Source organism: Candidatus Darwinibacter acetoxidans (genome assembly GCF_041936445.1).
In the GTDB taxonomy this organism is placed as follows: domain Bacteria; phylum Bacillota; class Limnochordia; order Darwinibacteriales; family Darwinibacteriaceae; genus DTU010.
This window is the reverse complement of record NZ_JBHGXH010000300.1, coordinates 1-44,936: the sequence shown is the minus strand read 5'-3', so window position 1 is coordinate 44,936 and position 44,936 is coordinate 1. Positions and strand designations below refer to the sequence as shown.

Here is a 44,936-nt window from a genome sequence, read left to right as displayed (position 1 = left end):
AGTCTTTTTCGCGCGCCCAAAAACACTCGTATGTGTCTGCCATCTCAAGATCTGTCCAACTCTGGGCGCATTTTCAGGCCAAGAGACACAAAAAGGAGCGTTGCTCCTACTCAATCGAGTAGTTCTGCAACGCCCCCTTTTGTGTACAGTTAGAGGTGCTCAGCCAGCCAAGAAACCACGATCTCCACCAGCTGAGGGTTTAGGGCAAAGGGCTGGAGGGAATCAAACTGGGGACTGGTGTGGGCAAAGGTGAAGATATGGCTGGTCTCCGGCAGAAGCTCCAGGGTTACCTGGTCATTCCCCGCCTCCCGCAGGCGCTGGGCCAAAGCCTTGGCGTGGTAAGGCATCACCTGGAGATCCTCTTCCCCCTGCACAATCAGGACAGGGCACTTGACCTGGGCTACGTTGTCCAGGGGGCGCAGCTCCATGTGCTGCCGGATCCAATCCAGATTGGCAGCCAAACCGCTGCTTTCCCCTTTGCCTTCCCGGGCCTCCTGGATCAGCACTTCCACCTGCGACTTCAGCTCCTCTAGATAGGCTCGCTCCTGATCAGTGAACCACGGCTGGGCGATCTGGTAATCCAGCTGCTCCACCATGAGCTCATCCAGGGGGATGGAAGCACCCGCCAGGAGCACCACGGCGCTCAGCCGCTCCGCAAACAGGGGGGCGAAATAGGCGCCTTCGCTGTGGCCCAGCATGGCCAAGCGCTGGGGGTCGATCTCCGGGTGGGCCGCTAAGTAATCCAAGAGCGCTTCCACATCGGAGAGCAGATCGTGGAGATCCGCGGCGGCGTAATCGCCTGTGCTCTCACCCACTCCCCGCTCATCGTAGCGCAGCACGGCGATGCCCACTTCCGCAAGCCTTTCCGCGAGAATCCTGAACATATCCGTCATGAGGCTCGGCGGGCTGTTGCCATCCCTATCTTGGGGCCCTGAGCCGGAGTTGAGCAGAACTGCAGGAAAGGGCCCTGTTCCCAGGGGCAGGCTCAAGGTTCCGGCCAAAGTGATCTCGCCGTTTGGCACCCTGAAGTCCTCGGTGCGCAAATGCGCCGCCTGGGGCTTTTCAGAAGCTGCCTCTTTAAGGCCCAGATAGCCCTCCCGCACCACCTCCACCGCCTGCAGAGGTATCTCCAGGCGGATCAGGCGGTCTGCTTCCGCCAACAGGCGGATCTGCAGATTGCCCGGCATGGTGATGATGTACTCATCCAAGAGCAGCTGCCCCTCCTGGAGCTGGTAGGCCGCCTGGCCCACATAGACTGCGCTGCCGCTGAGCACAGGGCTTTGGTTGCCCAAGACCAAGCTGGGCACAACTAATGTAAAGGCCAGCTCTTCCCCTGCCGCCAGGGGCAGAGCGAGAAGCTGCTCGTAATGGGCAAAAACGTTGTTGTCCAGAACCACAAAGGGCTCCGCCAGGTCGTAGCTGCGGCGCAGAGGCCCAACCTCCGCCTCCAGCTTGCCGTCCTGGAAAGTGACGGAGACCGCGGCCCCGGGACTCAGCACCACTTCATACTGGGACCATTTACCTCCACTGCCCTTGAGCGTACTGCGCACTTCCAGGCGCTGGCCGCCCACGGAGATCACTCCGTCTGTTTTCAGCTCCTCTGAACTGAAGGAGTACTCCTCCCGCCCCGATTCTACGCCCCCTAGGAACAGAATAAAGGCGCCTGACTTGGCGGCGGCGTGGATTGTGGTACCGAGGATAGTGAACAGAAGCACAAATGCCACAACGGAGAAATTTCCAACACGTCTCACCCTACTCCTCCTCTGCTTTGAGCTTATTCAGTACCCAGGTGAGCTCTGCGATGGCCCGCTCCAGGGCTTCCCAGAGGGCCTGGTCCGATTGGATGAAGGGTTTTAAGCCTACTTGCTCTGACTTCAGTTCGTAAATTCTGGCCTGCACTTCCCTGGCCAGTGCTTTGCAATTGCAGGTCATCTCCATCATCTTTCCCAACCCCCCGAATGCTACATCCCTATTGTACTTGATCAGGATCCCCTGTGCAACACTGAACATGATTTGCAGGAATTGGTGGGCCAAACTCGAAAAAACTAGGGAGTGAAGTAAAGAACGCTGAGAAGGAGAGCTGCTTGTGTCTTTGCAAATCATCACCGATAGCGCCTGTGATCTGCCTGAACAGATAGTGAAAGAATACGGCATCGAGGTCCTGCCCTTTTTGGTGTACCTCGCGGGCGAAGAGTACGCAGATGGCGTTGACATTACCGCCGACAAGGTCTATGCCGCGATCCGGGCCGATCAGGTGCCCACCACGGGACAGGTGCCTTTGGACACCTTCCTCACTGTCTTCAGTAAATATGCCCGGGAAAACACGCCCTGTCTCTACCTGAGCTTTTCCTCGAAGCTCTCCGGTACGTGCAATACGGCGCGCATGGCCCGGGAGGAAGTGAGAAGAACCTACCCTGAAGCCCAGATCACCATCGTGGATACCCTAAGCGGCAGCCTGGGCCAGGGCCTGATCGTGCTGGAGGCCGCGGAGATGGTCAAGGCCGGCAAACCGGCTGAGGAGATCATCCAGCACGTGCAGCGGCGCGCCCAAAACAACGTGGAACACATCTTTTCCGTGGATGACCTCCACTACCTCCACCGGGGCGGACGGCTCAAACTGGCCAGCGCCGTTTTGGGCAGCCTGCTCAATGTAAAGCCCATTTTGCAGGTCAAGGACGGCTTGATGATCCCCCTGCAGAAGGTCAGGGGCAAGAAAATGGCGGTAAAGCGCATTGTGGAACTGGTGAAGGAACGCTCCTTGGGCCATCCGGAGCAGCTCATCGCCATCTCCCACGCGGATGATCCCAAAATGGCGGATCAGCTCAAGGCCCTGCTCCAGACAACCCTAGGCTACCGCAAGTTCCTGATCAACTGCGTCGGCAGTGTCCTGGGCTGCCACATCGGCATTGGGGGAGTGGCGGCCTTCTTCGTCAACGATAGCTACCCCGTGCCCAATCTCACGGCCCTGCCCTAAGTTCAGCCTCTAGATTAATATTTTACTTTTCATTAACCTTGCGTTATACTTGATCTTGAGCAAACAACTACTAAAGATTGGAGTGTCGCCAGTGGATTCCTACAAGTATAAGTATCGACCGGAACCTTACCGCATCAAAATGGTAGAACCCATGCGCATCCCCACCAGGGAGCAGCGGGAAGAAGCAATCAAGCGTGCTGGCTACAATACCTTCCTGCTCAATTCTGAAGATGTCTACATTGACCTGCTTACTGACAGCGGCACCAACGCCATGAGCGACAATCAGTGGGCAGGTCTCATGCTGGGTGATGAAGCCTACGCCGGCAGCAAGAACTTCAAACATCTGGAAGAAGCAGTGCGGGACCTCTACGGGTTCAAATATGTGGTCCCCACCCACCAAGGGCGGGGCGCGGAGAACATCCTCTCCAAGATCATGATCAAGCCAGGCGACTATGTGCCAGGTAACATGTACTTCACCACCACCCGGGCCCACCAGGAGCTGGCGGGCGCCACCTTCCGGGATGTGATCATCGATGAAGCCCACGATCCGGAAAACGAGCACCCCTTCAAGGGCAATGTGGATCTGGCCAAATTGCAGGCCCTCATCGACGAAGTGGGACCGGAGCGCATCCCCTACATCTCCCTGGCCGTCACCGTGAACATGGCCGGGGGCCAGCCCGTTTCCATGGCCAACCTCAAGGCCGTATACGAGCTGGCGCAGAAGTACGGGATCAAGGTCATGTTCGATGCCACCCGCTGCGTGGAAAACGCCTGTTTTATCAAGCACCGGGAGCCCGGCTATGAGAACAAGACCATCAGGGAGATCCTGCGGGAGATGTTCAGCTACGCCGACGGCTGCACCATGAGCGGCAAGAAAGACGGCATCGTGAATATCGGGGGCTTTTTGGCCCTCAACGACCAGGAACTCTACCAGAAGGCCACCGCCCTGGTGGTGGTCTATGAAGGGATGCCCTCCTACGGCGGCATGTCCGGCCGGGACATGGAAGCCCTGGCTCGGGGTCTCTATGAAGCGGCTGATTACGACTTCGTGGCCCACCGCCTGGACCAGGTGCGCTACTTAGGGGAGAAGCTTCTGGAAGCCGGCATTCCCATCGTCAAGCCCATCGGCGGCCACGCGGTCTTTTTGGATGCCCGCCGCTTCTATCCCCATATCCCCCAAGATGAGTTCCCCGCCCAGATGCTGGCGGCCCAGATCTACTTAGAATCGGGCGTGCGCACCATGGAACGGGGCATCATCTCCGCGGGCCGGGATGCCCAGGGCAACCACTACTACCCCAAGCTGGAGCTGGTGCGCCTGACCATCCCCCGGCGGGTCTACACCTACGCCCACTTCGACTATGTGGTGGATGCGGTGCAGGCCGCCTGGAACAACAGGCAAAACGTAAAGGGCCTGCGCTTTGTGTACGAACCCCCGGTTTTGCGCTTCTTCACCGCCCGCTTCGAGCCCATCCAGTAGCAAGGTATAGACTTAAACCCCGGCTAAGCCGGGGTTTTGTCATATAAAGAGGTTAGCGTAAAACCGGAAGAGGTCAAAGAGCATGAGCAGCCCCACCGCGATGAGGAGCAAACCCGAGACGGCCTGAATGCGGGGCAAATTGCGCTTGATCACCCCAAGGGCGTTCTGGAGCTTACCCCAAAGCAGGGCGGTGAGGAGAAAGGGCACCCCCAGTCCCAGGGAAAAGGTGAAAAGCAGCGCCATCCCCTGGAACAAGGTGTTCAGGTTGGAGGCTAGGATGAGCGCGGTGCCCAAAAACGCCCCTAGGCAGGGCGTCCAGCCCAGAGAGAAGGCCGCCCCAAAGAGCAGGCTGGACCAGAAGCGCAGATTGCTGGTGTCCGCCCGCAGGGTCCGGCCGCGGTTGAGCAGGCCGATCCTGATCACCCCCAGGTAATTGAGGCCGATCAGGATGATCACCAGGCCTCCCAGGCGCTGCAGCAGCAGGCGGTTACCCGCAATCAGCCGACCTAGGGCGGAGGCAGTTGCGCCCAGGGCCACAAACACTACGGTGAAGCCGGCGATAAAGCCCAGGGTGTTCAGGAAAAGGCGCACTCCGGCCCTTTCCCCCGCGGCTTCCTCGCCCCCAAGGTAGAGAAGGTAGATGGGGATCATGGGGAGAATGCACGGTGAGAGAAAGGCCAGCAAACCCTCGACAAAGATCAAGCCGAACAGCGACGGCGTTACTTGGGGCGCCAACTGCTGCAGCATTATTTGGCCCCCTCGATCATCTTGAGCACCATGTCCTTGGTCACCATCCCGATGGCGTAGTCGCAGAGATACCCCTCGGCATCGATGACCACCGTGGTGGGCAGGCCAGGAATCTGGAAGATTCCATAGGCCACCAGGCCATAGTCCATGAGGTTGGGGATGGTGATGCCCTGTTCAGCCAGGTAGGCTGTGCCGCTTTCCACCGTCTCCCATTCCCCATCGATCTGGTCCAGAAGGAGAATCACCGCATCGCCCCGCTCCTGCAGCTCCTCATGGAGCGCCTGCAGTTCAGGCAGTTCCATCACGCAGTAGGGGCACCAGGTGGCCCAGAAGTTCAAAACCACAACCTTCCCCCTAAAGTCGCTGAGGCGGACAATTTCCCCCTCGGCGCTCTGCAGGGCGAAATCCGGCACGAGGATCTTAATGCAGTATTCCTCTTCTTCTTGTACTTCCGGTACCTCCTGCGCCTCTTCCGCCCATAGCCCAGCGCCCAAGGCCAGGACAAGGAGGAAACTCACAAACAGCAGCTGCACAGCTCTCCTTTTCATCTAGAATCAGACCTCCGTGCACAGTATTCACGCGCCTAGGGGGCCAAGCGGTATTTCACCACCTAGGGCGTGGTTTTGCTGAGTAAAATATACCACAGGAGGGTATGGCGAACAAGGAAAAAGATTGTGCCCACAAATGCAGGCCCCCCTTCCCTTGACAAAGCCCCGCCCTTTGAGGAAGATCAAGGTATGTCGGCACAATGCAGCCCCGAGGTGTGAAGCTGGCCATGAAAAAATACCTGAAAATCGCAACCCACCGGGCCACCATTGCAGGAGCAGCCATTTTTGCCCAGCTGGGCGCCTTGATCCTCATGATCGTGCGCTTCAGCGGGTACCTTCCCCTCTTCTACGCCTTCTGCACCGGACTCAGCGCCGTGGTGGTGATCCTGATCGCCACGGGCCGGTCCAAATCGGCCTACAAGATCTCCTGGATCATCTTGATCCTGCTCTTTCCCATTTTCGGCGGCCTCTTTTATCTGATGTTGGGCCGGACCAGGCTCAGCGCCGGGATGCGGCGGAAGATGGAACGGACCCGGCTGATCGGGGAAAAATCCCTGGAAACCAGCCAACCGATCCTCTCCGAGCTGGAGGGCAGGGACCCCCGGGCCGCGGGCCAGGCCCGCTACATCCAAAACCATGCCGCCTATCCCCTCTACCGGCACCAGTACTCCAAGTTCTATCCCGTGGGGGATCTGGCCTTCCCGGACATTTTGGCGGAGCTGGAAAAGGCGGAAAGGTTCATCTTCTTGGAGTTCTTCATCATCGAAGAGGGCCTCATGTGGAACAGCATCCTGGAAATCCTGCGGCGCAAGGCCCAGGAAGGGGTGGATGTGCGCCTGATCTACGATGATCTGGGCTGCATGTTCCGGCTGCCCAAGGATTACCCCGCCAGACTGGAAGCCCAAGGGATCAAAACAGAGCGCTTTCATCCTTTGACGCCGCTGCTCACCGCCAAGCTCAACTACCGGGATCACCGCAAGTTCATCATCATCGACGGGCACACCGGCCTAACCGGCGGCATCAACCTCGCGGATGAGTACATCAACGTGATCGAAAGGTTCGGCCACTGGAAGGATTTTGCCTTCCTCTTCAAAGGTGAAGCAGTGTGGTCCCTGACCGTGATGTTCCTGGCCATGTGGGAATACCTCCGGGGGGAGCAGGAAAGCCTGGAGGACTTCCGCCCGCCGCAGCTTTCTGATCTGCCGCCAGATCAGGGCTTTATCCAGCCCTTTGCCGACAACCCCCTGGATGATGAGACGGTGAGCGAAACGGTGTACTTCAACTTGATCAACCGGGCGGAAGAGTACCTCTACATCTACACGCCGTACCTGGTCCTGGACAGCGAAATGGTGGCCGCGATCTGCGCCGCGGCCAAAACCGGGGTAGATGTGCGCCTGATGACGCCCGGCATTCCGGACAAGCCCCTGGTTTTTGCCGTCACCCGCTCCTACTACCAGCCCCTGTTGGAAAGCGGTGTAAGGATCTTCGAGTATACTCCAGGGTTCATGCACGGCAAGGCCATGGTGGCCGATGACCAGGTGGCGGTGGTGGGCACCGTGAACCTGGATTACCGCAGTTTGTACATGGCCTTTGAAAACGCGGTGTGGCTCTACCATACCGAGAGCGTGCTCCAGATCCGGGATGACTTCCTGGAAACGCTCAAGGTCTGCCGGGAGGTGCAGCTGGACCACTACCGGCAGATCCCGCCCCTGCAGCGGGCTAAGTGGGCCCTTTTGCGGCTCTTGGCCCCGCTTTTATAACCAACTTGAAAAGGATTTCCTCGATTAATGTCGAATAGCCACGGTATATTTCCCGCCCGCTGGGGGTATTGGCCATGTCTAGATGGAAGTTTGGCAGAATTCGTGATCGCGTTCTGGCCCTGTTTCTGCTTGTGGTGTTGACCCTCATGGGGATAGTGATGCTGATTACCGGCGTGCTCACCCGTTCTTTGGTGCACCAGCTGGTGGTGGAAAATGCCCGGGCGCTGGCCCACCACCAGAGCCACATCCTCGCCCTTTGGCAGCGCGAGCGCATGGCCGATCTCCAGCAGCTGGCCAATAACGACTTGCTGGAGACCATGGACTGGGAGCAGATCGAACCGTACCTGCTCCGGCAGATCGAAGAAGCCTTCCCCTATTACCTGATCTTCTTCGTGGCCGATCCGGAGGGTAACTACAACACCACCCTCACCCGGGATGCCGGTAATATCGCGGATCGGGAGTATTTCGGCCAGGTCATGGAGGGACAGACCGTGATCACGGGGCCGCTGCTCTCCCGCTCCACCGACCAGCGGGTGATTATCGTGGCCACCCCCATCTGGAACCAGGATCGCACGGCGGTGCAGGGCGTTTTGGGGCTTTCCATGGACCTGGAGGAACTCCTCAGGGTTTCCCGGGACCTGATGGTCTCGGCGCAGCAGGACTCCCTTTATCTGGTGGATGAACACGGCTATTTCATCATCCATCCGGATCCTGACATGATCATGAACAGCCGCATCCAGGACATCTTCCCCGGGTGGGACCAGCTCCCCAGGGAAGCGGGCTCCTTTTCCGGCACGGAAAACGGCGTGGGCTACCACGCCTATTACCAAAAACTCCCCGGCTCCAGCGGCTGGACTGTGGCGGTGAAGGTCCCCACCTCGTATTTCACCGCCCCTGTGCACCGCCTGATCTGGCATTTGTCCGGGGTGGCGGTGGGCAGTCTCGTCCTGGTTCTCTGGCTGGGTTCCTGGTTTGCCTCCACCATCTCCCGGCCCATTGTGGAACTGAACCAGATCTTCCGCCGGGGGGCCGAAGGCGATCTCACGGTGCGGGCGGCGGTGACCACCAGGGATGAAATCGGTGAGACGGGCCAGTCCTTCAACCGCATGATGGAAACCATCGGTACCATGACCTTCTACGATCCCTTAACGGGGCTGCCCAACCGGCACCAGTTCATGAACAGCCTGGAAAGCGCCTTGGAAAGCGGCGGAACCGTGATTTTAGCCCTGGTGTCCATCAGGGATTTGGCGGAGATCAAAACGTTTCTGGACAGGGCCATCTTCGACCGCCTCCTCATCCACCTGGCCCACACCCTGCGGGAGGTCACCGCGGGGAATCTGGTCATCGGCCGCCTTTCCGAGGGCGAGTTCGGTTTGATCATTCCGGCCGGATCCAACGGGGTGCTGCAGATCATCGACCGGCTGGATCAGCTCCTGGCCCACCCTTTGACCTATGAGGAAGGCGATCTCTCCGTGCGGCTCTGCGGCGGGATCAGCATCAGCGTGGAGCAGGATGTGGGGGCTGACCTTTTCTACCAGCAGGCCCAGGCCGCGCTCTACGAAGCTGAGCACGGCGATGCCGAGGCCCTGAAGCTTTATAACCCCAGCGTCCACCATGCCCTGGTGGAGCGCATGCGCTTTCAAACCGAGATCCGCACCGGCCTGGAGCAGGGCCAGTTCACCGTCTACTACCAGCCGGTGGTGGATCTGGCCACCCAGACCATCGCCGGTAAGGAAGCGTTGATCCGCTGGAACCACCCCACCAGGGGCCTGCTCCTGCCGGGGCAGTTCCTCCCCGCGGCTGAGCAGGGGGGCCTGGTGGAGCAGATCGGAGAGTTCATGCTGGAGCAGGTGTGCGCCCAGCACGAAGAGTGGCTGAAGGCGGGCTGTGACCCGGGCTGGGTGTCGGTGAATATTTCCGCCCATCACTTCCGTTCACCCCATTTCGCCGCCCAGCTGCGGTCCATCCTCAGCCGCTATGACCTGCCCAAGGGCATGCTGCACATTGAGATCACCGAAGAGGCGATGCTGCGGCCCACACCAGATGTCCTGGAGAACTTCCAGGCCTTGAAAGCCATGGGCATCCACATCGCCATCGACGATTTCGGCACCGCCTATTCCTCCCTGCAGTACCTGGCCCGCTTCCCCATGCAGGCCCTGAAGATCGATAAGGGGTTCATCGACCATGTGGACACCAGTTCCCGCATGGCCGGTCTGGTCCGCTCCATTATCGGTATGGGCCGCAATCTCAGCATGGAAGTTGTGGCGGAAGGGGTGGAACGCCCCAACCAGCTGCAGCTTTTGCGGCACATGGGCTGCCTCAAGGCCCAAGGGTACCTGTTCAGCCGCCCTGTGCCCTGGCAGGACTACCTGGAAGTGCAGCGGGGTTTGGTGGGGCGCCTGGGATCGCTTCTGACCAGCTAGGCTGCAAGGCGCAAGAGTTCACGTTGAAATGGAGATGCGAAGATGACAAGATGTGCTTTAGGAATAGATATCGGCGCGACCAACACCAGGATCGCCGTGGTGGATGACCAGGGGAACATCCTGGAGAGCCAACACCTCCCCTCCAACATGGCCGCGGGGGCCCCCTTTTTTGAAGAGGTGGGCCGCAGGGCCGCGGCCCTAGCCCGCCGCCATAAAGCAGTGGCGATGGGTGCCGGCACCGCGGGGCAGATCCACCGGGCCACGGGGAAGTACCTTCCCGGCCTGTACCCCCAGGCCCCGTGGGTTGGTGTGCCCCTGCGGGACATTCTAGCCCAAACGGCGGAGCTTCCCGCCTTTGTGGACAATGACTGCAAAATCCATGCCTACGCCGAGCTGAAGGTGGGCGCTGGCCGGGGCCGCCGGGATTTCATCTCCCTCACCTTGGGCACGGGCCTGGGGGGCGGCATCATCGCCGGCGGCCGGCTCGTGCACGGGGCCAAGGGCATCGCCGGCCACATGGGCCACATCAGCATCGATCCCCAGGGTCCACCCTGCCCCTGCGGCAACCGGGGCTGTTTGGAGCTCTACGCCTCCGGCACCGCGGTGGCCAGGCTGGCAAGCCGCGCCTACGGCCGGGAGCTCACCTCACCGGAGGTGTTCCAGCGGGCCCGAGACGGCGAGGAGAAGGCCCTGGCGGTACTGGAAGAAATGGCCACGGCCCTGGGCAGAGGCCTGGGGGCCATGGCCAACATGTTCAACCCGGAGCTTTTTGTACTGGGCGGGAGCATCATGCAGTGGTATCCCCTGCTGGAAGCAGCTGCCCGCCGCGGTTTTCGCGCCAGCGCCATGACAGAGTTGCAGGATACCCCCATAGTCATCTCGCCCCTGGCTGGAGAGGGCGGGGTGATCGGTGCCGCCCTGTACGCCTTGGACCAGCTGGCAGGGGGAAATGTCTAGTTCTGCACACCAAAAAGGGGCCTGCCCGCGGGTAGGCCCCTTCCTTTCTCTAACTATAGATACGTTTCGGCGAAGTGGTAGAGCAGGCGCACCCCCACGCCGGTTGCACCCTTCTGCAGGTAATCCCCGTCCTTCTCCCGGAAGGCGGTTCCGGCAATATCCAGATGCAGCCAGGGAGTATCCTCCACGAACTCGCCGATGAACAGACCAGCGGTGATGGTCCCCGCTTCCCGGCCCCCCACGTTGCGCAGATCCGCGTAGGGGGTTTTGTTCTGCTCCCTGTACTCCGGGAAACTGGGCAACTGCCAGACCCGCTCACCCGACTGCTGGGAAGCCCGCTGCAGGCGCTCAAAGAGGCTCTGATCGTTGGTGAGCACGCCTGTGGTGAGATTCCCCAGGGCCACGATGACAGCACCCGTGAGGGTGGCCACATCCACCACCACCGAAGCCTTCTCTGCACTTACCATGTAGTGCACCGCATCCGCGAGGGTCAACCGCCCTTCCGCATCGGTGGTTTCCACTAAGATGCTCTTCCCCGCCCGGGAGCCGATGATATCCCCGGGCCGGAAGCCTTTACCGGAGATGAGGTTTTCACAGGCGGCCACCACCGCCACCACATTCACACGCACCTTTTCCCTGGCCAGGGCGCCCATGGCCCCGATCACCGCGGCCGCGCCCGCCATGTCGAACTTCATGGTCTCCATGCCCTTGGCCTGCTTGAGGGAAAGGCCGCCGCTGTCAAAGGTCAGGCCCTTGCCCACCAGCCCCAGCACCTGTTCGGGATTGGCGGGATCCCCCAGATGGCGCATGATGATCAGCCGGGGCCCGTTGGCACTGGCCCTGCCCACGGCCAGGAAGGCCTCCATGCCAAGCTTTTCAATCTCTTCCTCCCCCAAAACCTCCACGGCGAAGCCGTACTTCTCCCCGGCCCTCTGGGCTTCCTGGGCCAGCCGCTCCGGCGTCAGAACATTGGCCGGTTCGTTCACCAGGTCCCGGGCCAAGTTGGTGGCTTCACCCAAGGTCTGCCCCACCTTGAGGGCGGCGATCACCTCCACCTCCTGCTCCGGCAGATAACCCACCTGCAGGGTGCGCACGGAGCACTCCCTTTGCTCCTTGAGATAGCGGTTGAAGCGGTACGCGGCCAGGAAGTACGCCTCGGTGATGGCCCTGGCGGCCTGGCCCGCGGGAAGCTGGGCGTTTTGCCAGGGCAGCACGGTCAAAACTTCACTTTTGAGCCTGTCCGCTTCCTTGAGCCCCGCGCCCAAGGCCCGGCGCACTTCCTCCAGGGTGAGCTTTTCTCCCTTACCTAAGCCCGCGGCCACAACCTTCACGGTCTTTTCCGCCCCTTCCGGTAGATACACACAGGAAGCGGTTTCGCCAAGCTTAGCGGTGAAGCCCTGGGCCTCAAAAAGCTCCTTAAGGGAGGCCTTGGGCCAGGGGTAATCCTTAAGCTCCTCTTCGCTGAGGAGCAGGAGCAGATCTCCGGGTACTTCAGAATTAAACGGCAGAGCACGAACTTCCAAGTGCAACTCCCCTTCTCTTGTAATCTAGTGAGCTGATATTCCAGCTTAATCCACGTCCAACATCTCCAGCTTGCTCCCGGTGGCCACCGCTTTGCTGTCGCCGTGGCGCACCTGGCTCATGGTGATAAAGGCCAAGATCGAAAAGAGCGTGGCGTAGGGAAACAGCGTCCAGTAACCCAGCTCATCCAGGAACACCCCGGAGAGGATGGGCGTGAGGATCTGCGCGGACATGGAGGCGGTGTAATAGTACCCTGTGTATTTCCCGATATCCGCGCCCTTGGCCATCTCCACCACCATGGGGTAGGAGTTGACGTTGATGGCCGCCCAGCCAAAGCCGATCAAGACCAGAAGGATGTTCAAGAGCGGGTTGAAACTCTTGAAGAAGGCGGCGATGAAAAAGCACAGGCCCAAGATGGTGATCCCGGCCATGATCGTCCTTTTCCGGCCGATCTTGGCGGCAATCAGTCCCGCGGGGATAAAGGCCACAACCGCCGCTCCGGTGGCCAGCATCAGACTGTTGGCAAAGCCGCCGCCGGCAATACCTAAGTAATCCTGCGCGTATTTGGAAAAGGCGGTGGTCACCGCGTTGTAGGCGAAAAACCAAAGGAAGATGGAAGCCAGAATGAAGTAGAAACTGCGCTTCACCGCGGGATCCATCTCCGCGGCCCGGGAGGCTCCCTGCTCCCCCACCTTTTCTTCGTACGCCCGCATGGCCGCGGCCAGCTTCTTCTCCTTCACGGTGAAAAAGAGGATCACCACCGCCAGCACCATGAAAGCAGCTACGAACGCAAAAATGGGCAGGTAGTTCGGTTTTCCTTCCGCGGGCACCAGGGCGGAGATCAGGCCCAGGGAATAGATCACTCCCAAGGCGCCCATGAGGTTGATGATTCCGTTGGCCTGTGAGCGGAGGGGCTTAGGCGTCACATCGGGCATGAGGGCCACCGCAGGGGAGCGGTAGGTGCTCATGGCCACCAAGGCCACCAAAAGTGCCACCATAAACAGGGGAAACCGTGCCGCATTATCCGCCACGGGGATGATCAGCATGGACACCACAGCCGCCGCCGTGCCCCCGAGAATAAAGGGCATGCGCCTGCCGATGGGGGTATCCACCCTATCCGACAGGGCCCCAAACAGAGGAAGCATGAACAAGGCCAAAACGTTGTCCAGGGCCATAATCACGCCCGCGGGCGTGTGGGCCACGCCGAAGGTGTTCTTGAGGATCAAGGGAATGATGCTGTCGTAGAGCTGCCAGAAAGCAGAAATGGACATGAACGCTAAACCGATGAAAAACGTCCTGCGGTAATTCAGTCTCACTCAGGAGCCCCTCCTTTTGGCAATGACTATTTGCTCTCTTTTTCGCCGTTTACCAGCAATTCCCTGCTAAAGGAAAGGTATTGGGAAAAGAAGGATTTTCCCCCGCCTTGGCGAAGATGGTAATCAATCTCATTACGAAGGAGGACTGGGGCTATGAAAGAGTTTGAGGCTGGCTGTCAGCGTCCCAAAGGACAGCCCAAGCCCGCCGCAGCGGAACCCGCAGTGGTACAGGAAGTTCAGAAGGGAGAGGAAAGGAAAATGATCCAAGTGGGCAAACCGGCACCCATGTTCAGTGCCCCCGCTTTTTATCAAGGTAAGTTTGTGGAGGTGGATCTGGAGGAGTACAAGGGCGATTGGGTGATGCTCTGTTTCTATCCAGGTGACTTCACCTTCGTCTGAGCAACGGAGGTTTCAGCAGTTGCTGAAAAATACCCTGAGTTTGTCGAACTTGGCGTAAAAGTCTTTTCCGTGAGCGTAGACAGCGTCTTTGTGCACAAGATGTGGAATGACCACGAGCTCAGCAAGATGCTGGACGGAAAGGATATCCCCTTCCCCATGCTGTCCGACCAAAACGGTAATATCGGGCGGCTCTACGGGGTCTATGATGAAGAATCGGGAACGGAAACCCGGGGACGCTTCCTGATCGACCCCGACGGCATAGTCCAAGCCTTCGAAGTAATGACACCGCCTGTGGGCCGCAACGTGAACGAGGTCCTCAGGCAGATCAAAGCCTTCCAGCTGGTGCGGGAAGCCAAAGGTACCCAGGTCACCCCCGCGGGCTGGCAGCCGGGTAAGAAGACCCTAAAGCCCGGCCCGGAGCTGGTGGGCAACGTCTGGAAAGAGTGGAATCCCAAGCAGGATCTGGATAAATAGGCAGGATGGATAAACCGGCGGAAGATGGGCATGGTATCCAAGATAGACGCCGCTTAAGGAGAGTTGATCTTGGGCAAGACCATCCTCATCCTCGGAGGAGGCACGGCGGGGGTTGCCGCCGCCAATGTGCTGGCTGACGTTCTGCCTCCTGGAAACGACTTAGTAGTGGTGGACCGCAGCCCGGTCCACCTTTTTTTGGCCGCCCTGCCCCTTTTGCTGGTGGGGCGCCGCCGCCCTGGGCAGCTCACCCGGGAGCTCACCAGGCTGGAGGAGCGGGGCCTGCGCTTCATCCAAACTGAGGTGGAAGGCCTGGATCTCCAGGGGAAAAGGGTCTTAATCCAGACCGGAGAGCTGACCTACGATTACCTGATCATCGCCCTGGGTGCCAAGCGCCAAGCCCAAATCCCCGGCCAGGAGCAGTGGTCCTTCAACCCTTACGATCTTGGGGAAGTTCAGGAGCTCCGGGGAAGATTAGCCCGCTTTCCCGGGGGCCGCCTGGTGCTTTTCATCCCCAGCCTGCCCTTTACAGGTGCCGTGGCCCCCTATGAGATCATGCTCCTTGTCCACGACTACTTCCGCCGCCTGGGCCGGCGCCGCCAGGTGGAGCTGATCCTAGTCACCCCGGAGGAGCGCCCCTTCAGTTTCGCTCCGCCGGAGGTCAGCACCCAAACGGAAGAGCTCCTGCGGGCCGCGGGCATTGAGCTGCTCACAGGCCAGACCGTAACCGCCATCACCAAAGGCGGTGAGCTGATCCTGGAGCGCGGAGCCTTAGCCGCCGATCTGATCTTAGGCCTCCCCACGCACAGCCTGCCCCCCTGCCTGCGGGCCACAGGGCTGGTGGGGCCAAACGGCTGGCTCACCGCCCATCCCCACACCCTGGAGACCCCCGTGCGGGGCGTCTATGCCGCGGGCGATGTGCTGGGCCTTTTCACCCCCACGGGGCAGCCCCTGCCCAAGGTGGGCTTTTTCGCCCACTACCAGGCGGAGGTGGTGGGCCGCAATTTGGCCCTGCAGCTTACGGGCCAAAAGCCCAACCTCCGCTTCCGGGGAGGCGCGGCGGGCGCCTCCATGCTCACGGGGCTCAGGCGGGGCGTCTTTGTTTCCCTGAGCACCTACGCCAACCCTCCCGAGATGACCGTGTCCCGCCCCACCTGCCTGGCCTTCCTTGTGAAAACCCTTTTTGAGAAATACTGGTTGACCGCCTGGTTCTAGCATAAACGAAGCTCCGATCACCGACGCTAGGAAAAACACAACCAGGAAAGGATGAGTCTATGGAGAAAAAGCTCGACGAACAGGAAAAGAGCAAAAAGAACCTGCAGCAGCAGATCCGCCACACCAAGGATCGCCTCCGGGATGCGGAGTTTGCCCTGGAACACGAGGAGATGTCCCCCCAGCGCCGCCGGGAACTGGAAGAGAAAAACCGCCACCGGCGGGAGGACATCTGGGGTAAAACCAAAGAGCTGCGGGAGGAAGAATGAGCGGGCCCCAGGGCCCGTTTTTTTGCCAAAACTTTACCTTTGATAATGAGAATCACTTGCACTTATCCCCAACCTGTGCTACACTTAAGGCAAAACCAATCCTTACTAAATCAGTTAGGATTAGCAAGGAGCTGACAAGATGTTTGAGCAGGTGAAACTAGGCTACGACTTTGCCGCCCTTGAACCCCACATTGACCAGCTAACCATGGAAACCCATTACGGCAAGCATCACGCCGGGTATACCAATAACTTGAACAAGGCCCTGGAGCAGCTGCCGCAGCTGCAGGGGAAGACCATTGAAGAGATCCTCAAGAACCTCGAAGCTATCGAAGATGCCGCCCTGCGCACCGCGGTGCGCAACAACGGTGGAGGCTACTACAACCACAACCTCTATTTCCAGATCCTCAGCCCCCAAGGGGGCCAGCCTCCCCAGGGCAAACTGGCGGAGCAGATCGACTCTGACTTTGGTTCCTTCGAGAACCTGGTGCAAAAGCTTACTGCAACCGCAGCTTCCGTGTTTGGTTCAGGCTGGGCCTGGCTCTCCAAAGACCCCTCCGGCAAACTGGTGATTACCAGCACGCCCAATCAGGACAATCCCCTCATGACCCATGGAGGCCAGCTAACCCCCATTTTAGGCATCGATGTCTGGGAGCACGCCTATTACCTCAAATACAGGAACATGCGTGCCGACTACCTCCAGGCCATCTTCAAGGTGATCGACTGGAGCAAAGTTGCTGAGATGTACCTCGAGGCCTAGCCGGGCCAACCCTTCCAAGGTGCTGAACATCCGTTCAGCACCTTTTTTGCTGTAAAATAGGAAGGCAAAGCCAATTCCGTTTTCCCCTCCCTGAATACTATATCCCAGAAAGGGGGGTGTTCAGTGGGAAATCTGTTTTCCGCCAGCACGGGACTGGGGCAGCGGCAAGATCCCCTCGCGGAGCTGCTCCCGGCCTTTCTGGAAGCCATCCCTATGCTGACCTCGATCCTCAAACCAACGGAAGAGGGATCGCCATCCGGCCGCTTATCCTCCCTCCTCAAGGAGTTGGATCCCCAGGCGCTCCGCGCCCTGATCCAGCGCTTCACGGGTAACATGCCGGACCTGGAAGGGTAGAACAAGCAAAGGAGTGAAGGAAATGGGCAGACCCATCTGCTGCGGGATTGACCCGACCACGGCCATCTTCATCCTCTTTTTGGTTGCCCTGGTCATCATCGCCGCCAACCTCTAGCCGAAATCGGGGGTGTAAGGAGTGAAGAAAAAAGAAGCCGAGGGAAGCTCCTCCCTCGATGCCCTGCTCAAGCTGCTGCCGGCCCTGGCCCTGAGCTACCCGGCCATCACTTCCCTGGTGAGCCAGTTTACCGGGCAGCCCCAGGACACTAAGGTTTCTCTGCAGGAAGCGGTACCCAAAATTACCCAAAGTTTGGCCGAGATGGACCAAGCCAAAAAGGAAGAACTGGTGAAGGAACTGCTCCGCTTTTTCCCGGAGCTGGAAAAGCTCTTGAAGCAAGGGAATGCGTGAGTAAACCGCAAGCCGCCGGCAGTGCCCTAGGATAGCGCCTAGGGCACTTGCCTTGACTCCAGAAGATACTCTTGGTAGTGCAGGGGGGTAAGGTAGACGCTTTTCAGCATCTGGCCATCCCCCACCTTCCAGAACAGGCCCTTATCGGGTTTGCCGTTCACCTCCAAGATCCAGGGCCGGCCCTCCCTGTCTAGAAGGAAGTCAATTCCCAGCTCCCCCAGGCCCCCCATCCCCTGATCTAGAGCCTGCGCGGCCAGGCGGCTTAAGGCGGCCAGCTGCTCCAAGATCTCTCCAGAAACAACCTCCTGGGCTGGGAGCACCGCCAGATAGCCGTTGGTCAGCAGCCTTCCCGCAGGCGCGACGCGGCTCAGCTCACCTGTTTTCTGCCACTTCCCTTCCCCATCTTTTTGCAGCAAGAGGCGCACATCGAACTTCAGGCCACCTTTGACCGGGGTGTCAATGTAGGCTTGGGCCAGGTAGACGCCCTGGGGAGCAGCGGCAGCCAGCAGCGCCGGGTACACCGCCTCTCCCCAAAGGGGCAAGGAAAGCCCCTGGGAGCTTGCGAGCACAAGCTCCGGCTCAAGTAGGGTGAGCCTGAACACCCCGGCCCCGCCGTGCCCCCGGCGGGGTTTGAGAATGAGCGAACGGTGCTCCGCCAAAAGCTGCGGCAGCTCCGTGGGATCGAAGAGGTAGGTGGCCGGCAGGCTCCCCCCGACCGGGGAGGCCCGCAGTAGCTGGTATACTTCCCACTTGTCTAGCTGGGTGCGGAGGTTGAAGATGTTTCCCTCCCCCACCCGCTCCTTCAGCCGGGCCAAAACCGCCCGGGGTTCGGGGAAACAGCGGTTGTAGATGGTGCGGGGAAAGGCAAATTCACCCCGCCGCCACACCCCCCGGCGCAGCTGCAGCCCGTGGATGCGGTCCCGCTCCCAGTCGATGCCCCGGGGATCGAAAAAGAGGAGCTCCCCGGCAAGCTCCCGCCAGTGGTCGCTGTAGTAGGGTACGGTCTGCACAGTGTTCATGAGCAGCGCGCGATCGATCCTCGGCCCCAAAAGAGACACCTCCCCCAAGCGGAAAACGGGAACCGGGCATGAGCACCGTCCCGCTCCAGCTTCATAGTGTAAGAGCGAGAAGGCCAACTTCTTAATTCTCTCACCGGGGAGGTGCAGGTTCGTGAACCAGGACCAGGAGACCTTCATCGTCTTCGTCGCCTTGATTCTCATCGTCGTGCTGGCCGTAATCCTGCTGGCCTAGCGGCTGCCGAGGATGGGGGCAACCCCATCCTCCCCTTCCTGCTCTATGTATATGACCCACGGCCTAGACGGTGACTTGAAGTCTTGGAAATCAAGAAAAAGGAGGCAGCGCGTGGCCATGACCAGTGAACAGCGGCAAGAAGCCCCAAGTGTGGCGGATTCCATCCTGCAGATCTGTGCCTTTGCCCTCACAAGCTACCCAGTGCTCGCGCCTCTGCTCAGGCAGTTGAGGGAAGATCTGCGGGAGGCCTTTGACCGGGCCGCAGATATCTTTCCCCGCCTCAGGCGAGCCTTGAGTGAACTAGAACTGGACGAAGGGGTAGCTGACCGCTTGACCAATCAGCTGCTGGAGGCCGTTCCCGAGCTGGAAAGCCTCCTGCAAAGACTGCGCAGCTGAGCAAGGGGCACCTAAAGGCTGGGGGGAAGAATTTGTTCCCTACCCAGCTTTTTCATGCCGCCTGCGCCTCCCACCTGCGCAGGAGGAAAGCCAAAACCACCCCCCACAAAACCGCCCCGATGAAGGTGCTGATTAAGGTGGTGGGGGTTGTTTGCACCAAGTGGGGAACCTTGAAGAGAACCACGATAAACTCCTCGAAAAAGCTCAGGATCAGGCTGAAGATCACCGCTTTACCCACCAGCCCCCTGCCGCCGATAACCGGCAGCAGAAAGGCAAACACGATCCCCCTAAACCCCGACCAGACCAGCTGCATCACCAGGGCCATGGAAACTTGCAGGCGGGTCTGGGGCAGGCTTCCGAAGACCAGCATCCCCGCCCAATCCAGCATCCGCCGCTGGGTGAACTGCAGGATGTAGTAGGAGAAGAGACTCCAGGCGTTAAGGGGAAGGGCGGCGATGATCCCCCCGTAGAACCCTCGGTAAAATCGATCCACATCCGTCCCTGCCTTTCCAAGGATAGGTTATCCAAAAGGCAGGGTGCAATTCCCCTTCCTTACCAATTCAGGGGCTGCGCGGCCTGGGCCCCCGGCACGTAGAGGAGGTATTGGAAATAATCGGTGGTGACGCCGGAGGCCGGCTGGGGCGTGGCCAGCTTCCAGATGAGCTCCTGGCTAAAAGGCGAGCCTTCCCCATCAAGCCTGACCAAAAGGGGCTTACCTCCCGCCAGCTCGGCTAGGATCTGCATCCCGCTGGCGTAGGTGGAAAGAAGCTCAACCGCAGTTCCATCCTGGCTGAGCCGCTGGCTGTCGGCGTAGACCAAAACCAGGCTGCACACCGTTCCGGCAAACTCATCCCGGGAGTTGATCCGGGCCGCCAGCCACTCCACCCCCAGCTGCGGGCCTTGAAAGACGTGGTTGAGGCCCCACTGGCCGAAGAACGCAGTGCCGCCACCTAGGGGCACCTGCTTCAGGAAGTTGCTGTACATGGTCCGATCCCGATAGGCATAGTACTCCAGGGGATCCTCCATGGTCTTCAGCCTCAGCCCCGCCAGCAAACTGGAAAGCACCAGCTCAAAGCGGAAGGTGAGATCCCCCAGCTCCCTTTGGACCTGCTCCTCTTCCAGCTCCAGGAGGAGCCCCCAGACAAACTCGGCCGCGGCGAAAAGGTCGGGATAGCTGACCTCTCCCCGCAGCACCTGCTGAATCTGGGAAAACCCCGTTTCAGACAAGCTGCCCCTTTCCACCTGGTCCAAAAGATGCTGCAGATAGCGCAGGGCTAAAATGGGCTGCTGCTCCACATCCAGGCCCACCAGATGCAGCCTTTCCCCTTCCGGCAGGGACTCCTGCAGGGCCCGCAGCCTCCGCCAGAGATTGTAGCGTTCCTGGGTGTAAAAGTAAGTGTGCCTGGTCTCGGCGAAGGCGAGCTTCAAAAGCTCTTCATCGCCTGTTTCCAGATACTTCTGCAAAAACCCGGCAATACTGGGGGGAAGCTCCAGAAGCAGCCAGCGCACTCCCCCTTCCCGGACGAAAAACTCCAGGAGAGCCCCTTCCAGCTCCTGGTTAAAGGCGGTGCCGTGGGACTCCCCCACCAAAAACAGGCGATAGCGTCCAAGCTCCTGGCTAAGGCGGGCCGTGAGATCGCCCCAGTCCATAACCGGCCAGCTCCAGCGAGCCAGATACTCCTTAAGGGCCGCCCCCTTGGCCGGGTCCACCTCCTCCGGCAGAAAGCGCAGGGCCGCCCGGGCCGGCTCAAGCAGCCCCGGCTGCTGCGTTACCATCTCCACAACCCGGCGGCCCTGCCTGGCCACCTCTTCCGGGCTGTGGAAGCTCAAAAACAGCTCATACAAATCCTCCGCTTCCTCTTCGGTTGCAGTGAGCACCAGGTTCACCTGGATCGTCCCCTGGGGAGCTTTCAGCACGTAGTTACGGAGCAGCTCCACCTGGACGCCCAGGCGCTCAGAAAAGACCGCCAGATCGCCTGGGGAAGCCAGCCAATCACCGGTCACCACCCACCCCTCCGGCAGGGAAGCTGGGTCAAGCCTCGTGCCCTGGCCGGAAAAGGCCAAGGCTCCACCGGAGAGCAGCAAAAGAACAAGGATCAGGGGAACGAAACGGCGCATGGGCATCTTCCTTTGTCTTTTTTTGTGCCCAGTATACCATCTCTTCCCAGGCCCCTCAAGCAAAACGATTGACTGCAAACGCCCGTTCGCTTATGATGGAAGCAGAAGGGAAGGTGTGGGCAGTGGGCGTGGAAGAAGTCCTCAAGAAGCTAGAAAATAACCCCCGCTTTATGAGCAATGTCACCTTTCGGCTGACGGTCGAGGCCCAGGAAGGAGTGTATGAGCCCATCCCCGAGTTTGTCCACCCGGATCTGCAGGCGCTTCTGCGCCGCCGGGGCATTGCAAAGCTCTACTCCCACCAGGCCGCGGCCCTCCGGGCTGTCCAGGCCGGGGAAGATCTGGTGGTGGTCACCCCCACCGCCTCAGGCAAGACCCTCTGCTACAACCTGCCTGTGCTCCAGACCCTCTTGGAGGACGAAGAGGCCAGGGCCCTCTACCTTTTCCCCACCAAGGCCCTGGCCCAGGACCAGGTGGCGGAACTTGTGGCCTGGAGCGAGGAGCTGGGGAATAGAATCAAGACCTATACCTACGACGGCGATACGCCGGGCGATGCCCGCATAGCCATCCGCGCCGCGGGCAGCATCGTGGTGACCAACCCGGACATGCTCCACTCGGGCATCCTGCCCCACCACACCAAGTGGATGCGGCTCTTTGAGAACCTGAAGTACGTGGTCATCGACGAGCTGCACATCTACCGGGGCGTATTCGGCTCCCACGTGGCCAACGTGCTGCGCCGGCTGGACAGGATCTGCCGCTTCTACGGCGCCGATCCCCTCTATATCTGCACCTCAGCCACCATCGCCAATCCCCAGGAGCACGGGGAAAGGCTCTTGGGCCGGCCGGTGAGGGTGATCGACCAAAACGGCGCGCCCCGGGGCCGCAAGGACATCTTCTTCTACAATCCCCCCGTGGTGAACCAGCCCCTGGGCATCCGCCGCAGCTCGCTTCTGGAAGCGGAAGGGATCGCCCGGGAGCTCATCTCCCACAAGATCCCCACCATTATCTTTGCCCGCAGCCGCCTGGATACGGAGGTGCTCCTCACCTACCTGCGCAAGGCCTTCCACCGCCTGGGGGAGCCCCAGGAGACGGTCCGGGCTTACCGGGGAGGATACCTGCCCAAGCAGCGCCGGCAGATCGAGCGGGAGCTGCGGGAGGGCAAGGTCTTGGGCGTGGTGAGCACCAACGCCCTGGAGCTGGGAATCGATATCGGCACGCTGCAGGCGGCGGTGCTCACCGGCTATCCCGGCACCATCGCCAGCACCTGGCAGCAGCTGGGCCGGGCCGGCCGCAGCCATGAACCGTCCCTGGCGGTGTTGGTGGCCACCTCCAGCCCTTTGAACCAGTTCATGATCCAAAACCCCGACTACTTCCTAGACCGGGGCGTGGAGTATGCCCGGATCAACCCTAACAACCTACTGATCCTGATCTCCCACCTGAAATGCGCGGCCTTTGAGCTGCCCTTCACAGAAGGGGAACGCTTCGGCGAAATCGATCCGGCGGAGCTTTTGGACTACCTCACAGAAGAGATGGTCCTGCGCAAAGTGGAGGGCCGCTGGTACTGGATGAGCGAGCACTACCCCGCGGCCCATGTGTCCCTGCGCAGCGCCTCCACGGAGAACTTCGCGGTGATCGACACCACCGACGGCAAAACCCAGGTCATCGGCGAAGTAGAACGCTTCAGCGCGCCCATGCTCATCCATGAAGGGGCCATCTACATCCACGAGAGCCGGACCTACCAGATCGATCACCTAGACTGGGAAGGCCAAAAGGCCTACGCCCGGGAAGTGGAGACGGACTACTACACCGATGCCAACTTGGATGTGGATCTTAAGGTGCTGGACGTCTTCGCCCAGGAAGAACTGCCCCAGGTGCGGCGCAGCTGGGGTGAAGTGCTGGTTGCCGCCAAGACCCACATGTACAAGAAGATCAAGTTCTACACCCACGAAAACATCGGCTGGGGCCAGATCTCCCTGCCGGAGCTGGAGATGCACACCACCGCCTACTGGTTCAGCCTGCCCCAGGGCTTTGCCGGCGGGCTGGATCAGGGGGCCCTGCAGAGCGCGCTCTTGGGTGCAGCCAACCTCCTGGGGAACATCGCCTCCCTGGAGCTGATGTGCGAGCCCAGCGACTTGGGGGTTGCCGCCCAGCTCAAATCGCCCTTCACCCAGGAGCCCACGGTGTTCATTTATGAAAAATACCCGGGTGGGGTGGGCTTCAGCGAGCAGCTCTTTGCCGCCCACGGAAGGCTCCTTCGCAGGGCCATCTCCATCATCGAAAGCTGCCCCTGCCAGGGGGGCTGCCCTTCCTGCGTGGGCCCGGTGGAAGAAGTGGGCCCCGGTGGCAAAGAACACACCTTATGGCTTTTGAAGGGGGCATTGGGCCATGGACCTCGCCAGCAGGCTGCGGCAGCTGCTGCCCCAGAAAACTAGCCCCGCCCCCCCACAGCCCAAGCTCGATCTAGACCCTTACCTGGGCGGCGCCGAGGTGGTAACGCCCTACGGCCCCTGCTATCTGATCACCAAAGAACTCCCCCTGGACCGCCGCCACGGCGGCTGGAAATTGGGGGAGGTTTTCCAGGCCTCTTACCACAAACTCGCCCGCTTCGGCCAGCCCAGGGGTGAGCTGAACCTGGAAAGCACCCTCTTTTTGGATACGGAAACCACGGGGCTGGCCGGCGGTACCGGGACCTACGCCTTTTTGGTGGGCCTTGGCTACTTCACCCCGGAAAGCTTTGTGGTCAAGCAGGTGCTCATGCGGGATTACAACGAGGAGCTGGCCCTTTTGCACTTGGTGCAGCAGGAGCTTCTCTCCAAGGAGACCGTGGTGACCTTTAACGGCCGCACTTTTGATCTGCCCCTCTTGCAGACGCGGTTTGCCCTGGCCCGCCTGGGTTTCCAGGGGGCCGCGGGCAAGGTCCACTTGGACCTGCTCCCCCTCTCCCGGCGCCTGTGGAGGTATAAGCTGGCCAGCTGCAGTTTGGACAGCTTAGAAGAGAACATCTTAGGCGTAAGGAGAAGCGGCGACATTCCAGGCTGGGCCATCCCCCAGCGCTATTTCGACTTCTTGAATACGGGCCAGGGCCACCTCCTGCGGGACATCGTGGAGCACAACTTCTTGGATATTGTTTCCCTGGCTGCCCTGCTCCACCGGCTCCAGCGGGTGCTGGAGCTGGAGCCCCATAGCTGCCGCTGCCCCTATGAGGCGGAAGCCCTGGCCCGCTTGGCCGCGGAAGAAGAAGATCTGCCCCTGGCCCTGGACTACCTCCAGGCCGCGGGGGAGCTGGCCAGTGAAGAAGAGCTGCAGCTGAGGATCCTCCGCCAAGGGGCAGCCCACCTCAAGCGCCTCGGCCGGCACGCCCAGGCCGCGGCCCTCTGGCAGAGGATTTTAGCCCGGGAAGAGGCGGATCTGCAGAGCGCCGAAGAGCTGGCCAAATACTATGAGCACCGGGCTAAAGACCTGGAGGCGGCCAGGCAGATCACCCGCCGGGCCCTGGCTTTGGCCTGGGCAGCCAGATCCCCTAAAGCCTCTGATTTCGAGCACCGCTTAGCCCGGCTGGAACGCAAACTCCGCCGGCGGGCGGCGGAGCTGTAAACAGCGCTCCCCCTGCGGGCACTGGCCAGCACAGGGGGAGCGTTTATTATGGATAATAAGTGCTGATTAGTTGTTCAGCGCATCCTTGGCCGCGGCCAGGAGAGCCGACAGGTAACCGTAGTTGTCAACCAGGGTTGCACCGGTAACCATGTCTACAAACTCCGCAGGCTCAGCGGAAGCCAGGAAAGCCTCCAGTTCGCTGATGGTCATGCCCACCACGAACTCTTCGATGGCCTTGAAGTTGTTGGCGATGGTCACTGTGGAACCGGCCCGGGCCATGTTGTTGCTGTAGAAGTCGTTGTTGACCTTCTTGGAGGCCAGCCAGGTCTCGCCAATGGTGAAGGTGGGGTCAGCGTTGGGCACGCCGATGGTCTCGGACTTGCTCAGCATCTGATACTCGTCGATGTAAGCGGCAACGATGGTGTCACCCTGCAGAGCCACAACGGCAACTGTGAAGCACTTGGTTCCATGGGCGGCAAAGTCAGCTTTACCGAGCTTGATCTCCGCAGCCAGGCTGGAACCGGCCAGCGCCAGAAGGGATACCAGGACAAGTGCGACTACAAGTGTTCTTCTCATCTACCTACCTCTTCCTACTTGTTTTTTCTGCACTTCATCAAGTGCATTTGATGTGTACATGCCTTATTATACGTTCCCCAGCCCGGGGCGTCAATAGCGTTTGTGCTCATTTTCTCAAGCCAAGCATACTTTGACTAAAAGATCACGGAGCCCTAACAAAGCCCTGCGGCAGGAGAAGGGCCCAGGCGGCGGGAAGATTAGGGTAACCAGTTCACAACCATGAAGGGATGATTGCTTTTGGAAAACCTGCGCCTTGACGATTTTACCCGCTACAAGTTCCTCTCTGGCATCAAGCACAGCCCCGCTGGGCGCCTGGCCTGCTTTGCCGTGCACCAGGCGGACCTGGAGGAAAACGGCTACCGCTCCCATCTTTGGCTCTACGACTTGGAAAAGGAGAGCTGCTTCCAGCTCACCGGGCTGGGCAAAGAGCAGGCCTTCACCTGGCTCAGCCCCGACGAGATCCTCTTTGCCTCCGTGAGGAACCCCAAAGATCTGAAGCGCCAGAAAAAGGGCGAGCAGTTTACAGTGTTCTATAAGATCCGCACAGAGGGCGGCGAAGCGGTGGAAGCCTTCCGCATCCCCCTGAAGGTGTTGGAGATCAAACCCCTCCCTGAAGAGCGCTTTCTCCTCACCGCCCTGTATAACCCCAGGCTCCCTGATTTGAGCAGCCTCCCCGAAGGGGAGCGGGCGGAAAAGCTTGGGCAGCTCGAAGAAGAGCGCAATTGCGAAGTACTGGAGGAAATCCCCTTCTGGAGCAACGGCCGGGGCTTTGTGAGCGGCTGCCGGGTGCGCCTCTATCTTTTCGATCTTAAAACCAACGCCCTGGAACCCCTCACCAGGGAACTTGTGCAGGTGAGCAGCTTCCAATTGAACGAAGCCCGGGACCAGGCGGTGTTCATCGCCTCGGAGTACCAGGGCAAAGCCAAGCTCACAAGTGAAATCTACCTTGCCGATCTCAAAACGAAAGAGGTGCGGCGCCTCACCCCCGAAGGGACTTTCGCCTGGTTCCAGGCGTACTTCCTGAACCAAGAGGAACTCATCTGCTACGGCACCGACCGCCAGCGCTTCGGCCTCAATGAAAACCCCCGCTTCTACCTGGTGAATCTGGAAAGCGGCGAGAAGACGCCCTTAACACCGGATCTGGACTGCAGCATCGGCAGTTCCGTGGGCTCCGACTGCCGCTACGGCGGAGGCCGAAGCAGCCAGCTCCACGGGGGCTACCTCTATTTCACCACCACCGAAGGCCACAGCTCCTATCTCAACCGCATCGACCGCAGCGGCCGGATTGAAAGGCTTACCGCGGCAGAAGGCTCCGTGGACAGCTTCAGCGTCCAGGGGGAAAGCATTCTCCTGATCGGCCTGCGGGAGCTGCGCCTCCAGGAGCTCTACTCCCTGGAAGCGGGCACGGAGCGCCAGCTTACAAGCTTCAATGCCTGGGTGCCAAGGGAGCGCAAGCTCTCCCGGCCGGAGCACCTCTCCTTCCAAACTGCCCCTGGAGTAACCATTGACGGCTGGGTGCTCAGGCCCGTGGATTATGTTCAGGGGCAAAAATACCCGGCCATCCTGGATATCCACGGCGGACCCAAGACAGTTTACGGCACGGTGTTCTTCCATGAAATGCAGTACTGGGCCAACGCAGGCTACTTCGTCTTTTTCTGCAACCCCCGGGGAAGCGACGGCAAGGGCAATGAGTTTGCCGATCTGCGGGGTAAATACGGTACCGTGGACTACGATGATCTGATGCGCTTCACCGACCTGGTCCTGGAGCGCTATCCAGGTATCGACCCTGAGCGTCTGGGGGTTACCGGCGGCTCCTACGGCGGCTTTATGACCAACTGGATCATCGGCCAGACCCAGCGCTTTAAGGCCGCGGCCTCCCAGCGCAGCATCTCCAACTGGTTTTCCATGGGCGGCACCACCGATATCGGCTTTTTCTTCACCCCGGATCAGATCGGGGCCACCCCCTGGAGCGATCCGGAAAAGCTCTGGGAGCACTCTCCCCTGAAGTATGCCCATCGGGCTAAGACCCCCACCCTGTTCATCCACTCCGATCAGGACTACCGCTGCTGGCTGCCGGAGGCGCTGCAGATCTTCACCGCCCTCAAGTACCACGGCGTGGAAGCCAGGCTCTGCCTGTTCAAGGGGGAAAACCACGAACTGAGCCGCAGCGGCAAGCCCAAGGCCCGCATCCGCCGCCTGGAAGAAATCACGGGCTGGTTCAACCGCTTCCTGCAGCAGGGATAACAACAACCGGGGAGCTTCTCCCCGGTTCTCCTATTCCTGCAAGATATAATTGAGCTCCAGCCTGAGCTGGTCCGAGCTTTGGTAGTGGATGCCCCTGATCCCAAATTCACTGGCGGCAGCCAAATTGGCCAGGGAATCATCGATAAAGACACACTCCTCCGGGAGCAGGGCGTAGCTGGCCAGGAGGATCTGGTAGATGGCCGGTTCCGGTTTGAGGGCCTGGTGCTGGTAGGAGATGACCATCCCGTCAAAGAGGCTGAACCACTGGTATTTACCATACACATGCTCAAAAGCTGCCCGGTGGAAGTTGGAGAGGATGTAGAGGCGGTAGCCCGACTTTTTCAGGCTGCGCACCACCTCCACGTTGGAGGGGATGGGTTTGAGGATGCTGAACGCGTCAGCGAAGGTGAGGCGGATCTCCGGGGCCAGATCCGGATACTGCCTGGTTAACCTGGCCACAGCTTCTTCCTGGGTGAGTACGCCCCGATCCAGCATGTACCATTCAGGGCTGGAGAAAACCGCTCTGTGCAGGCGCCTCACCAGCTCCGGATCTTCAAACAGGCCTGCCAGGTATTCACCGGGGTTGAACTTCAAAAGCACATTCCCTAGGTCAAAGATGAGGTTTTGGATCTTGCGCACACAACCGCCCCTCAGCTGCAAAGTGGATACCCTGTTTCTTCGCCTCCCCACCCCGCTAATCCTGCCGGGCGGTGAAATTCGTACCGATTGGCCCCCCAGGTGTGAAGGGAAATGCTCCGGGGGCTGGAAAATACAAGTAAACTCTGGGGAAGGAGGTGAGAGGCTTGCCCAAAAAACTAGGCCTGCACCTGGCGGTGCTCCTGGTTTTGGCGCTGCTGGCCGCACCTGTGCAGGCGGTGGACTACGCAGAGGTTGATGCCCTCATCGTGAGCAAGGACTTGGCCAAGATCCAAAGGGCGGTTGAGCTTCTGGAAGAGCACCTGGCAGCCCAGCCCGATGATGGAGAGGCGCTCTGGCTCGCGGGCAAGGCCTATCTGTACCTGGGCGACCGCACCGAGGAAGGTAGGCTGCAGGTTTTCGAAAAGGGGAAGGAGTACGCGGATCGGGCCGTGGAGCTGGTCCCCAACTCCCCCGATGCCCACTACTGGCTCTCCGCCCTGATCGGCCGGATCGGCCAGACCAGGGGTATCCTCAGCAGCTTGTTTATGGTCCGCCCCATGAAAGATGCGCTGGATCGGGTGTTGGAGCTTGATCCCAACTACGCCCCGGCCTACTGGGTGCTCAGCCAGCTCTACCAGCAGGCACCGGGCTTTCCCCTGAGCATCGGCAACAAGAAGCTGGCTCTGGAAAACGCCCAGCGTGCTGTGGAACTGGCCCCAGATGAGCTGGAGTTCCAGCTGCAGCTGGCCCGGGCCCTGGATCACAACGGCCAGAAGGAGGAAGGAAGAAAACTCCTCCAGGAAATCAGGGCCAATCCCAAGCTGGAAGAGGACCCCGACCTGCTGAAGGAAGTGGAAGAGCAGGCGGCGGAGTGGAAGCTCTAGTAGCCTAAAACAGTGATGGAACCATTGCTGGTGGTGAGCTCCAGGCGGGGACCTGCTCCGCTGTGGAGCACCACCTCTTTTTGTCCGGCGATGCGGTGCTCACCTAAAAGCACCTCCACCCTGCCGTTGGAGGTGACCGCCCACAGCAGGCCCTGGGTGCTGTGGGGCATGCGCAAACTGATGGACCCGTTGCTGGTTCTGATGCGGTGCTCCCCTGCCCCAGCCAGCTCCAGCTGGCCTTCCACCCGTCCGTTGCTGGTGGTCAGGGTGCTGGGGCCGCTGAAGACCAGCTTAGCAAACTGGATGGGGCCGTTGGAGGTGCGCAGATCCAGCTGCCCGGCGGCTTCCCCTAAAGCGATCCCGCCGTTGCCGGTGCTAAGCTGGAGCCGGCCCCGGAAAGGAGTGCGGATGCGGATGCCTCCGTTGGAAGTTTTGGCCGCCAGCTCCTTAGGCTACTCCCCAGGCGCGTAGATGGTGAAGCGCACCTGGCTGCTGAACACTCCCCAGGCTCCCTGGGGCCCCTCCGCCCGCAGCAGGAGGCGCTCCCCTTGGCGCTCTTCCACCACTTTGATCTCGGCCAAGATCCTTTCTACACTCCCCCGGCTCAGCCCCCCGGCTGACTTTTCCGCCACCACCCGGGGCTTTCCGCCAGCCAGGGGTTCCCAGAGAATCCCACCGTTATACCCCCGCAGCGCGAGGCTCTTGATCTCCGGGTCCAGGGGAAACTCCCCCGCCGGCTGCTTTGTGGAAAAGAGCATGCTGTTCACTTCCCTTCTTGGTCCTGCCTCCAGTCTACCCACCCCCGCTTCCCCTGCCCAGGGGCTGCGAGAGGACTTCTCCTCCGCCTGGAGTAGGATCTTGCACATTTTTCCAAACCAAGGAGGAAAACCATTCCTTAGCGGCGAAGTAAGGATTAATTGGCGAAAGGAGGCCAAACCATGGAAAAGCGTAAGGTGAAAATGAAAGGTCAAGAACTAAGTGTACGGGGCCCCAGGCTGAACGTGGGCCAGCAGGCGCCGGACTTTCGGTTGGTGGATAACGAGTTCAACCCCAAGACCCTGGGGGATTTCGGCCGGCAGGTGAAACTCGTGAGCATCGTCCCCTCCCTGGACACGGGGGTGTGCGATGCCCAGACCAGGCGCTTCAACGAAGAGCTCAGTGGACTTCCGGGCGCGGTGGCCATCACCGTGAGCGTCGATCTGCCCTTTGCCCAGAAGCGCTGGTGCGGTGCGGCAGGTCTGGAGCAGGCGGTTACCCTCTCCGACCACTACGATGTCTCCTTCGGCGAGGCCTACGGTGTGCTCATTGAGGAGCTGCGCCTGTTGGCCCGGGCTGTTTTGGTCTTGGATCAGGACAACATTATCCGCTACACCGAGTACCTGGAAGAGATCTCCTCCCATCCCGACTACGCGGCGGCGCTGAAGGCAGTCAAGGAACTGCTCTAGGCGGAGCCTATCTCAGCCGCAAGGCCTGCTGCAAAAACCATCCCTTGACCGGGGACTACGCCCAAGCCAGGAGCTAAACTAGGGGTAGAACCGGTCAAGGGAGGTGCAGAACTTGTTTTTCCACTACGACCACAACATCTATGAACTGGAAGCTGCAGGCAAGCTCCAGGAGGCAGGATCGAGGACCGCCGGGAGCAGGCGGGAGAAAAAGGCGCCAACCCCCAAGGACAAGCAGCAAAAAGCATGGCGGCGGCTGCCGGGGGCTGCCCGCCGCCAAAGTAGATCATAAAGCCGGGCTAAGTGGGCTGCCCGGCTTTTTTCTATCCATCCCAACGTGCCAACAGGTTGCGGCAGAGATGCGCTGTGCCGATGCCGACGATGGGCCCGGTGACGATGGTTCCCAAACCGGCCAGGAACACCCCCACCGCGATCAGCACCGCCCCCACAACTACAAAGCCCAGCACGGAGCCGAAGTTGTTCAGCACCAGCTGCACGCTGACATTCATGGCCCGCAGGGGGCCCAAGCCGTGGGCCACCACGAGATAGGGCACAAAAACCAAAAAGATCATGACCGCAATGCCCACCCCAGGCCACAGGTCCCAGGCCAGATCCGCCAGGAGGCCCGTGAACAGCGAAGCGCCCACGAAGGGGAGCAGGCGATCGCCGCCGCTGAACAGCTGTCCGAAGGTGGCGGGCTGACCTGCCGCCAGGGCGCTGTGGATCTTCACCAGCCCCACCAAGAGCCACTGCAGCGCCAGATAAACCCCGAGGCCAAAAAGCAAAGCCGAGCCAGGCGCCATCCTCAGGAAGTAGCCTACGCCGCGCCTCAAGGGGTAATACCGGTAGCTGCCGAACAGACCGTAGGCCAAAAGGGCAGCCAGAAGAACCATCGCCACCCCGAAGAGAAAGATCCCCACATGCAGCCCCGCCCGGGAGGTGAAACCCCGCCAGCCGGCCCGCAGGGCCGCGGCAACAAGGCCCTCCTGGCCTTGCCCGGATCCCGGGGCAGCCTGGAGGCTGCTGCGGCAGTGCTTGCAGATCACCGCTTCCCCGTGGATCAGTTCCCGACAGTAGGGGCAGCGTTTGGTGGGCTCGGGGCTTTCCCGCCAGCCGCAGCTGGAGCAGCCGCCGTGGCCCCGCCAGCACCCCTCGTGAAGGACCGCCCCACAGCTGGGACAGACCACAATGGGTTTGCCGGGCTCCACCGCCCCCCGGCAGTGGGCACAGCTATCACTAAGGTAGCCAGCCATCTTCTCCACCCCTTCCCTCAAGGGCTCTAGCCCCGGTTCCAGGTCACCATCTCCTCCAAGGCCTGGCGCTTTTTCTGGGGCACAGGACCCTCCCCAGGGTAGCCCAGGGGGATGAGGACAATGGGTTCCAGATGTTCCGGGAGGTCCAAAACTTCCCGCACCCGCTGGGCATCGAAGGCACATACCCAGCAGGTGCCCAGGCCCAGCTCTGCAGCGGCCAGGATCAGGTGGTCCACGGCGATGGCCACATCCACATCGCAGTGATCCTTCCCGTCCCGGCGCTTCCAGGATTTCTGGTGATCCCCGCAGGCCACAATAAGTACCGAGGCCGCCTGCAGCCACTCCCCGCGGTAGGCCCCGCAGAGTTCCGCCCGTAAAGCATCATCGGTGGCCACGATAAAGTGCCAGGGCTGGTAGTTCACCGCGCTGGGGGCGAGCCTCGCCGCCTCCAGAACCTTAAGGATCTTCTCCCTTTCCACCGGCTTAGGGCTGAAGGTGCGCACCGAATGGCGCCTGGCCACTAGCTCCAAAAAAGAACTGGACATACTGATCCTCCTTTACTCAGCGTTCCAGGGCCTCTCTTTTGGCCCGCTTAACCACATACAAAGCCTGATCCGCCCGCTCCAGGGCCTCCTGGAAGCTCTGATCACCGGGCTCAAAGCGGGCCGCTCCCAGGGAAATGGAGATCTGCACAAGCTCCCCGTCAAAGCTGAAGGATAGGGCGGAAACGGCCTGGACCATGCTCTCGCCCAGCTGTGGACCCTGGCCCCAGGCCAGCACCACAAACTCATCTCCACCCCAGCGGATGATCTCGCCGGCGCCCCCCAAAGCCCGCCGCACCGCGGCGGCCACCATCTGGAGCACCTGATCGCCCGCGGAGTGCCCGTAGGAATCATTGATCTGCTTGAGGCGGTCCAGATCGAACATGAAAAGATCGGGGCTCTCCTCCCCCCCTTGAAAGGCGGCGAAGGCACTGCTCAAAGCCTCCACACCGGCCCGACGGCTTTTCGCCCCCGTGAGCAGATCCTCGCTCACCGCCAGCTCCAGCTGGTCGGTGTGCCGGCGGAAGAAGAGGTATTCCACCAAGACCACCAGGCCCAGGGCGGCCACCACCACAAGGACCAGGATCAGCACCAGGCGCAGGGAAAGGAGCACCAGGAGCTTTCCCCCCGCAGCCTCCCCCGGGGAGAGGTAACCCTGGAGCTCCGCCGGGTGCACCCCCATGGTGATCCGCCAGCCAAACTCCTCGTACCAGCGGGAATAGCTGAGGCCTTGGTCTGGCTCTGCGCCTCCCGGCCCTTTGCTGATGGAAAGCCACATGCCCCGCCCAAGCTGCTGCCGGGCCAGCTGCTCCCGCACGGCTTCCCTGAGGCGGGCTTCTAGAAAGCTGCGGCTCACCCCCCACAGGGCCTCCAGATCCCCATGCACCAGCTCTTCGTAGAAGGCGAAGAAAACCGCGGGATCCCCACCCCGCAGCTCGCCGGCGCCATAGAGGAGCTCACCTGTGGCCCTGTTCCAGAGCACCCCGGTTAGCTCCGGCGTCCCTTCCATAAGTTCCCGGAAGGAGCTGGGCAGCCTTGCGGGGTCAAGGGCAAGCTCTAACTCGAAAAGCTGCCTGCGCCCGGCGGCAAGGTTCGCCAAGCGCTGGAGCTCCGCTTCCTTCAACCCCTGGATTTCCAGTACCAGGTTATCCACGCTCACCTGGAGGAAGTCCTCCTGCATCTCCCGGACGATGCGTTCCATCTCGTGCAAGTAGATGCCGGCCACGCGCTGGAAGGACAGCCAGAAGGCGCAGCCGCTGGCGATACAGATCAAGAGCACCAAAACCCCCAGGACTGTTCCTTGGGTGTGCTTGTCCACCATAGCTCTCCAGCGCCGCCTTAGCCCCATGGCAAACTCCCTCTACTCAGCTTTTCTGCTGCACTCTATTCACCGTGGGGCGGCGCTTTCCCTGCTTTTTCCATAGCTAATCTGCAGGCACCAACCGGATTTCATAAACCCTGGACCAGAGCTTGCCGGTGACGAAGATCCTCTCGGCTTCAGCATCCCAGGCAATTCCGTTGAGCACATCCGCGCCGGGATTGCCCTCCCGCTCCGCGGCGCTGAGCTGCTGCAGATCGATCCAGCCCAGAACCTGGCCGCTCTGGGGATCGATGCGGCAGATCACGCTGCTCAGCCAGATGTTGGCCCAGATCTCGCCGTTGATGTACTCCAGCTCGTTCAGGAGGGTAACTTCACCGCGGCTTGATCTAACCTGCAGTGTGCCCACGGGCTCCAAGGTTTCTGGATCCAAAAAACGGAGCAAACTGCTCCCGTCACTCATGATCAAATAAGTCCCGTCTGTGGTCAGGCCCCAGCCTTCACCGGGGTAGGTAAATTCACCGATCTTCTCCAGGCTCTCCAGATCGTAGATGAACCCCGTGCCCTCCCGCCAGGTCAGCTGGAAGATCCTACCTCTAAGCAGGGCAATCCCTTCACCAAAAAAGCGGCTCTCCAGGTCCACCTGCTGCAGCACCTCTCCATCTGCCAGGCGCACCCTGCGCAGGGAGGACTCCCCGTACAGTCCCGTGCCCTCGTAGAGCAGGCCCCCGGCGAAAACCAGCCCCTGGGTAAAGGCCGCGGGATCATGGGGATAGCTGGCCACCACCTGGGCCCGCTGCACAGTTTCCGCAGCCAAGCAGGGAACTGACTCCAAGCAAAGGAGCAGCACCGCCACTATCCACACCCCGAGCAGGCCCTGCCCCCTAATCCTCCACCACACCATAGACCTCACTCACATCCTGCACGAAGATGATGCCCCTGCCCGGTTCGTGGATCTTCAGCTCATCCCGCACCGCCACCACGATGGCATCGGCCAGCTCCGGGCGGGCCAAGATGAGCACCATCTCCTTTTCCGGTTCGATCTCCAAATTGAGGAACCTCCTGGTTTCATGGATGCTGGACCCCCGGGCGTTGATGATGGTGCCGCCCTTGGCTCCCGCGGCCCGGGCCACATCCATCACCTCTTCCCCCCGGCCCTTGTCCACCACAACGAAGACAGCGCGGTACATGCCGCCTGCACCTCCCCTTTGGGTTCTAAACTCGTATGCGTAGCTGCCTGTGCCCAGAAAGGCCCCTAAAGGCATGGCAAAGGCGATGCCGCCTTTGGGCTTGTTCAAGTGGAGCTCATCGGCGAACATCTTCAGGGCGTTGCGTCCCAAAAGCTTCTTGGCAGCTAGAAACACGATCTCCTTGCGGGTGTCGGTCAGGCCCAAAAGCTCTGCCAAACGTCCGCTCACCGTGCCCCGCCCCAGGGCGATGGTGCCGCCGCTGATCCCGTTTTTCTTGGCCATGCTCACCACTTTGCTCCCCAGGCCAAAATCCACGATCACGCAAAGCAGTTCGTACTCCTGCTCCCCAGACCTGGTCTGCTGCATCCACCTCAACTCCTTGTTACCTAGACTTCACCCGGAAGACCGCGCCCAAGGCCAGGAGGGTGACAATCCCCGCCATGGCCACAAGGGCGATCATGCCCAGCCCGTCCCGGAGAAGGTCCGCCCCCTCAAAGGCCCCCGCGGCTCCCTGGGCGAAGGCCAGGATGAAGGTGGTGGTCAGGGGCCCCGTGGCCACGCTGCCCGCATCAAAGCCGATGCCCACAAAAAGCTTGGGGACAAAACGGGCCAAAACCAGGGCGGCTAGATAGCCGGGCAGGAGAATGTGCCAGAGGGTGAGCCCGGGGACCAAGATGCGGATGGAGGAGAGCAAAATCGCTGTCCCCACCCCCAGGGCCAGGGCCCCCACCACCGCGGAACGCTTCACGTAACCGCTGGTCACATCTTCAATCTGGCGGGTGAGTACATACACGGAAGGTTCAGCCACGATGGTCACAAAACCCAGGACAAAGGAAGTGAGCAAAAGCCAAAGCTTGTTATCTAGGGAGGCCAAAAGGTACCCCAGTTGGCTCCCCACCTCCATAAAGCCGCCGTTCACCCCCAAAAAGAAGAGGAGCGTCCCCACGAGGGTGTAGGCAAAGCCCTTGGCCATGCGCCGAAACTGCCTCTTCTCCAGCTTCAGGAGAAATCTCTGCAGCAAGAGGAAAGAGATGGCCAGGGGCAAAAGGGCGATGACGCTGTCCCGGATAGCCCCGGGCAAAACTCCCCAAAACTGGCCCATGACCGGGCCCACCTCCGCCTGGACAGGCTCCAAACTGATCAAGGGGTATTCCTTAATGGGCCTGATCAGGTTCATGAGCATCACGGCGAGAATAGGTCCAACTGCACCCGCGCCCACCAGGCCAAAGCTGTCTTCCTCGGCCTGCTTGCTGTCTTTGCGCAGCCTGGAGATGCCCACCGCCAAGGCCATGATGAAGGGTACAACCAAGATCCCGGTGACCGAGCCGGAGGAGTCAAAGGCGATGGCCAAAAACTCCGGCGAGGTGCGGGAGGTGATCCAGGCTAAAACCAAAATGAGTCCGTAGCCGACGGTGAAAAAACTGCGCATGGGTACATGCAGGAATACCCGGGCAAAGCCCAGGGCAATCATGAGGCCAAAGCCCGTGGGGATCACCGCCAGCAAAGTACGGGCGGCAATGCCGCCTGCGGTGACGAACTCAATCTGGTTGACCAAAACCACCAGCCCCGGCTCGGCCACGGAGACGAAAAACCCCAAAAGGCCGCCGGCCAAAAGGAACAGCCAGAGCTTGTCCGTTTTCACCAGGGAAGTTCCGGTCACCTGGCCAAAGGGTGAGATGCCGATATCCACCCCCACGAAGAAGATGGAAAGGCCCACAATCAAAGCGACGGCACCCACCAGGAACCTGACCACCACTGGAAAGGCCAGGGGCACTAAGGTGAAGTGTAAAGCCAAAACGATGAGGGCGATGGGAAGTACCGCTTGCGTATTATTCTTAAGATAACCAACGAGGATGTTCAACGAACTACCCTACCTTTCCAACAACGATGATAAGTGCTGTCCCCGGCAGCTCCGGGGCAGAATGCAACTGCGGAGGGGAATTGGGGCAGACTTTTTAGTAAATAAGGGGAAGGGGTAAGCCATGAACATCAAACGCTGCATTCCACTCCTGGTCTTTGTGATCTTGCTCGCGGCCGCGGCGGTGCAGGGGCTGCGCCGGCAGGCGGCCCAGCCGGAACTGCTGCAGTCCCAGGTCACCGCGGCGGAGAACTCCCTGGAAACGGTGGAGAGCCTAGAACTGGAAATCGAACTCCGGGCCCCGGAGGAGCTGGAGATGAGCTACTCCAGCGGAGGCCGAGCCTTCAGCACCCGGGGTGCTGACCCAGAGGAAGCAGTGCGGCTCTTTGTGGAAGCGCTGCCTCACCTGGAGGAAGGACGGCCCTTGGCCATCATCCAGGCGGCCCTGGAGCATTTAGACCTCGATGAGCTGGAGGTTAAAGAGTTTGAGTTAGAGTATGAGCTGAAGGATGGCTATGCGCGCCGGATCGAGCTGGAAGTTGATGGGGACCCCGCTGAAGATGATGACGATTAGGCTTAAGCCTGGGTTTTAACGTGCACATCCAGCTGGTTGTAGGGGATCTCGATATCCGCCTCCTCTAAGGCATCTTTCACCTGTTCCAGGAAGTCAAAGTACATGGACCAGTAATCGGAGCGCTGCGCCCACACCCGGGCGTAAAGAACAGGCCCGTGATCCCCCAGTTCCCCCATGACCACCGCGGGGGCCGGTTCCTGGAGGATCAGGGGATGGTTTTCCGCCACCTGGCGCACCACCTCTTTAGCCCGCTTAAAGTCGGAGTCAAAAGAGATGGGCACTTTGACTGTGGCCCGGCGGGTGTCGTAGGCCGAGTAGTTGATCGCGCTGGCGTTGGATAGATCTGAATTGGGGATGATCACCTTTTGGTTATCCGGGGTCTGCAAAACGGTGTGGAAAACCTGGATCTCCCGCACCGTGCCGCTGTAGCCCGCCGCTTCAATATAATCCCCCACTTTAAAGGGTTTTAGCAGCAGGATCAAAACCCCACCGGCGAAGTTGGCCAGGCTGCCCTGGAAGGCCAGGCCCACCGCCAGGGAGGCCGCGCCCACAATGGCCGCGAAGGTGGTGATCTCAATGCCAAAGGTGGCGGCCACCGTAATGACCAGCAGGACCTGCAGGGCCACCTGGGCCATGGTGCCAAGGAAAGTACGTAAAGATTCATCAATGTGCACCTTGGCCAAGCGCCGCTCCAGGAGCGTCAGCACCAGCCCAATCAGTTTCCTCCCGATAATCCAGATGGCAACTCCCAAGACTGCCCTGCCCAGATAGGTGAGGGCGAATTCCTTGATCGGTTCCACAAAACCCCTCCTTAAGAAAAAGCGCGCGTCAATAACGCCCCAACTACCTTCGGCACCCACCAGTCAACTCCTGCCCGGCCCTAGCGGTTCAGGCGCGCCAGTAAAGCCACCGCCTCCGCTTCCCCCACCGGCCGGGAAAAGAGGAACCCCTGGAGGAAATCGCAGCCGTGCTTAACCAGGTACTCCTTCTGGGCTTCCTGCTCCACCCCTTCCGCCACCACCAGGTGGCCCAGGCGGTGGGCCATGGAGATGATGTCCCCGGCGATCACCTGATCTTCGCTCACCTCCGTGACCCGGTCGATGAAGGCCTTGTGGATCTTCAGGCAGTTCACGTTGAGCTCCTGCTCCCGGGCTAAAGAGGAATAACCAGTGCCGAAATCGTCGATGGCCACAACGATCCCCGCCTGCCTGAACCTGGCCAGCTTCTCGTTGAGGGAGGCGTAGTTTTGGGCAAAGACCGATTCGGTGATCTCCAGGCAGAGCTGCTCCGGCTGGATACCCGCTTCCTCGATCAGGGCAAAGACCTCCTCCTCAAAACCATCCTGGGCCAGCTGGATGGCGGAGACGTTGATGGAAATGCGAAAACCTCTATAGCCCAGCTCCGCCAGGCTGCGGAGAAAGCCCAGGGCCTTGCGGGCGATGATCTTGCCTAAGGGCACAATGAGCTGGTTCTCTTCCGCGAGGGGGATAAACTCCCCAGGGGGAATCACACCTAAAGGACCGCCGTCCAGCCGGGCCAAGGCCTCAAAGGCGTAGATGCGCCCCGTGGCCGCATCGATGATGGGCTGGTATTCTAAAAAGAGTGCCTCTTCCCACTCCCCGTAGGCCACCCGGAAGAGCAGCTCTTCGATCTCACTCAGCCGGTTCAGCTCCGCGGCCAGATCTTGATCGAAGAAGCGGTAGGCAAAGGGCCGGCTGCGGTCGGCCCGCTGCGCGGCGATGGCGGCATCATGGATGCAGTCTTCCGGTTCCAGCACTTCCCCCTCCAGCTGGCGGATGCCGATTCCGCAGCCGTAGGTGTTGACAATATCGATCTCCTTTAGGGTCTCCACCACTTCGGTGCAGAACTGGATGAGCTCTTCCCTAGTGAGGGCTTCTTGGATGTAAAAGGCGAAGCGCCCGTAGGCAGCCAGATACAAACGGCGGGTGGCTGTGGTATGGGCCGCAAGGCGCTGGGCCACCGCCCGCAGCAAAAACTCGCAGAAACCAAATCCGTAAATGGCGTTGATGGTGTTGATCCGGCGCAGATTGAACAAGACCACAGCCCGCTTAGGATAGTGCCCACTTTCGCTGTCCGCGGCCATCACCGCCCGCAGGGCCCGGCGGTTGGGAAGGCCCGTGAGCAGATCCAGCTCGCTGATGCGCTTAAGCTGCAGCTCGCTCTCCTTACGCTGGGTAATATCGATGATGATGCCCTCTAGGGCCTCCACTTCCCCCGCGTCGTTATACACCCCCTGCCCCATCTCCAAAACCCATTTGCGCTCCCCGCTGGCGGTGATGATCTCGTATTCAAACTCAAAGGAGCGCCGCTCGGGGAGGACTTCATGCCACTTCTGCCAGAGCACCTCCCGGTATTCAGGGGCGATGAGATCGTTGAAGGAAAGATCGCGGCTATCGAGGAGGCTCTCTGCCGTGTAGCCGGTGAGCTCCTCGCAGCCCTCGGAGACAAACTGCATGGTCCAATCCCGGTCCACCAGGCAGCGGTAAGCCATGCCCGGCAGGTTCTTCAACAGGACCGCCTTGCTGCGCTCGCTTTCCGAAAGGCGCCCTTCCACCGCCTTGCGGTCGGAGATGTCCTTGATCATGTAGATGATCCGGGGGCGCTCCACCCCCGGCTGTTCAAAGGGGGCGGCGGTGAGCTCTACCCAGACCTCTGTTCCATCGGGGCGCAGCAGGCGCTGCTCCAGGCTGTAGCTGGAGATGGCTCCCTTTTCCAAAAGCTGCCGCTGCTCCCTGGCTACAAGCGCATCCTGGGGATGGACGATCCGCTCCCAGCCCAGCTCCACAAGCTCCCCGCGGGTACGGCCGGTGATCTTGAGGAAGGCGTCATTGACCATGGGATATAACCCGCCCCCATACTCCCCCGGCTCCAGGGCCAGACCCACGGCAATTCCCAGGGAGCTCTGGTTGAAGATGGCGTGGAGCAGACCGGTGTGGTGGGAACTGGCGCTGGTGAGCACCTGCAGCAGACCTTCCTCGTCATAGGCGATCACAATGGGGATCTTCCGCCCCGGCTGGGCAGCCTCCAGCTGCCTGACCAGGTCAAAGCTGTCCTGGTCCCGCTGCTCCCGGCAGAGGACAATCAGCTGGATGTCGGAGTGGGTCTGGAGCTGAGAAGCGGCTTCAGCCCAGCTGCTGCAGGCCAAAACCGGGTAACCTCCCAGCACACCGGCCCTTTTTACCTCCTCCAGACACTCTCCTAAGATCAGGATCTTCCCCGCCATCGCGCAGCTCCTCTCAACAGCAAACTAAGCTCTTACCCTCTTCCCTTAGTTCCACATCAACCCCCAGCATCCTCCCCAGGTCCGGGGGCAATTTCCACCCGATGGGAAGCCCGCTCAACCCAAAACCACTTCCACCTGATGCTCCCCGCCGGGAAAGGCGGGCACAAGGTTACCCTCAATTTCCCGGCCATCCACCGTGATTTGGGCCACACCCCTGCTCACCCCGTGGGGATTGCGCACGGTGATATGGTAAACTGCGCCCCTAAACTCCCGGCGCACCTTGTAGCCTTCCCACTCCGGGGGGATGCAGGGGTCGATGCGCAGTCCATCGTAGTCCGGTTTGATGCCCAGGATAGCCTGGGAGATGGCCGCGTAGTTCCAGGCAGCCGTGCCCGTGAGCCAGGAGTTTTTGGCCTGGCCGTGGTTGGGGGCATCCCGCCCTGCGATCATCTGGGCGTAGACGTAGGGCTCCAGCCGATGCAGCTCGGAGATTTCCTCCCGGTAGGCGGGGCAGATCTTTTTGTACAGCTCAAAGGCGCGCCCGCCCCGGCCGATCACCGTTTCCGCGATCATCACCCAGGGATTATTGTGACAGAAGATGCCCGCGTTTTCTTTGTAGCCCGGCGGGTAGGAAGAGATCTCCCCCAGGTTCAGGTAGTAGCGGGAATAGGCGGGGGTTTGCAGGATGATCCCGTGCTCGGTTTCCAAGAGCCTCGCCACTGAATCAAGGGCCTTCTGGGCTAGGCCGCCCTCCACACCGATCCCGGCCATCACGCAAAAGCCCTGGGGTTCGATGAAGATCTGGCCTTCTTGGCACTCTCTGCTTCCCACCTTTTCCCCAAAGGCATCGTACGCCCGGAGGAACCACTCCCCATCCCAGCCGTGCTCTAAAACGGCCTGGACCATCCGCTCCCGGTGCCGGGCAGCTTCCTCCGCCTCCTCTGCCAAACCGCGCCTTCGGCAGAGCTCGATGAAGTCCGCGGCGGCATAGACAAAGAGCGCGGCGATGAAGACCGACTCCGCCACCGGACCTTCCGAGGGCCCGGTGGTCTGGAAGGATTCCCCGGGCTCTTGGGAAAAGCAGTTGAGGTTCAGGCAGTCGTTCCAGTCCGCCCTTCCGATCAGGGGCAGACCGTGGGGACCTAGGTTGTTCACCGTATGGTAAAAGGAGCGCTTCAGATGCTCGAAGAGACTCGCGGCGTTTTCGGGATCGCTGTCGAAGGGCACTTCTTCATCCAGGATCGAAAAGTCACCCGTTTCCTTGATGTAGGCGGCGGTGCCCACAATCAGCCAGAGGGGATCGTCGTTGAAGCCGGAGCCGATGGCGTGGTTGCCCCGCTTGGTCAGGGGCTGGTACTGGTGGTAGGCGCTGCCATCGGGGAACTGGGTGGAGGCCAGATCGAGAATTCTCTGTCTGGCCCGCTCCGGCACCTGGTGCACAAAGCCCAAAAGATCCTGGTTGGAATCGCGAAAGCCGATCCCCCGGCCGATGCCCGATTCAAAATAGGAGGCGCTGCGGGAAAGGTTAAAGGTGACCATGCACTGGTAGGGGTTCCAGATATTGACCATCCTGTCCAGCTTTTCCTCGCCGCTTTCCACCTGGTATTTCCCTAAAAGCCCGTCCCAGTAGGCCTTAAGCTCCTGAAAAGCCTCCGCAACCTGCTCTTCCCGCTCAAAGCGGGCCTGCATCCGATGCGCCCGCTCCTTATTGATCACCCCGGGCGCGGCCCATTTTTCCTCCTTGGGGTTTTCCACATAGCCCAGGAGGAAGATATAGGTTTTGCTTTCACCGGGAGATAGGTTCAGCCTGAGGTGGTGGGAGGCGATGGGTGCCCAGCCGCTGGCAAGAGAATTGCGGGACCTGCCCTCCAGCACCACCTGGGGTTCGTGCAGGCCCCTGTAGAGGCCCAAAAAGCTTTCCCGGTCGGTGTCAAAGCCAGCCAGCTCCGCATTTACCGAGAAAAAGGCATAGTGGTTCCGCCGCTCCCGGTATTCGGTTTTGTGGTAGATGGCGGAGCCTTCCACTTCCACCTCCCCGGTGGAAAGGTTGCGCTGGAAGTTGGTCTGATCGTCCCAGGCATCCCAGAGGCAAAACTCCAGGAAGGAAAAAAGGGCAAGCTCCTTAACTTCCCCGCTTTCATTGCTCAGGCGAAGCTGGATCACTTCGCAATTGGCATCCAGGGGCACAAAAAAGAGCTGCTCGGCCCGGATATCGCCCCTCACCCCAGTGATCTTGGTGTAACCCAGGCCGTGGCGGCACTCGTAAAAGGAGAGCTCTTTTTTCATGGGTCTAAAGCTGGGTGACCAGATATCTTCCCCGTCTTTGATGTAAAAGCAGCGGCCGCCCTCATCTAGGGGTATGTTGTTGTACCGGTAGCGGGTCAGGCGCCTCAGGCGCGCATCCCGGTAGAAGGAATAGCCGCCGCCGGTATGGGAGATCAGGCTGAAAAAGTCCTCACAGCCCAGGTAGTTGATCCAGGGATAGGGAGTTAAGGGAGTTGTGATCACATACTCCCGCTGCGCATCGTCAAAATACCCGAATTTCATGGCCTTGCCCCCCTCAAGGTGTTTCCTATCCTATTCTCCACCCCCTCCATTCCTTCCTCTTAACAAGTTCTTAAGGCTATCCGGCAGGTTTTTCACCGGGGATGGAGAACTCTTCTTTACAGGGGACAAGACCTGTGATATTTTAGAACTATCATTGCACATAACTCATATAAGCCTGCAAATTTGGTGCAGGAGTTTCTACGTGGCGGCCTATACCGCCTACGCTATGAGTGACCTATAAGCGCTTGTCAGTAAGGGCTTTCCCCTTGCTGATCTTTCCTGCAGCTTGTCGAGCACTCGATGAGTTTTTTTGTTTTTCCAGGGCTGTATGGAAAGGTTCACCCTTTCCATAAGATAAAGGCAAATCCAATCTAGAGGCGGAGGAATGAGAAGTCAATGGAGAGTTTTTTCAAGCTGAAGGAAAACGGCACTAATGTTCGCACTGAGATTCTGGCGGGATTAACCACGTTCTTTGCCATGGCCTACATCATCATGGTTAATCCGGACATCCTGTCCCAGACGGGCATGCCCTGGGGAGCAGTCTTTTTGGCCACCATTGCTGCGGCCATCATCGGCACTTTAGTTATGGGCCTGTTTGCCAACGTCCCCTACGCCCAGGCGCCGGGGATGGGGCTCAACGCTTTCTTCACGTTCACCGTAGTGTTCAGCCTCGGCTTTACCTGGCAGGAAGCCTTGGCCATGGTCTTTATCTGCGGGCTGATCAACATCTTCATCACCGTAACCAGGATCCGCAAGCTGATCATCCGCTGCATCCCCGAAGGGCTGCAAAACGCCATCGGCGGCGGTATCGGTATCTTCATCGCCTACATCGGCCTGCAAAACGCGGGGCTGTTGAGCTTCGCAGCCGGCATACCTGAACTGGTACCCCTAAACAACGCTTCGGTGCTGCTCACCCTCTTTGGCCTGGCCATCACCATCATCATGCTGATCAGGGGCGTGCGGGGCGCCATCTTCATCGGGATTATCATCACCACGCTTTTGGGCATCCCCTTTGGCGTAACCCAGGTGGGCCAGACGGTCAGCCTGTCCCAGGCCTTTTCGGAGCTGGGCACAACCTTCGGAGCCGCCTTCGGCAATCCGGGGCTGCTCTCCCTGTTCAGCGATCCCAGCAAGCTGCCTTTGGTTCTCATGACCATCTTTGCCTTCAGTTTGTCCGACACCTTTGACACCATCGGCACCTTCATCGGCACAGGGCGGAGGGCTGGCATCTTCTCCGCTGAGGATATGAAGGCCCTGGAGACCAGCTCCGGCTTTAAGTCCAAGATGGACCGGGCCCTCTTTGCCGATGCCACAGCCACTTCCATCGGTGCCCTGTTTGGAACTTCCAACACCACCACCTACGTGGAAAGCGCGGCGGGCATCGGTGCCGGCGGAAGAACCGGCCTCACCAGCGTTGTTGTGGCCGTCCTCTTCTTCCTGAGCGCCTTTTTTGCCCCGGCCATCAGCGCCATTCCCTCCGCGGCCACGGCGCCGGCTTTGATCATCGTGGGGATCATGATGCTGGCTTCCTTTGCGGAAGTGAAGTGGACCAACTTCGAAGAGGCGGTACCTGCCTTCTTCGCCGGTGTGTTCATGGCCCTCTGCTACAGCATCTCCTACGGAATTGCCGGGGGCTTTATCACCTACACCTTGATCAAATTGGTGAAGGGCGAAGCCA

Annotated in this window: 42 protein-coding genes and 1 riboswitch; of the genes, 20 read left to right on the top strand and 22 right to left on the bottom strand. The window is 60.3% G+C overall.

The features are described 5' to 3' along the window. Window positions 1–149: 149 nt before the first annotated feature. Together ACE4YL_RS12530 and ACE4YL_RS12525 are read right to left on the bottom strand one after the other, a co-directional pair. Window positions 150–1,751, bottom strand: coding sequence for an alpha/beta hydrolase family protein (locus tag ACE4YL_RS12530; protein ID WP_461358374.1), 1,602 nt, complete (start codon window positions 1,749–1,751; stop codon window positions 150–152). A 1-nt stretch (window position 1,752) separates the two neighbouring features. Beyond that, window positions 1,753–1,941 carry a hypothetical protein gene (locus ACE4YL_RS12525; protein WP_461358373.1) on the bottom strand — a complete coding sequence of 63 codons (189 nt, stop codon included), beginning with the start codon at window positions 1,939–1,941 and terminating at the stop codon, window positions 1,753–1,755. 145 nt (window positions 1,942–2,086) lie between these two features. On the opposite strand from ACE4YL_RS12525, the gene ACE4YL_RS12520 reads away from it, so the two are divergent. Both ACE4YL_RS12520 and ACE4YL_RS12515 read left to right on the top strand, forming a co-directional pair. Then, window positions 2,087–2,974, top strand: coding sequence for a DegV family protein (locus tag ACE4YL_RS12520; protein WP_461358372.1), 888 nt, complete (start codon window positions 2,087–2,089; stop codon window positions 2,972–2,974). A gap of 91 nt (window positions 2,975–3,065) precedes the next feature. Further along, the gene (locus ACE4YL_RS12515; protein WP_461360309.1) at window positions 3,066–4,451 is read left to right on the top strand and encodes a tyrosine phenol-lyase; all 1,386 of its coding nucleotides are present in this window, start codon (window positions 3,066–3,068) and stop codon (window positions 4,449–4,451) included. A gap of 39 nt (window positions 4,452–4,490) precedes the next feature. Here ACE4YL_RS12515 and ACE4YL_RS12510 read toward each other — a convergent pair whose 3' ends face one another. Further along, window positions 4,491–5,198: a cytochrome c biogenesis CcdA family protein gene (locus ACE4YL_RS12510; RefSeq protein ID WP_461358308.1), complete on the bottom strand. Its 708-nt coding sequence runs from the start codon at window positions 5,196–5,198 to the stop codon at window positions 4,491–4,493. Then, window positions 5,198–5,746, bottom strand: a complete 549-nt coding sequence (locus tag ACE4YL_RS12505; RefSeq protein WP_461358307.1) for a TlpA family protein disulfide reductase — start codon at window positions 5,744–5,746, stop codon at window positions 5,198–5,200. The genes ACE4YL_RS12510 and ACE4YL_RS12505 overlap by 1 nt, the downstream gene beginning before the upstream one ends. A 200-nt stretch (window positions 5,747–5,946) precedes the next feature. Here ACE4YL_RS12505 and cls point away from each other — a divergent pair, with 200 nt between their 5' ends. The 3 genes from cls to ACE4YL_RS12490 all read left to right on the top strand — a co-directional run bounded on the left by cls (window position 5,947) and on the right by ACE4YL_RS12490 (window position 10,886). Continuing rightward, entirely contained in the window at window positions 5,947–7,506 is a 1,560-nt protein-coding gene (gene cls, locus ACE4YL_RS12500) for a cardiolipin synthase (protein WP_461365426.1), read from the top strand. A 74-nt stretch (window positions 7,507–7,580) separates the two neighbouring features. Next, the gene (locus tag ACE4YL_RS12495; RefSeq protein WP_461365253.1) at window positions 7,581–9,929 is read left to right on the top strand and encodes a bifunctional diguanylate cyclase/phosphodiesterase; all 2,349 of its coding nucleotides are present in this window, start codon (window positions 7,581–7,583) and stop codon (window positions 9,927–9,929) included. 42 nt (window positions 9,930–9,971) lie between these two features. Beyond that, window positions 9,972–10,886, top strand: coding sequence for an ROK family protein (locus ACE4YL_RS12490; protein WP_461358678.1), 915 nt, complete (start codon window positions 9,972–9,974; stop codon window positions 10,884–10,886). Window positions 10,887–10,939: 53 nt separating this feature from the next. On the opposite strand, the gene ACE4YL_RS12485 is transcribed toward ACE4YL_RS12490, so the two are convergent. Together ACE4YL_RS12485 and ACE4YL_RS12480 are read right to left on the bottom strand one after the other, a co-directional pair. Continuing rightward, window positions 10,940–12,409, bottom strand: coding sequence for a leucyl aminopeptidase (locus tag ACE4YL_RS12485; protein WP_461358679.1), 1,470 nt, complete (start codon window positions 12,407–12,409; stop codon window positions 10,940–10,942). Between the two features lie 45 nt (window positions 12,410–12,454). Further along, window positions 12,455–13,723: an MFS transporter gene (locus tag ACE4YL_RS12480; RefSeq protein ID WP_461367073.1), complete on the bottom strand. Its 1,269-nt coding sequence runs from the start codon at window positions 13,721–13,723 to the stop codon at window positions 12,455–12,457. Window positions 13,724–13,876: 153 nt separating this feature from the next. Between ACE4YL_RS12480 and prxU the strand changes: the two genes are divergently transcribed. The 6 genes from prxU (at window position 13,877) to ACE4YL_RS12450 (ending at window position 17,591) form a co-directional block, all read left to right on the top strand. After that, window positions 13,877–14,596 carry a thioredoxin-dependent peroxiredoxin gene (gene prxU / locus ACE4YL_RS12475; protein WP_461358681.1) on the top strand — a complete coding sequence of 240 codons (720 nt, stop codon included), beginning with the start codon at window positions 13,877–13,879 and terminating at the stop codon, window positions 14,594–14,596. Window positions 14,597–14,665: 69 nt separating this feature from the next. Next, window positions 14,666–15,808, top strand: coding sequence for an NAD(P)/FAD-dependent oxidoreductase (locus ACE4YL_RS12470; protein WP_461358682.1), 1,143 nt, complete (start codon window positions 14,666–14,668; stop codon window positions 15,806–15,808). Between the two features lie 59 nt (window positions 15,809–15,867). After that, window positions 15,868–16,074: a hypothetical protein gene (locus ACE4YL_RS12465; RefSeq protein WP_461358683.1), complete on the top strand. Its 207-nt coding sequence runs from the start codon at window positions 15,868–15,870 to the stop codon at window positions 16,072–16,074. A gap of 139 nt (window positions 16,075–16,213) precedes the next feature. Beyond that, a complete protein-coding gene (locus ACE4YL_RS12460; protein ID WP_461360312.1) occupies window positions 16,214–16,831 on the top strand; it encodes a superoxide dismutase in 618 nt (205 codons plus the stop codon). A 123-nt stretch (window positions 16,832–16,954) separates the two neighbouring features. Continuing rightward, a complete protein-coding gene (locus tag ACE4YL_RS12455) occupies window positions 16,955–17,185 on the top strand; it encodes a hypothetical protein (RefSeq protein WP_461358730.1) in 231 nt (76 codons plus the stop codon). Between the two features lie 136 nt (window positions 17,186–17,321). Next, on the top strand, window positions 17,322–17,591 hold the full coding sequence (locus ACE4YL_RS12450) for a hypothetical protein (RefSeq protein ID WP_461358729.1): 270 nt from the start codon (window positions 17,322–17,324) through the stop codon (window positions 17,589–17,591). A 38-nt stretch (window positions 17,592–17,629) separates the two neighbouring features. Here the strand turns inward: ACE4YL_RS12450 and ACE4YL_RS12445 are convergent, their stop codons facing one another. Continuing rightward, window positions 17,630–18,640 carry a YheC/YheD family protein gene (locus ACE4YL_RS12445; protein WP_461358728.1) on the bottom strand — a complete coding sequence of 337 codons (1,011 nt, stop codon included), beginning with the start codon at window positions 18,638–18,640 and terminating at the stop codon, window positions 17,630–17,632. Between the two features lie 313 nt (window positions 18,641–18,953). On the opposite strand from ACE4YL_RS12445, the gene ACE4YL_RS12440 reads away from it, so the two are divergent. Beyond that, complete coding sequence (locus tag ACE4YL_RS12440; protein ID WP_461358727.1) at window positions 18,954–19,238, top strand: hypothetical protein; 285 nt, start codon at window positions 18,954–18,956, stop codon at window positions 19,236–19,238. Window positions 19,239–19,290: 52 nt separating this feature from the next. Here the strand turns inward: ACE4YL_RS12440 and ACE4YL_RS12435 are convergent, their stop codons facing one another. Continuing rightward, window positions 19,291–19,731 carry a hypothetical protein gene (locus ACE4YL_RS12435; RefSeq protein WP_461358726.1) on the bottom strand — a complete coding sequence of 147 codons (441 nt, stop codon included), beginning with the start codon at window positions 19,729–19,731 and terminating at the stop codon, window positions 19,291–19,293. Window positions 19,732–19,790: 59 nt separating this feature from the next. Then, a complete protein-coding gene (locus ACE4YL_RS12430; RefSeq protein WP_461365256.1) occupies window positions 19,791–21,356 on the bottom strand; it encodes a TraB/GumN family protein in 1,566 nt (521 codons plus the stop codon). 113 nt (window positions 21,357–21,469) lie between these two features. On the opposite strand from ACE4YL_RS12430, the gene ACE4YL_RS12425 reads away from it, so the two are divergent. Next, the gene (locus ACE4YL_RS12425; protein ID WP_461360313.1) at window positions 21,470–23,785 is read left to right on the top strand and encodes a DEAD/DEAH box helicase; all 2,316 of its coding nucleotides are present in this window, start codon (window positions 21,470–21,472) and stop codon (window positions 23,783–23,785) included. Then, window positions 23,739–24,947, top strand: coding sequence for a ribonuclease H-like domain-containing protein (locus tag ACE4YL_RS12420; RefSeq protein ID WP_461365257.1), 1,209 nt, complete (start codon window positions 23,739–23,741; stop codon window positions 24,945–24,947). The genes ACE4YL_RS12425 and ACE4YL_RS12420 overlap by 47 nt, the downstream gene beginning before the upstream one ends. Window positions 24,948–25,013: 66 nt before the next feature. Here the strand turns inward: ACE4YL_RS12420 and ACE4YL_RS12415 are convergent, their stop codons facing one another. After that, window positions 25,014–25,523: a hypothetical protein gene (locus ACE4YL_RS12415; RefSeq protein WP_461358722.1), complete on the bottom strand. Its 510-nt coding sequence runs from the start codon at window positions 25,521–25,523 to the stop codon at window positions 25,014–25,016. A gap of 237 nt (window positions 25,524–25,760) precedes the next feature. Between ACE4YL_RS12415 and ACE4YL_RS12410 the strand changes: the two genes are divergently transcribed. After that, complete coding sequence (locus ACE4YL_RS12410; RefSeq protein ID WP_461358721.1) at window positions 25,761–27,767, top strand: S9 family peptidase; 2,007 nt, start codon at window positions 25,761–25,763, stop codon at window positions 27,765–27,767. A gap of 30 nt (window positions 27,768–27,797) precedes the next feature. Here the strand turns inward: ACE4YL_RS12410 and ACE4YL_RS12405 are convergent, their stop codons facing one another. After that, window positions 27,798–28,406, bottom strand: a complete 609-nt coding sequence (locus ACE4YL_RS12405; RefSeq protein ID WP_461358720.1) for an HAD family hydrolase — start codon at window positions 28,404–28,406, stop codon at window positions 27,798–27,800. Window positions 28,407–28,570: 164 nt separating this feature from the next. Between ACE4YL_RS12405 and ACE4YL_RS12400 the strand changes: the two genes are divergently transcribed. Further along, window positions 28,571–29,290 carry a tetratricopeptide repeat protein gene (locus ACE4YL_RS12400; RefSeq protein WP_461358719.1) on the top strand — a complete coding sequence of 240 codons (720 nt, stop codon included), beginning with the start codon at window positions 28,571–28,573 and terminating at the stop codon, window positions 29,288–29,290. Here the strand turns inward: ACE4YL_RS12400 and ACE4YL_RS12395 are convergent. Continuing rightward, the gene (locus ACE4YL_RS12395; protein ID WP_461358718.1) at window positions 29,287–29,535 is read right to left on the bottom strand and encodes a hypothetical protein; all 249 of its coding nucleotides are present in this window, start codon (window positions 29,533–29,535) and stop codon (window positions 29,287–29,289) included. The genes ACE4YL_RS12400 and ACE4YL_RS12395 overlap by 4 nt on opposite strands. Window positions 29,536–29,742: 207 nt before the next feature. Beyond that, window positions 29,743–30,090 (bottom strand): hypothetical protein, encoded by a 348-nt coding sequence (locus ACE4YL_RS12390; protein WP_461358717.1) that lies wholly within the window; start codon window positions 30,088–30,090, stop codon window positions 29,743–29,745. Window positions 30,091–30,249: 159 nt separating this feature from the next. On the opposite strand from ACE4YL_RS12390, the gene tpx reads away from it, so the two are divergent. Beyond that, window positions 30,250–30,735, top strand: a complete 486-nt coding sequence (gene tpx / locus ACE4YL_RS12385; protein ID WP_461358732.1) for a thiol peroxidase — start codon at window positions 30,250–30,252, stop codon at window positions 30,733–30,735. Between the two features lie 112 nt (window positions 30,736–30,847). Continuing rightward, on the top strand, window positions 30,848–31,024 hold the full coding sequence (locus ACE4YL_RS12380) for a hypothetical protein (protein ID WP_461360314.1): 177 nt from the start codon (window positions 30,848–30,850) through the stop codon (window positions 31,022–31,024). A 31-nt stretch (window positions 31,025–31,055) separates the two neighbouring features. On the opposite strand, the gene ACE4YL_RS12375 is transcribed toward ACE4YL_RS12380, so the two are convergent. The 6 genes from ACE4YL_RS12375 to ACE4YL_RS12350 all read right to left on the bottom strand — a co-directional run bounded on the left by ACE4YL_RS12375 (window position 31,056) and on the right by ACE4YL_RS12350 (window position 36,896). Next, window positions 31,056–31,985, bottom strand: coding sequence for an RING finger protein (locus ACE4YL_RS12375; protein WP_461360315.1), 930 nt, complete (start codon window positions 31,983–31,985; stop codon window positions 31,056–31,058). Window positions 31,986–32,011: 26 nt separating this feature from the next. Then, window positions 32,012–32,530: a nitroreductase family protein gene (locus ACE4YL_RS12370; protein WP_461360316.1), complete on the bottom strand. Its 519-nt coding sequence runs from the start codon at window positions 32,528–32,530 to the stop codon at window positions 32,012–32,014. Window positions 32,531–32,546: 16 nt separating this feature from the next. Continuing rightward, a complete protein-coding gene (locus tag ACE4YL_RS12365; protein ID WP_461360317.1) occupies window positions 32,547–33,875 on the bottom strand; it encodes a GGDEF domain-containing protein in 1,329 nt (442 codons plus the stop codon). 76 nt (window positions 33,876–33,951) lie between these two features. After that, window positions 33,952–34,746, bottom strand: a complete 795-nt coding sequence (locus ACE4YL_RS12360; protein ID WP_461360318.1) for a glutaminyl-peptide cyclotransferase — start codon at window positions 34,744–34,746, stop codon at window positions 33,952–33,954. Next, complete coding sequence (locus ACE4YL_RS12355; protein WP_461360319.1) at window positions 34,730–35,401, bottom strand: P-II family nitrogen regulator; 672 nt, start codon at window positions 35,399–35,401, stop codon at window positions 34,730–34,732. The genes ACE4YL_RS12360 and ACE4YL_RS12355 overlap by 17 nt, the downstream gene beginning before the upstream one ends. Before the next feature lie 16 nt (window positions 35,402–35,417). Beyond that, the gene (locus ACE4YL_RS12350; protein WP_461360320.1) at window positions 35,418–36,896 is read right to left on the bottom strand and encodes a DUF1538 domain-containing protein; all 1,479 of its coding nucleotides are present in this window, start codon (window positions 36,894–36,896) and stop codon (window positions 35,418–35,420) included. A 121-nt stretch (window positions 36,897–37,017) separates the two neighbouring features. On the opposite strand from ACE4YL_RS12350, the gene ACE4YL_RS12345 reads away from it, so the two are divergent. Next, window positions 37,018–37,467 (top strand): hypothetical protein, encoded by a 450-nt coding sequence (locus ACE4YL_RS12345; RefSeq protein WP_461360321.1) that lies wholly within the window; start codon window positions 37,018–37,020, stop codon window positions 37,465–37,467. A gap of 2 nt (window positions 37,468–37,469) precedes the next feature. Here the strand turns inward: ACE4YL_RS12345 and ACE4YL_RS12340 are convergent, their stop codons facing one another. The 3 genes from ACE4YL_RS12340 to ACE4YL_RS12330 form a co-directional block, all read right to left on the bottom strand. After that, a complete protein-coding gene (locus ACE4YL_RS12340) occupies window positions 37,470–38,267 on the bottom strand; it encodes a mechanosensitive ion channel family protein (protein WP_461360322.1) in 798 nt (265 codons plus the stop codon). A gap of 80 nt (window positions 38,268–38,347) precedes the next feature. Then, the gene (locus ACE4YL_RS12335) at window positions 38,348–40,711 is read right to left on the bottom strand and encodes a putative bifunctional diguanylate cyclase/phosphodiesterase (protein ID WP_461369675.1); all 2,364 of its coding nucleotides are present in this window, start codon (window positions 40,709–40,711) and stop codon (window positions 38,348–38,350) included. 114 nt (window positions 40,712–40,825) lie between these two features. Then, window positions 40,826–43,258, bottom strand: a complete 2,433-nt coding sequence (locus tag ACE4YL_RS12330) for a GH36-type glycosyl hydrolase domain-containing protein (RefSeq protein WP_461360324.1) — start codon at window positions 43,256–43,258, stop codon at window positions 40,826–40,828. Between the two features lie 145 nt (window positions 43,259–43,403). Next, a riboswitch (purine riboswitch) is annotated at window positions 43,404–43,505 on the top strand. Between the two features lie 149 nt (window positions 43,506–43,654). Here ACE4YL_RS12330 and ACE4YL_RS12325 point away from each other — a divergent pair. Beyond that, window positions 43,655–44,936: NCS2 family permease (locus ACE4YL_RS12325; RefSeq protein WP_461367244.1), on the top strand; the 1,282-nt coding region annotated here is incomplete at its 3' end.

Coding starts and splice junctions, on each gene's coding strand:
- ACE4YL_RS12525 (WP_461358373.1), bottom strand. CDS start 1,941: ATGATGGAGATGACCTGCAATTGCAAAGCACTGGCCAGGGAAGTGCAG.
- ACE4YL_RS12510 (WP_461358308.1), bottom strand. CDS start 5,198: ATGCTGCAGCAGTTGGCGCCCCAAGTAACGCCGTCGCTGTTCGGCTTG.
- ACE4YL_RS12505 (WP_461358307.1), bottom strand. CDS start 5,746: ATGAAAAGGAGAGCTGTGCAGCTGCTGTTTGTGAGTTTCCTCCTTGTC.
- cls (WP_461365426.1), top strand. CDS start 5,947: ATGCAGCCCCGAGGTGTGAAGCTGGCCATGAAAAAATACCTGAAAATC.
- ACE4YL_RS12495 (WP_461365253.1), top strand. CDS start 7,581: ATGTCTAGATGGAAGTTTGGCAGAATTCGTGATCGCGTTCTGGCCCTG.
- ACE4YL_RS12490 (WP_461358678.1), top strand. CDS start 9,972: ATGACAAGATGTGCTTTAGGAATAGATATCGGCGCGACCAACACCAGG.
- ACE4YL_RS12465 (WP_461358683.1), top strand. CDS start 15,868: ATGGAGAAAAAGCTCGACGAACAGGAAAAGAGCAAAAAGAACCTGCAG.
- ACE4YL_RS12460 (WP_461360312.1), top strand. CDS start 16,214: ATGTTTGAGCAGGTGAAACTAGGCTACGACTTTGCCGCCCTTGAACCC.
- ACE4YL_RS12430 (WP_461365256.1), bottom strand. CDS start 21,356: ATGCGCCGTTTCGTTCCCCTGATCCTTGTTCTTTTGCTGCTCTCCGGT.
- ACE4YL_RS12420 (WP_461365257.1), top strand. CDS start 23,739: ATGGACCTCGCCAGCAGGCTGCGGCAGCTGCTGCCCCAGAAAACTAGC.
- ACE4YL_RS12415 (WP_461358722.1), bottom strand. CDS start 25,523: ATGAGAAGAACACTTGTAGTCGCACTTGTCCTGGTATCCCTTCTGGCG.
- tpx (WP_461358732.1), top strand. CDS start 30,250: ATGAAAGGTCAAGAACTAAGTGTACGGGGCCCCAGGCTGAACGTGGGC.
- ACE4YL_RS12375 (WP_461360315.1), bottom strand. CDS start 31,985: ATGGCTGGCTACCTTAGTGATAGCTGTGCCCACTGCCGGGGGGCGGTG.
- ACE4YL_RS12370 (WP_461360316.1), bottom strand. CDS start 32,530: ATGTCCAGTTCTTTTTTGGAGCTAGTGGCCAGGCGCCATTCGGTGCGC.
- ACE4YL_RS12365 (WP_461360317.1), bottom strand. CDS start 33,875: ATGGGGCTAAGGCGGCGCTGGAGAGCTATGGTGGACAAGCACACCCAA.
- ACE4YL_RS12355 (WP_461360319.1), bottom strand. CDS start 35,401: ATGCAGCAGACCAGGTCTGGGGAGCAGGAGTACGAACTGCTTTGCGTG.
- ACE4YL_RS12345 (WP_461360321.1), top strand. CDS start 37,018: ATGAACATCAAACGCTGCATTCCACTCCTGGTCTTTGTGATCTTGCTC.
- ACE4YL_RS12335 (WP_461369675.1), bottom strand. CDS start 40,711: ATGGCGGGGAAGATCCTGATCTTAGGAGAGTGTCTGGAGGAGGTAAAA.
- ACE4YL_RS12330 (WP_461360324.1), bottom strand. CDS start 43,258: ATGAAATTCGGGTATTTTGACGATGCGCAGCGGGAGTATGTGATCACA.